45 protein-coding genes are annotated in these 55,567 nt (G+C 43.4%); 15 read left to right on the top strand and 30 right to left on the bottom strand.

What is annotated here, in order from left to right:
- Positions 1-201: 201 nt before the first annotated feature.
- From I3249_RS10870 to I3249_RS10850, 5 genes are all read right to left on the bottom strand, one after another.
- Entirely contained in the window at positions 202-906 is a 705-nt protein-coding gene (locus tag I3249_RS10870) for a hypothetical protein (protein WP_238069971.1), read from the bottom strand.
- Positions 907-1,207: 301 nt separating this feature from the next.
- Entirely contained in the window at positions 1,208-2,347 is a 1,140-nt protein-coding gene (locus I3249_RS10865) for a CaiB/BaiF CoA-transferase family protein (RefSeq protein WP_238069970.1), read from the bottom strand.
- Positions 2,340-4,541, bottom strand: a complete 2,202-nt coding sequence (locus I3249_RS10860; protein WP_238069969.1) for a 3-hydroxyacyl-CoA dehydrogenase NAD-binding domain-containing protein — start codon at positions 4,539-4,541, stop codon at positions 2,340-2,342. The genes I3249_RS10865 and I3249_RS10860 overlap by 8 nt, the downstream gene beginning before the upstream one ends.
- Positions 4,542-4,612: 71 nt before the next feature.
- A complete protein-coding gene (locus I3249_RS10855; RefSeq protein WP_238069968.1) occupies positions 4,613-5,821 on the bottom strand; it encodes an acetyl-CoA C-acetyltransferase in 1,209 nt (402 codons plus the stop codon).
- Positions 5,822-5,883: 62 nt separating this feature from the next.
- Positions 5,884-7,035, bottom strand: a complete 1,152-nt coding sequence (locus I3249_RS10850; RefSeq protein ID WP_238069967.1) for an acyl-CoA dehydrogenase family protein — start codon at positions 7,033-7,035, stop codon at positions 5,884-5,886.
- A gap of 378 nt (positions 7,036-7,413) precedes the next feature.
- On the opposite strand from I3249_RS10850, the gene I3249_RS10845 reads away from it, so the two are divergent.
- Complete coding sequence (locus tag I3249_RS10845) at positions 7,414-8,052, top strand: TetR/AcrR family transcriptional regulator (protein ID WP_238069966.1); 639 nt, start codon at positions 7,414-7,416, stop codon at positions 8,050-8,052.
- A 180-nt stretch (positions 8,053-8,232) separates the two neighbouring features.
- On the opposite strand, the gene I3249_RS10840 is transcribed toward I3249_RS10845, so the two are convergent.
- The 5 genes from I3249_RS10840 to I3249_RS10820 form a co-directional block, all read right to left on the bottom strand.
- Positions 8,233-8,868, bottom strand: a complete 636-nt coding sequence (locus I3249_RS10840; RefSeq protein WP_238069965.1) for a hypothetical protein — start codon at positions 8,866-8,868, stop codon at positions 8,233-8,235.
- Positions 8,869-9,271: 403 nt separating this feature from the next.
- The gene (locus I3249_RS10835; RefSeq protein WP_238069964.1) at positions 9,272-10,255 is read right to left on the bottom strand and encodes an MDR family oxidoreductase; all 984 of its coding nucleotides are present in this window, start codon (positions 10,253-10,255) and stop codon (positions 9,272-9,274) included.
- Between the two features lie 80 nt (positions 10,256-10,335).
- On the bottom strand, positions 10,336-10,962 hold the full coding sequence (locus I3249_RS10830) for a TetR/AcrR family transcriptional regulator (protein ID WP_238069963.1): 627 nt from the start codon (positions 10,960-10,962) through the stop codon (positions 10,336-10,338).
- Between the two features lie 104 nt (positions 10,963-11,066).
- Complete coding sequence (locus I3249_RS10825; RefSeq protein ID WP_238069962.1) at positions 11,067-11,651, bottom strand: YqiA/YcfP family alpha/beta fold hydrolase; 585 nt, start codon at positions 11,649-11,651, stop codon at positions 11,067-11,069.
- A 57-nt stretch (positions 11,652-11,708) separates the two neighbouring features.
- A complete protein-coding gene (locus tag I3249_RS10820) occupies positions 11,709-12,623 on the bottom strand; it encodes a hypothetical protein (RefSeq protein WP_238069961.1) in 915 nt (304 codons plus the stop codon).
- Positions 12,624-13,216: 593 nt separating this feature from the next.
- On the opposite strand from I3249_RS10820, the gene I3249_RS10815 reads away from it, so the two are divergent.
- From I3249_RS10815 to I3249_RS10805, 3 genes are all read left to right on the top strand, one after another.
- Positions 13,217-14,416: a sugar transporter gene (locus I3249_RS10815; protein WP_238069960.1), complete on the top strand. Its 1,200-nt coding sequence runs from the start codon at positions 13,217-13,219 to the stop codon at positions 14,414-14,416.
- 354 nt (positions 14,417-14,770) lie between these two features.
- Positions 14,771-16,048, top strand: coding sequence for an MFS transporter (locus I3249_RS10810; RefSeq protein ID WP_238069959.1), 1,278 nt, complete (start codon positions 14,771-14,773; stop codon positions 16,046-16,048).
- A gap of 414 nt (positions 16,049-16,462) precedes the next feature.
- Positions 16,463-18,418, top strand: a complete 1,956-nt coding sequence (locus tag I3249_RS10805; protein ID WP_238069958.1) for an autotransporter domain-containing protein — start codon at positions 16,463-16,465, stop codon at positions 18,416-18,418.
- A 153-nt stretch (positions 18,419-18,571) separates the two neighbouring features.
- On the opposite strand, the gene arfB is transcribed toward I3249_RS10805, so the two are convergent.
- From arfB to I3249_RS10775, 6 genes are all read right to left on the bottom strand, one after another.
- Positions 18,572-18,985 carry an alternative ribosome rescue aminoacyl-tRNA hydrolase ArfB gene (gene arfB / locus I3249_RS10800; protein WP_102091188.1) on the bottom strand — a complete coding sequence of 138 codons (414 nt, stop codon included), beginning with the start codon at positions 18,983-18,985 and terminating at the stop codon, positions 18,572-18,574.
- Between the two features lie 357 nt (positions 18,986-19,342).
- Positions 19,343-20,185, bottom strand: coding sequence for a CoA ester lyase (locus I3249_RS10795; RefSeq protein ID WP_238069957.1), 843 nt, complete (start codon positions 20,183-20,185; stop codon positions 19,343-19,345).
- Between the two features lie 208 nt (positions 20,186-20,393).
- Positions 20,394-21,158: an SDR family oxidoreductase gene (locus I3249_RS10790; RefSeq protein WP_238069956.1), complete on the bottom strand. Its 765-nt coding sequence runs from the start codon at positions 21,156-21,158 to the stop codon at positions 20,394-20,396.
- A gap of 171 nt (positions 21,159-21,329) precedes the next feature.
- On the bottom strand, positions 21,330-22,112 hold the full coding sequence (locus tag I3249_RS10785) for an SDR family NAD(P)-dependent oxidoreductase (RefSeq protein WP_238069955.1): 783 nt from the start codon (positions 22,110-22,112) through the stop codon (positions 21,330-21,332).
- A 3-nt stretch (positions 22,113-22,115) separates the two neighbouring features.
- Positions 22,116-23,123: an NADP-dependent oxidoreductase gene (locus I3249_RS10780; RefSeq protein WP_238069954.1), complete on the bottom strand. Its 1,008-nt coding sequence runs from the start codon at positions 23,121-23,123 to the stop codon at positions 22,116-22,118.
- Between the two features lie 22 nt (positions 23,124-23,145).
- On the bottom strand, positions 23,146-24,951 hold the full coding sequence (locus I3249_RS10775; protein WP_238069953.1) for an acyl-CoA dehydrogenase: 1,806 nt from the start codon (positions 24,949-24,951) through the stop codon (positions 23,146-23,148).
- A 181-nt stretch (positions 24,952-25,132) separates the two neighbouring features.
- On the opposite strand from I3249_RS10775, the gene I3249_RS10770 reads away from it, so the two are divergent.
- Positions 25,133-26,155, top strand: a complete 1,023-nt coding sequence (locus tag I3249_RS10770) for a helix-turn-helix domain-containing protein (RefSeq protein WP_101205632.1) — start codon at positions 25,133-25,135, stop codon at positions 26,153-26,155.
- A gap of 54 nt (positions 26,156-26,209) precedes the next feature.
- Here the strand turns inward: I3249_RS10770 and I3249_RS10765 are convergent, their stop codons facing one another.
- Positions 26,210-27,487, bottom strand: a complete 1,278-nt coding sequence (locus tag I3249_RS10765; protein WP_238069952.1) for an LD-carboxypeptidase — start codon at positions 27,485-27,487, stop codon at positions 26,210-26,212.
- A 199-nt stretch (positions 27,488-27,686) separates the two neighbouring features.
- On the opposite strand from I3249_RS10765, the gene I3249_RS10760 reads away from it, so the two are divergent.
- Positions 27,687-28,166: a YkvA family protein gene (locus I3249_RS10760; RefSeq protein WP_238069951.1), complete on the top strand. Its 480-nt coding sequence runs from the start codon at positions 27,687-27,689 to the stop codon at positions 28,164-28,166.
- A 121-nt stretch (positions 28,167-28,287) separates the two neighbouring features.
- On the opposite strand, the gene I3249_RS10755 is transcribed toward I3249_RS10760, so the two are convergent.
- Together I3249_RS10755 and I3249_RS10750 are read right to left on the bottom strand one after the other, a co-directional pair.
- On the bottom strand, positions 28,288-28,593 hold the full coding sequence (locus tag I3249_RS10755) for a hypothetical protein (protein WP_114700242.1): 306 nt from the start codon (positions 28,591-28,593) through the stop codon (positions 28,288-28,290).
- Between the two features lie 116 nt (positions 28,594-28,709).
- Entirely contained in the window at positions 28,710-29,255 is a 546-nt protein-coding gene (locus tag I3249_RS10750; RefSeq protein WP_238069950.1) for a hypothetical protein, read from the bottom strand.
- Positions 29,256-29,605: 350 nt separating this feature from the next.
- Here I3249_RS10750 and dnaQ point away from each other — a divergent pair, with 350 nt between their 5' ends.
- The 5 genes from dnaQ to nth all read left to right on the top strand — a co-directional run bounded on the left by dnaQ (position 29,606) and on the right by nth (position 36,219).
- Positions 29,606-31,264, top strand: a complete 1,659-nt coding sequence (gene dnaQ, locus I3249_RS10745) for a DNA polymerase III subunit epsilon (RefSeq protein ID WP_238069949.1) — start codon at positions 29,606-29,608, stop codon at positions 31,262-31,264.
- 147 nt (positions 31,265-31,411) lie between these two features.
- The gene (locus I3249_RS10740; RefSeq protein ID WP_238069948.1) at positions 31,412-33,094 is read left to right on the top strand and encodes a hypothetical protein; all 1,683 of its coding nucleotides are present in this window, start codon (positions 31,412-31,414) and stop codon (positions 33,092-33,094) included.
- Positions 33,095-33,361: 267 nt separating this feature from the next.
- On the top strand, positions 33,362-34,300 hold the full coding sequence (gene nudC / locus I3249_RS10735) for an NAD(+) diphosphatase (protein WP_238069947.1): 939 nt from the start codon (positions 33,362-33,364) through the stop codon (positions 34,298-34,300).
- Between the two features lie 257 nt (positions 34,301-34,557).
- Positions 34,558-35,403 (top strand): RnfABCDGE type electron transport complex subunit B, encoded by an 846-nt coding sequence (locus I3249_RS10730; RefSeq protein WP_238069946.1) that lies wholly within the window; start codon positions 34,558-34,560, stop codon positions 35,401-35,403.
- Between the two features lie 120 nt (positions 35,404-35,523).
- Positions 35,524-36,219: an endonuclease III gene (nth, locus tag I3249_RS10725; RefSeq protein ID WP_238069945.1), complete on the top strand. Its 696-nt coding sequence runs from the start codon at positions 35,524-35,526 to the stop codon at positions 36,217-36,219.
- A gap of 168 nt (positions 36,220-36,387) precedes the next feature.
- Here nth and I3249_RS10720 read toward each other — a convergent pair whose 3' ends face one another.
- Positions 36,388-37,695: a transposase gene (locus I3249_RS10720; RefSeq protein ID WP_238069944.1), complete on the bottom strand. Its 1,308-nt coding sequence runs from the start codon at positions 37,693-37,695 to the stop codon at positions 36,388-36,390.
- A gap of 74 nt (positions 37,696-37,769) precedes the next feature.
- Between I3249_RS10720 and tnpA the strand changes: the two genes are divergently transcribed.
- From tnpA to I3249_RS10700, 4 genes are all read left to right on the top strand, one after another.
- Positions 37,770-38,168: an IS200/IS605 family transposase gene (tnpA, locus tag I3249_RS10715; protein WP_238069943.1), complete on the top strand. Its 399-nt coding sequence runs from the start codon at positions 37,770-37,772 to the stop codon at positions 38,166-38,168.
- Between the two features lie 440 nt (positions 38,169-38,608).
- Complete coding sequence (metK, locus tag I3249_RS10710; RefSeq protein ID WP_057760687.1) at positions 38,609-39,775, top strand: methionine adenosyltransferase; 1,167 nt, start codon at positions 38,609-38,611, stop codon at positions 39,773-39,775.
- A 74-nt stretch (positions 39,776-39,849) separates the two neighbouring features.
- Positions 39,850-40,206, top strand: coding sequence for a DUF3144 domain-containing protein (locus tag I3249_RS10705; protein WP_102078350.1), 357 nt, complete (start codon positions 39,850-39,852; stop codon positions 40,204-40,206).
- A gap of 233 nt (positions 40,207-40,439) precedes the next feature.
- Positions 40,440-40,799 carry a hypothetical protein gene (locus I3249_RS10700; protein ID WP_238069942.1) on the top strand — a complete coding sequence of 120 codons (360 nt, stop codon included), beginning with the start codon at positions 40,440-40,442 and terminating at the stop codon, positions 40,797-40,799.
- A gap of 128 nt (positions 40,800-40,927) precedes the next feature.
- Here I3249_RS10700 and I3249_RS10695 read toward each other — a convergent pair whose 3' ends face one another.
- The 10 genes from I3249_RS10695 to prfB all read right to left on the bottom strand — a co-directional run bounded on the left by I3249_RS10695 (position 40,928) and on the right by prfB (position 55,380).
- Entirely contained in the window at positions 40,928-42,580 is a 1,653-nt protein-coding gene (locus tag I3249_RS10695) for a BCCT family transporter (protein WP_057760694.1), read from the bottom strand.
- Positions 42,581-42,822: 242 nt separating this feature from the next.
- Positions 42,823-44,466, bottom strand: a complete 1,644-nt coding sequence (locus tag I3249_RS10690) for a BCCT family transporter (protein ID WP_238052344.1) — start codon at positions 44,464-44,466, stop codon at positions 42,823-42,825.
- A 166-nt stretch (positions 44,467-44,632) separates the two neighbouring features.
- Complete coding sequence (locus tag I3249_RS10685; protein ID WP_238069941.1) at positions 44,633-45,898, bottom strand: PQQ-dependent sugar dehydrogenase; 1,266 nt, start codon at positions 45,896-45,898, stop codon at positions 44,633-44,635.
- 207 nt (positions 45,899-46,105) lie between these two features.
- Positions 46,106-48,703 carry an ATP-dependent chaperone ClpB gene (gene clpB, locus I3249_RS10680; RefSeq protein WP_101205647.1) on the bottom strand — a complete coding sequence of 866 codons (2,598 nt, stop codon included), beginning with the start codon at positions 48,701-48,703 and terminating at the stop codon, positions 46,106-46,108.
- A 309-nt stretch (positions 48,704-49,012) separates the two neighbouring features.
- The gene (locus I3249_RS10675) at positions 49,013-49,594 is read right to left on the bottom strand and encodes a L,D-transpeptidase family protein (protein ID WP_238069940.1); all 582 of its coding nucleotides are present in this window, start codon (positions 49,592-49,594) and stop codon (positions 49,013-49,015) included.
- Positions 49,595-49,705: 111 nt separating this feature from the next.
- Positions 49,706-50,497, bottom strand: coding sequence for an SDR family NAD(P)-dependent oxidoreductase (locus I3249_RS10670; RefSeq protein WP_165597207.1), 792 nt, complete (start codon positions 50,495-50,497; stop codon positions 49,706-49,708).
- A gap of 72 nt (positions 50,498-50,569) precedes the next feature.
- On the bottom strand, positions 50,570-52,285 hold the full coding sequence (locus tag I3249_RS10665) for an AMP-binding protein (protein WP_238069939.1): 1,716 nt from the start codon (positions 52,283-52,285) through the stop codon (positions 50,570-50,572).
- Positions 52,286-52,593: 308 nt separating this feature from the next.
- Positions 52,594-53,724 (bottom strand): DNA topoisomerase IB, encoded by a 1,131-nt coding sequence (locus tag I3249_RS10660; protein WP_238069938.1) that lies wholly within the window; start codon positions 53,722-53,724, stop codon positions 52,594-52,596.
- 214 nt (positions 53,725-53,938) lie between these two features.
- Entirely contained in the window at positions 53,939-54,223 is a 285-nt protein-coding gene (locus tag I3249_RS10655; RefSeq protein ID WP_238069937.1) for a pyrimidine/purine nucleoside phosphorylase, read from the bottom strand.
- 61 nt (positions 54,224-54,284) lie between these two features.
- Positions 54,285-55,380 (bottom strand): peptide chain release factor 2 gene (gene prfB, locus I3249_RS10650; protein ID WP_101212133.1). Its coding sequence is split into 2 segments (ribosomal slippage): positions 54,285-55,307 and positions 55,309-55,380, totalling 1,095 coding nucleotides; the frame shifts between segments, so codons are not numbered across the junction.
- Between the last annotated feature and the right edge of the window lie 187 nt (positions 55,381-55,567).

Here is a 55,567-nt window from a genome sequence, read left to right as displayed (position 1 = left end):
TTTGGCATGGTTTCCAGCCAGTTGTGAGTGCATCAGTTATTGTAAAATCCTCTGCCACTTTTGCAAGAGGTCTAATATATTAAATACTTAAAAAGCCTCACCATTCATCATACGAGCAGTGAGGCTTTTTTCTAGTTTTTCAGCTATATAATTTTTCAAATCTGTTCTTTTGCTGATTACTCTACTAACTTATCTTACTCACTATTCAACATCATCTAACAGTTTATTAAGCTCGTCCACCATGGGATCGTCAATGATACTGCCTTCTACATAGCTGATTATCTCATCTACAGTCGTCAGATCCATTTCACGAATGCCTAAACTGGCCAGTTGAGCATTAATAGATTCTAAGCTGTCGTTATCTTCAGCGTCATCTAATAAATCCTCTTCAAACCTACCTCTGACAAACCAATACATTTTTTCTAGTACAGTTTCTTTTTTGGTTAAAGTAGAATAACCATCGCCATAAATAAATAGATTGAAATGATAAGGTATTTCTACATCGTTAATGAAGAAAGTACGCTGACACTCTAATGTATAGGCTTGAATCTCTTCACTCTCAGCGCTTTCATCACTTTTGTTATCTTCATCATATTCAATCGCCTCTTCTATCAACTCACCTAATATCCGATAGTCGCCGACTTTGATTTTATGATTATAAATGATAGCAGAGTCTGCGATTGCATCAAAAATAATGGCACTGACATCTAAGGTATGGTTGTCGATATCATAAAATGCTTTTAACGCTGGCAAAAACTCGGTCAGCTCTTCTTCTGGCACTTGAATGAGAAACTGCTGCTCGTATATTTTAATCATATCTTCAGGAGCATAGGTATTAGCAGTATTGGTCTCGTTTCTACCTGTTGGCTGCAAAGGTAAAAAATTATACGGGTTATGTTTGGTCATTCAGAACTGCCTTTTTGCTTAAGTTAAATTTATTAAATGTCTGTTGCTCAATCTCTAAGAGCTTTTGAACGCGCTACTATGCTTCAGTACCGTAAAACTTTAGGATTTATGGGCGTATTGTCTCTTATTCAGGCAATTTTAGATAGACAGTTATAAATATACAAGTTCAATCACTCTACTTTAGACAGGCAGTCAGAATAACACAGACTAAAAAGACGATACTAGCCAGCAGTATCTTGGTATCGCCTTCAAGTGCTAATCCAATTTTCACTCTTCTTCAGAGCTAATCACATACCAATTATCAACTTACTTGCTGCCACCCTGACGTCGCGTGATGTTCATCTTGATGTGCAAATAAAGGGTGAACTTTGGCTTCATGTAAACTCAACACAGGGGTCACACAGACATCCGTTGCTGCAAATACACGTTGCCAATGCTCAAGCGTTTGACTGGCGAATTTTTCCGCGATTGTGTTGGACGCAGCTTCACTCTCAGGTCTATTGGGCATGATACCAAGTTGCCAGTGTATTTCTTTAAGCGACGGTAGTTCCAATACCTCACATAGCCCTTGCCAAAATTTTAGCTCTAAGGAACCAACGGCCATATGGCGCTGGTCAGCGGTTTGGTACAATCGGTAACATGGCAATGCACCGCCTAAAAAGTCATGCTGCGGCAGTAGAGTGTCGTTCAAGCCATTTCCTGAAAGGCTATTAATCAGTTTGCCTGTGACCTTTGGCATGACCATATGATTGTACAAACTGTGCGTCATGCTAATAGCAATGTGTCGCCCTCTGCCCGTACGCTGGGCAGCAAATACAGCAGCCAACAGTGCTATCACTGCTGTGTCACTACCACCTGCCAAATCCGCAAACTGAATATTGGGCATGGCCTGTTCACCCTGCGCTGTTTTTAGCTGATCTAGTACACCGCTCATAGCCATAAAGTTAATATCATGACCTGCCTTATTGGACCAGTCATGATTTACTTGAGAGCCATTTTCTGAGTCAGCATCTTCTAAATAAGTACCTTCTTTTGCGTAATTACCTCCTACGCCATAGCCAGTAATAGATACTATTACTAGCTTTGGGTTGATGGCATGCAGGGTCTTAGCATCTAGCCTCATTTCTGCCAAGACACCTGGGCGAAAGCTATCTAGCATCACATCAGCTTCTTTAAGATGTGCTTTTATAGCTTCAATCTCTTTGGGATCATGAAAATCATATTTTTCGGTCGTCTTACCGTGGTTTAGAGCTGCGAATAGCTCACCAAACACCCGAGCAGGATCACCTTGTTTGAGTTCGATTTTAAGGACGTCCGCGCCCAAATCTGCTAGCAAACGCGTAGCAAATGGCCCAGGTAGGTTACGAGTCAGATCGATCACTCGTAACCCTTGTAGACAGTCCGCCATTTGATCATGATTTGATACATGCATGTCAGTCATCGGAGAACGCCTCGCCTTTGGCTGCCATATCTAACAAGATTTGAGCCGGCTCAAAACGCTCGCCATATTTCGCAGCCAGCTCACGACTCCGCTCAACAAACGCACTCACGCCCATCGCATTGATAAACTGTAGCGTACCACCGTACTGCGGTGCAAACCCCCAACCAAAGATAGACCCTATATTGGTATCGGCAACTGAGCGTACGACATTCTCCTCATAGCACTTAGCGGATTCATTGGCTTGAATAAACATTAGCCGATCTACCAAATCTTGCTGTGAAGGTTGCTCCGATTTTGGCGGATATAAATTTACCAACTCAGGCCATAGATGCTTATCACCCTCTGTTGGATAGTCATAGAACCCTTTGCCATTTTTCTTACCTTCGCGCCCTTGCTCATTAACCAATGTTTTTAGTATCTCGTAAGAAGGACGCACTACGATTGGCTTACCTTCGGCTGCCATATCCGCTTGCTGCTGTTCGCTGACATGCAATGCTAGGCTTAATGACACTTCATCTTGCAATGCTAAAGGCGGCATCGGCATCCCTGTTTTCATACCGGCAACTTCGATGCTACGCGGATGCACACCCTCTCCTAGCATTGCGATACCCTCTGATACATAGGTGCCAAATACCCGCGAGGTATAAAAGCCATGACTGTCATTGACGACGATAGGCGTTTTACCTATTTGCACAACATAGTCGAAAGCTTTGGCCAATGTTGCATCGTCGGTTTGCTCGCCCATGATAATCTCAACGAGCGGCATCTTATCTACTGGCGAGAAAAAATGCAGACCGATAAACTGGTTTGGTCGCGTACTGGCTTTTGCCAGTCCAGTAATCGGTAGCGTTGAAGTATTAGACGCATAAACGGCAGTGTCTGAAATCACTGCTTCACTTTGTTGGGTACACTTGGCTTTAATTTCTCGGTTTTCAAACACTGCTTCGATAATAAGATCACAATCCACCAAATCACCATAAGAAACTGTTGGCGTGATGCGTTCTAAGAGAGCTTGTTTTTTCTCTTCGGTAGCACGCTTTCGGCTGATGGCTTTATCCAAAATACTAGCAGAATACGCTTTGCCTTTTTCAGCATTGGCAATTTCTGTGTCCAATAAGACAACGTCTATACCTACTTTGGCAGTGACATAGGCAATGCCAGCGCCCATCATGCCAGCGCCCAAGATACCAACTTTTTTAGTGGTTGTTCGTTCAAACCTTTGAGGACGAGACTGACCTTTTTTGATGCTATTCAGCTGAGTCCATAAGGTGTTAATCATGTTTTTAGATTCAGTCGACAGCACACAAGCGGCAAAATAACGCGACTCAATCTCAAGCCCCGTATCGATATCTACCAAGCACCCTTCAAACACACAGGACATAATGTGAGTAATCGCTGGATAGTTGCCATGAGATTTTTGATTGGCCATGGCAGGGGCGATAGAGAATATAGGAACCACCTTTGGATGCTTACTATCGCCGCCAGGAATTTTGAAACCTTTCTTATCCCATGGTTGCTGCACGCTTGGATTATTTTGAATCCAGTCTTTAGCTTGCCTTAGCATATCCGCTCGATCAGTAGCCATTGCATCAATAAGTCCAATGTCTTTTGCCGATGCTGGTCGTAATTCTTTGCCTTGCGTCATCAGCTCCAGTGCTGCTTGAATACCGACTAACCTTGGTAAGCGCTGAGTACCACCGCCGCCAGGTAATAAGCCCAGTTTCACCTCAGGCAAACCAAGCTTGGTCTTGGGTGTGTCAATCGCAATACGATAATGACATGCTAGCGCGAGCTCTAAACCGCCGCCTAATGCAGTTCCTGTCATAGCAGCGACCACAGGTTTGCCTGAGGTCTCAAGCTTGCGCAAACTCCCTTTTAGTTCTTCGGTCAATGCAAACGCTTGCTCGGCTGTCTTTATCTGGTTCAATTGATCAATATCTGCGCCAACCACAAAGGTTTCCTTGGCCGATGTGAGAATTAAGCCTGTGGCTGAATCATCATTGATAAAACTATCAACTATCGTGGCGAATGTCTCCGTAAAGCCATCACCGATGACATTCATTTTGCGTTTGCTTTGGTCAATCGTGACGGTGACGATACCGTCGTCATCACGCTGGGCAGAGAAGTTTTCTAATTCATTAATGGCTGTTACGCTATCTGCTGTTTGGTTAGCTGCCTGGTTATTTGTCATCATTTTTATCCCTTAAATGATTCTTTGTATATTGCGTTTTAGTCTAATTGGTTTCAGTCTATTTTAGAAAAAAGTTAAACGCGCTCAATAATGGTGGCAATACCCATGCCACCGCCCACACATAGCGTAATCATAGCGGTCTGTAGGTCGCGTCGTTCTAGCTCATCAAGAACAGTCGTCATGAGCATCGCGCCAGTTGCCCCAAGCGGATGACCCATAGCGATTGCACCACCATTGACATTGACGATATCAAGCGAGATGCCAAAATCATCAGCAGTATTCATCGGCACAGCAGCGAAGGCTTCGTTAATTTCCCAAAGGTCTATATCAGAGGCCTGCATGCCCGCTTTATCAAGGGCTTTTTGGCAAGCTGGCGTTGGACCTGTGAGCATAATGGCAGGCTCTGAGCCAATGACTGAGGCCATTGTGATCTTGGCGCGTGGTTTTAACCCTGCTTTTTGACCAGCCGCCGCGCTGCCAACCAAACAGATAGCTGCCCCATCAACGATGCCTGAAGAGTTACCCGCATGATGCACATGACTCACGGTTTCTATCGTGGTGTATCTGTCCAAGATAACGCTATCAAAGCCCATTTTTCCCGGCATGATAAAGGAAGGTTTAAGACCCGCTAAGGTCTCGACATTGGTATTAGATCGGATAGTTTCATCTTTATCTAACAGCATCATGCCATTGATATCGGTAACAGGGACGACGGACTTATCGTAATAGCCGTTCTCCCAAGCCTGTGCCGCGCGGCGATGCGACTCGGTAGCAAAGGCATCGACATCACTACGACTAAAGCCTTTGATCGTCGCGATGGTATCCGCGCCCACGCCTTGCGGTACGAAATGCGTGGCTTCATTGACCCGTGGATCCATGTACCAAGCACCACCATCAGATCCCATCGGCACACGGCTCATAGACTCCACACCGCCTGCCACCACCATGTCTTCCATACCTGACATGACTTTGGCCGCCGCTAAATTGATAGATTCTAAACCAGAGGCACAAAAGCGCGACAAGGTAAGACCTGCCACATTTTGTGCCCAACCAGCATCAATCACAGCGATACGGGCAATATCAGAGCCTTGCTCACCCACCGGTGTTACGCAGCCAAGTACCACATCATCTACCAAACTGGTATCCAAGTTGTGGCGCTGTTGCATCTCCTGTAATAAGGTGCGTGTCAGCCAAATTGGTGACGCTTGATACAAGGAGCCGTCCTTTTTTCCTTTGCCCCGTGGCGTGCGGATCGCATCATAAATATAAGCAGTCTCAGTCATAAAAAATCCTTTTTTTATTTTTTAAATAAACAATAATTATCGTAGTCTTATAATATCAGCGTCTACATAAAGCGTGACGCCAGCTCCTTCATAATCTCATTGGTGCCGCCATAGATTTTTTGCACGCGCGCATCAGCATATAGACGTGCGATAGGATACTCTGTCATATAGCCATAGCCACCAAATAGCTGCACGCATTCGTCGATGACTTCGCACTGTTTTTCGGTGACCCAATATTTGATTAATGAGGCATGCGGTACTGATAATTTACCCTCAAGCATCGCATCGACTGCCGCATCACACATGGTACTGGCAGCGAGATAATCGGCATAGCATTCCGCCATCTTAAAGCGGGTATTTTGAAACTTCCAAATAGGTTTGCCAAAGGCTTCGCGCCCTTTTACGTAGTCTAGCGTTAAGTTGATAGCAAGCTTCATCGAGCCAACTCCTGATAGCGCAATGATTAAACGCTCACGCGGCAACTCTTGCATCATTTGGATAAAGCCCATACCTTCTACCGTACCCAGTAGATTTTTTTGTGGCACACGTACATTGCTAAAGAACAACTCTGAGGTATCCTGCGAGGTCAGACCAATCTTGTCGAGATTGCGTCCACGCTCAAACCCTTCTACTTTGTCCGTTTCTACGATGATAAGTGAGACGCCTTGTGCGCCTTTTTCACGGTCTGTTTTGCATGCTAATAGGATAAGATTGGCGTGTTGACCATTGGTGATAAAAGTCTTAGAACCATTGATAATGTAGTCATCACCATCTTTTACCGCATAGGTTTTGATGTTTTGTAGGTCGGAGCCAGTACCAGGCTCGGTCATGGCGATAGCGCCGATATATTCGCCCGTTGCCATTTTGGGTAGCCACGCTTGTTTTTGCTCTTCAGTACCGTGGTCTAAAATATAAGGCGCGACAATGCCTGAATGCACCATACCGCCAAATCCCGATTGATTGGCTTCGGTCTGTGCGTAGATAAGCGCCGCTTCATGACCGAAGTCGCCGCCGCCGCCGCCATATGCAGCTGGTATCGCCGCACACAAAAACCCCATCTCGCCCGCCTCTTCCCACGCAGCACGATCGATCATGCCGTTTTTGCGCCACTGCTCATCTTTAGAATCCCAAGATTGAAACATTTTTAAGGCGCTGTCATGCACCATCTGATGCTCTTCGGTCATCCAGTTTGGGGTAAGTTTTTCGATACTCATGATGTCTATCCTTGACAAGGTGAAGTGAAGAACAACTATATAGTCAAGTCTATATAAATCCGCTACAGCGTCATCCTCGCTAAGCATACTAATGTATAACTTGCACTCGGTTTCCTTGTATCGAAATTATATTAACTGACTATAACTAAGTCATTTTAAAAAATTATGGTAATTTATATTACCGTTATAGATATACGATAAATTCTTTGTATTTATTGATACACGAGTCCTATACTAGGCTACGAAAAACCACTTCGCAATCAATTAAATAAAAATGGTAATTTACATTACTTGTTAATTTAATTACGTTAAATTATCGAGCAAATCATTTAACTGGTAGGACGTATCAAATAGCCAATACTTTAAGAAGCGATAAATATGAAAACCTTTAATCAGTCAGATAACCTCACGCAAACTCGATCTCTAGCGCCCTTATCCGATATGCGGCCCGCAACTTTGGATAAAATTGAGCAAGCCGTTCGTAAGGTCTTCGCAGGATTTGACGCTAATGAGGTAACGATGGCGCAGATTGCAAAGTCTGCAAACGTCTCTTTGCAAACGCTCTACAAGTACTTCGGGGATAAGCAAACACTGTTTTATACCATTATGGATATTGTGCTTGGCAGATTGGCCGCTAGAATTATGGATCATCTGCAAGGGATTGATAGCGTACAAGATCGTCTACGCAAGACACTGTGGGTCTGCTTTGATTTTGTCGATGCGCATCCAGATGCAGTGATGGTGCTGTCTTCTGTGTCGGCCTCGCGGATACGTAATATCGCAATCTATGAAAACAAAGAGTTAATTGGGGCGTTTTTGGCGGTACTAGAAGATGGTCAAAATCGTGGGGTGCTAAATGACACTGTCCCACTGCACATACTCTTCGATGTGTTTATGGGGTTTATCAGTCGACTTGGCTTAATGCATACCATTCGCCAAACAGAAACGCCGTTAAATGCAGAATTTGATGCGCTATTTGTGATTTTATGGCGCGCCATCTCTAAACCTGAAGCCTGAAGCTTAAAATGAATTTTATAAAACTGACATTTAGTAGTGTCTGACTCTTACAAGAAAACATAACGTAAAAAACCAAAAAGCCCCACGATAAAGTGAGGTCTTTTTATATTTTTTTTCGGACAATGTGATTATTCAATCCATGTAATTAACAGCTCGTACTGCTTATACGCTCAAAAATTTTTAGATACTGCTAGACTTTGGCAATCCATACTCTGCATAGTCGACCACGTGGTTGTTTTGTTCAATAGTCAGTCGATAGCCTTTGATGATACCGTCGTATGGCAAACTGCCCTCATACTGCTGATAATGCTCACAGATGCTGTCTTGAATCACTGATTTACGTGCAGCATCGTCTAATTTGGCAAAACCGCTAGGCAGATATACTTGCGCAAAACGTGAAGCTGCTCCACGAGACATCCAATTATCAGCACTCGTAAATGTAAAATCCACTTCCGCTCTTAAGCTATATCTGGGTAACGTATTAGAATAATTCGCCAAGTCGTATTTAATTTGAGCAATATCTTCTGCGAATGGCTGATACGGTATCTCAAGTACGGCAAACAGTTTTGTCAAAAACTCATCAGCGGTAAAGTGCTTGTCCATATAGCTACCATCAAGCCCAAGAAATTTGCTCGACAGTACATGGCGCAGGCGGTCATAGGCAGGTATGGTATGTTTAAGAGGATAGCCCATTTGCTTGACGATATCTTGCGGGCGCAGCTCAAATGACTCTATTTGATTGATCATATATTGCGCTAGAGAATGGCGTGGATGATAACGACGGGTATATTTAGATGGGTTAGCAATGTGGCTCATGATATTGAACACCTTAGACTCCTGTAACTCCGACGAAAAAGTATGATATACGCCCAAATAGGCAAAAAATCAGGCACAAATGAGGTTGTCGGAGTACAGGCTCATGCGCTTTACCAGAGTTGTTTTATATCGTGCTGGAAGTTGCAAGGTTTGTCACGCCGCCATGAGACTATTGTCATGGTCGGAAACAACAAAACTGTTAAACCCACGATAGATCGTTCAACGATGATAGCACATCAGATGACAAAAAATAAATACCGATATTTGTGACCGTTTGTGAATAATTCTTTTTCACTTTGATGATTCAATCTTAGACGTTTCGATGCATCATTTGTTCATGTATTAAAAAGAAGCTCAACATCGAAACTTTAATGTTGAAGTATTAAAAGTTATGCTTGATAGCCTAACGATTGACGTCAACAACTATTCGACCACGAACCTTGCCATCCAACAACTCGCTTGCTGTCGGAATGACTTCGCTTAGACCAATCTCTCTGGTGATTGCATCTAATTGCGTCATATCCAAGCTTGTGCTCAAACGCTGCCATGCTTCTACACGCTCATTATAAGGTCGTGTCACGCTATTGATACCAAGCAAACTGACACCGCGCAAAATAAAAGGTGCAACAGTAGCAGGGAAATCCATGCCTTGAGCCAATCCACAGGTAGCGACTAGACCATCCTCACACGTACTGGCACAAACGTTGGTCAACGTATGACTACCAACAGAATCAATTGCGGCAGCCCATTTCTCTTTACCAAGTGCACGTCCCGGACTACTCAATTCCGCTCGGTCAATGATCGTCGTTGCACCAAGGCTTTTTAAGTATTCGGCTTCTTCCAGACGTCCCGTAGAGGCAGTGACAGAGTAACCTTGGTTTGCTAAAAGTGCGATGGCAAAGCTACCAACACCGCCGTTAGCACCAGTCACCAGTACTTCGCCACGCTCCGGTGTCAGTCCATGACGCTCTAATGCGATTAGACAAAGCATCGCAGTATATCCTGCTGTACCTATCGCCATCGCCTGACGTTCAGTCATCGATTCAGGGAGCGGGATAAGCCAGTCACCGTTTAATCTGGCTTTTTGTGACAGACCGCCCCAATACTTTTCACCCACACTCCAACCATTTAACAACACCTTGTCGCCAGCTTTGTAGCGAGGATGGCTGCTTGTTTCGACAGTGCCCGCTAAATCGATTCCTGGAACCATAGGAAATGTGCGTACCACAGGACTACGACCCGTGATAGCCAGTCCATCTTTATAATTGAGTGTACTATATGCCACACGAACCGTGACATCGCTTTCTGGTAATTGCGTGTCCTGTATCTCAGTCAGGTTAGACTGATAAACATCGTCATTTTTTTCAATTAATATTGCTTTAAACATAGTAGCTCCTATTTAGACCAATCGTCTATAAATGAGTAAAAAATAATTTAGACCGGTCGTCTAAAAATATAGATAAAAAATTACTTCTGTATCCCTGCTGCAAATCCTCGGGAAAAAGTATCTAACGGACTGACATCTTGCGTCAACTTAGCACGCAAAACAGCACCTTCCCAACCAATCCAAAAGTAAGCAGCAAGCTCATCACAATCACTATTAGGAGGTATTTGTCCTTGTTGTATTGCAAGACGCAAGCAAGCCGCTAAACGCTTTTGCCAATCAAGCAGTATGTTTTCTAACTCACAACGGAAACTGTCAGGCAACACGACAATCTCTTGACCTAAGTTGCCTACCAAGCAGCCGCGTCGAAACTCGTGCTTGATCATTCCCGACTTAGCATCCTCAACAAAGTCACTAATACGCTGCATAGGAGATACTTGATCATTCAAAAGACAATAATCTAGTTTACGAGCAAAATATAACGCGTATTGATGCAACACTTCCTGTCCAAATGCTTCTTTGTTCTTGAAGTAATTGTAGAAGGAACCTTTAGGCACATTGATACGTTTGAGTATGGCATCGATACCAGTGGTCGCAAAACCTTGCTCAGTCAGCATCTCCATCCCAGATCTTAAGAGAGCTTCACGGGTATCCGTAAACTCTCGTTCAATATTGGGTGGACGCCCTCGACGGGCTTTTGGCTTAGTCATTGTCATGCATAGATATTATGACCGATCGTCTTTAATGTCAATCGATTATTTTTAGTGGTTTATTTATCCTTCAGCCGCTCTAATTTTTTTGACTATTCTTACTATCAGTCCTCACCATGATACGTTGCCTCATCCATCCAAACGATGGGATCTTCACACAAATGAGTTAAGTGATACCAGATATCATTACTACGGGCGATACGGTGGTGACCGCCTTCAAAGTAGTCGACTTCCCAGCTGCCAGGTAGATTAACTAAGGTTCGTCTAGCGACTGCCACATCAAGACTTTCATCATCGACTTCAACCATAACCCGCACCATCTCAGTATTGGTAGTGGGAAAAGACAGCTTCATATCGGCCACTACTGGGATACGGTCAGCCAATATCTCACTTGGATAGATACAAGGCGCAATCAATAGTGCCCGCAAGTTGTATTTATGCGCAAAATGATTGGCAAACCAGCCGCCAAGCGAATGCCCTGCCAACACCACTCGTGGATACTGTGTCATTTTCTCGCGAATCAATGCATCATAAATCTCAAATATTTCTGCGAAATTCTCGCGGTAATTGACCGTTTGACAGTATTTGGGCACACGCGTGATACAGGTATATTTACTGGTCTCATTGCTTGAATCAAGACCATGAAAAAACAATAAAAACGTGTCATTGTTTTCGATAGGAAACATCATAACCCTCTCCTTTTTTAATTATTATTTAGGTTTATTCTTGATAATTTGGCTTATAAATTAAACCGATTTTTGGCTAGCAATCTGCGCTTGATACAAGCTCAAAATCTCATCACAAGCTTGCACTGAGATATTTTCTGCAAAACCTTCGTTAAACCAAAAATCATAAACGGCTTGGACAATGACTTTCACCGCTCCCATATTTTCTGGCTTTTGTTCTATTAGTTTCATCGCAATATCTTGCGCTTGTATATCCGACTCGCTATAGGGCGCGCTCCAACCCACGCCATAACGATAAAGCACATCATTGATTGCCAATATGAATATGGCATTGGACACCCCAAATGAACCGACAAGCCTGTCTAGCATTGCACAGCGCTCTTCATAAATACTGACCTCTATCGGCATATCAGCCCGCTCAGACAGACAGTCACAACTCACCATGTGCGAGGGTTTACTAAAATCATCCCACAGCAATGGATAAGTTCCTCGAATTCCGCCCTTTTCCACTACATTAAATTGCCAAATCGCATAATGCGTATCTGGCCTCTTATAAGTCACATGTACAAACCACTGCATCATCGCATCACTGTCGTACATGATATGAGTGCTACCAATTCGCACGCCCTGCTTAGGCAGTACATCCTGATACACGCTATGTATGTCATCACTATAGAGCGTCACTTTACGTAAGTTTTCATCACTGACATCGCCCAACTTTGCTCGTGCTTCAGTTATGTTTCGATAGGGTTTAAAAGGCGCTACCCATCTGAGCGTCTCATTAGTATTGTTCACGAAATAAATATCATCTTCATAACTGTCTATAGAAACCGTTTCGAGGTAAAACAATGGCTGTTTTCGTATTCGGCCTTTCTCATCATTTGCTAGTGCCGTTATACCGGATAGCTTTGAGCCATCCGACCATTGCATATTGTCTAACCGTTTTTGCTCAAACTGATACGTTAATGTCGTCATATTTATATCCTTATTATTTTGATTTTGGTTTTTTCGCTGCAGTTTTTCGTTGTTACATTGCTAATATTTTTGCAATGCTAACGAGCTTTTTTCTGCTAGGTTTTTTGTTTATTAATAAATATAGTTTTTTAGGTTTGTACAGGCGTAGAAGTTTAAGATTAAGATTAAACGTAAATAACACTACTAGAAAGACTTCGCTAAGATAGCGTTTAAAAACTCAGTTAAAAAGTGAAGCGTTGCGCTCCGAGGGTTAACTGGTTTTTATCTCATGTCATTTTGCCTGACCTAATAACTATAGTATAAGCTCACATAAAAATAAAGCTGTTTAAAACCTTCTACGACAACTGGTGTCGCTTCTTTTTAAATGAATTGTAGTTTAGTCATTAGCAAGTATCCCAACACAATAAGTATCATTAGCGACAGTTTCATATTGCTTAAGTATCCTCAATAAACGTCCAATTAACAATCTTTATCAAAAAACACCTTTCACGATTGACGTGGGCTTGCTATCTTGCCCCGCAAACCTTGTATTCTAATTAAGCCTACCCCACTTTGACCTATCACACGTAGTATCTGCATTTGTATTGGATTTTATGACACATAACCTTGAGGCCAGCTCAAACGCTCGCCGAACTCAGTATTTTCAAGTATTTTTGATGGGCGTTAGTGCCTTTATTATGAACACCACAGAATTTGTCCCTGTGGCGCTGTTGAGCGACATTGCCCAAGACTTCTCTATTACGACGGCCGAGACTGGCTGGATGTTGACACTCTATGCTTGGATTGTCGCTGCGATGTCATTGCCCCTAATGTTATTGACCAGTCGATTTGAGCGCAAACGCTTGCTCATGGGTCTTTTTGCCGTATTTATTGCCAGTCACGTACTGTCCGTATTTGCATGGAGCTTTGACGTGCTGCTCATTAGCCGAGTTGGGATTGCGTTATCGCATGCGATATTTTGGTCGATCACAGCTGCTATCGCGATACGCGTCGCACCTGAAGGCAAAAAAGCCATGGCGCTTAGTGTACTGGCGACGGGTACGTCGTTAGCAATGGTACTGGGTGTGCCGCTGGGGCGTTTGGTTGGGCAATGGTTTGGCTGGCGAGCGACCTTTGGCGGTATTGGCGTCATTGCCTTAATTGTATTTATTCTACAAGCGAGACTCTTACCAACGCTACCTAGTATGTTTGAAGGGTCTTTTAGAAAGATTCCAGAACTCCTCAAAAACCCCTTATTGGTCTGTCTATACTTGCTTATTTTATTGGTCTTTACAGCGCACTATACGGCTTATTCTTATATAGAACCATTCATGCGCCAAGTTGGCAATATCAGTGAAAACGCTGCGACTTTTGTACTGTTACTATTCGGGGCAGCAGGAATTGTAGGCAGTGTGATATTTAGTCGTTGGGGCGATCGGTTCAATACCAGATTGATGTTAATATCGACCATACTGATGCTCGTGTCTATGCTTGCGCTGTTGCTAGCAGTGACCTCTGTATGGGCGCTCAGCTTTATCGCCTTACTGTGGGGCGCGGCGCTTATGCTACTGATTATCTCAATGCAGGCCAAAGTCATCATGGTCGATGTCAATGCGCAAGACATGCTGATGTCGATGTTCTCAGGTATTATTAATTTGGGAATTGGTACGGGTGCGCTATTCGGTGGTTATGCCGTCACGCATATCTCACTATCTAGCGTAGGGTACACAGGTGCGGCTATAGCAGTTGTGGCATTACTATTAATGCTATTTATGATAAAGCGTTTTCCTGAATTGAGTAAACGACTTGGCTAAATAATAAGTCGATATTAAAGGATAGCCAAAAAATAGCATTCAGTAAGGAACCGTCAGAGAACAATAAGCAGAATGCCAGCCATATAAATGGGCTGGCATTTTTTGTTAGGGTCTATGAAAGCATTACGGGAATTGCTTATATACTCATTGAACGAACGTTCAGCTGCAGTTATACTAATTTTATTGGACATAAGTATGCTTAGGCTATAAGCGTATTCAATAAAGGACTGATAGGGATTAAGCACAAAAGGATGAGTGTGAAATGGATACTATTCAAAATAAGGAAGTCATTACCTACGATCTAAATTTAGTGACGATATATATTGCGAATTTTCAACTTGTTGGAGATTCGTGATGCCTGATGAAATGACTCAAAAAGACAGTCCAGATCACAGAAATCAAGATAACACTGCGCCTCTTAGGCTAGGCAGGTTACATTACGCTTGGATCGTTGCTGCGACAGGCTCTATAGCAATGTTCTGCGGACTTGGCTTAGGACGATTCGCATTTGGCATGTTACTACCATCTATGTCATCTTCTTTAGGATTAAATTATACTCAAAGTGGTATATTGGGATTTACCAACCTGATAGGATATCTCGTTGCGGTGCTTCTAAGCCCTTTTATTCTACCTCGGTTGGGTACTCGAACGACTGCGACGGCAAGCCTTATCTTGATTACAGTCTCTATGCTTGGTATGGCTTTTACCACCAGTTTTCCAATACTTTGCGCGCTCTATGTCTTGACAGGTATTGGTAGCGGCGGCGTGGTCTTACCAATGATGAGCGTCATGTCACATTGGTTTTTTCCTTCACACCGCGGGCTCGCTTTAGGATTGGTCATGGCGGGACCCGGCTTTGGTATCATTTTATCAGGCTTTGTCGTACCCAAACTCTTACCCATCTCTACTCTACTGTCTTGGCAAACAGGTTGGCTAATTTTTGCCGTGATTAATATTGCGGTAGCTTGGCTTACTTTTACTTTGATTCGCAATCATCCAGACGATGTCAGCCAAAGCCCTTTTGGGCGCGCACCCACCTTACCTGTTAAAAATAAGAAAAAGCTAGAACGTAGCAATATTAAGCTGCTCGTACATTTAGGCATCATCTTTGCTATTTATGGCGCTACTTATATGGTTTACGTCACCTTTATCGTTACCAGTATGGTTGGCTCGTATCAACTAAGTGAAGCGACTGCTGGTGGTGTTTGGGCATGGATTGGGCTGCTTAGCATGTTCTCAGGTATGTTGTTTGGCTGGATTTCTGACCACATAGGTAGACGCCTTGGTCTGGCGCTGGCTTTTTTCTTTCTAGCCATCGCTTATCTGCTAGTCGGACTTACTGATTGGAGTTTGGGACTATATTTGTCAATTATACTGTTTGGCTTAGTGGTGTGGAGTGTGCCTGTCATTATGGCAGCTTCGGCAGGCGATTATTTCGGGCCTGCGGCGGCGGCAAGTGCGCTCGCAGCGCTGACTTTTGCTTTTTCAGGTGGGCAAGCTCTCGGGCCAGTAGCAGCAGGCTATCTCGCAGAAATCACTGGAGATTTTAGTATCAGTTATATGATATCTGGTATCGCCGCTTTTGTAGCGCTTGGACTTGCCTTATTATTGCGTCCACAAAAACAAGCTTAATTCCAGTCTCTATAGTATTGATACTCCTAACTATACTTTGCTCTTGCTGCCAGTGACATCTGTATGCGCATTTGGCCTGATTATCTTATTATAGAGTGCTGAGTTTATACTATATATAATTGGGCAGTTACTTGGGTTAAACAAGCAATATCAATAGATAAGCCTTATACTTTTCAATAAAAATAACTGAATAAAAATCAGGTGCTTACAGCATAATTACATAGAAGGAAACAAAATATTATGTGAGCGAGACAGTATGATTTTTTAATACTTGAACACCCCTTTTTTATGCTCTAAAAACTTACTCATACAAGGCAATATTCTTGCAATTTTGCAATCAAAACGATTGCTAGCTTTTTAAAAAGTGGTTACACTCGGTTGACAAACTATTACATTGACGACAAGGAAGTCGCTATGCCTCGTAATACCTCTCGCCCTACCGTTAGCCCTACTACTCTCAAAACTTTTGCCAAAAGCATGCTCGCTATCAGCCTATCTATCGCTGGCATTTCTCACGCAAATGCTTATGACAGTGTCACCTTTTTCGGTGATAGCCTGACCGATGGTGGCTATTTTAGTTCCATAACTCAAGGTAACTTGGGGCTTACAGAATCAGGTCAGTTTACTACCAATCCTGACAATACATGGGCGACCTCATTTGCTGAGCAGCTAGGAACAACCTCTGTTCCCATTGTCTATCTTGGGAATCAAACTGGTAATAACTACGCCATTGGTGGCGCGCGAGCAGGTGAAGAGGTTATAAATACAGATTTTGGATTTCCAGTGGATATAGCCTCCGCCAAAACTCAAACAAACAATTACTTAGCCAATAACAAAGTAGATCCTAATGGACTATATGTCGTTTGGGCAGGGGCAAATGACCTGCTTGCTGCGGCGGACCCTATTAATAATGCCCAAGCGACCATACTTGGTGCAGTAGCTAGCCAAACCGAAACGATCAATGCACTAAAAGACAATGGTGCAAACTATATTTTAGTACCCAATATTCCTGATATTGGTTTAACTCCAAGAATTATCGCAGCACAAAAAGTTGCCGATGCGGCTGTCAAAAAAGCTATTGAAGATGGTGAAAATGCTGATTTTATTGCCAACATTCCAAATCAAACTATTCAAGCGCAAAGCACTGGTGCTACTAGTCTATACAATCAATTTATGCTCAGCGGCGTGGCGGGTACTGGGGCTAATATCATACCGCTAGATATGTTTAGCTTAACTCAGGAGATCATTGCGTCGCCTGCTCAGTATGGTTTTACTAATGTCACCGATGAAGCTTGCGGTGACAACAATAGCTCTCTAACTTGTGGACCTGATACTCTTGTAGAAGCAAACGCCAACGAAACCTACTTTTTCGCTGATGGCATACATCCAACAGGTGCTACTCATCAACTGATTGCTGACTATGCAAATGCTGTAGTCACAGCGCCTAGCTTAATCGGCGTCTTGCCACATATTGCAACGACAACTGGACTTGCAACCAATGAGCGCTTACAGTCACACGTCAATCAAATCCAAAGCAGTGAGCAAAAACCTGCCCGTACACTATGGGCCGTCGGTGAAGTCGCTAATCAAGAGATTGCAGGGTTTGATGGTGATAATAATACCCAAGTATTGCTTGGCGTAGATTTTGCTCATCCTAACTCAGCCAACGCCGTGACAGGCTTATACGGCAACATCACTCAAAAAGACTTTGAAAACTCAGACGTTGGCACAGGTTTGAGTGATATTGATCTGGGAGAAGTTGGTTTTGGTGTCTATCATAGCAACAAGTTTGGCGGTTTACAGATCAATGGTGCTGCAGGATTTGGCAACATGGATGTCGATGTCACACGTGCTGTCACACTTGGTAGTAACCAACAACAGTTTAAGTCAAATGCTGATGGCAAGCGCTTTTATGCCAACTTGCAGGCAGGCTACCCAATGCAAGTGAGCAATATTGCCGTTACGCCTTATATCGGTGCAACAGCGAGCCGCGTAAAAATTGACGGACTCAAAGAAAAAGAGATGTCTGGCATTGCTATGCAGTTCGATGAGCAGAAGTACTCTACGACATATGGCAAGCTTGGTCTCAAAGCCAATCATAGCTTGATGGAGAACCTAAACTTATTTGGTGATATTCATTACCAAAAGCAGCTAAGTGACAATCGCGAAGCAGTAACCGCACGTTTAAATACGCTACCAAATATCAGCTTTGAGACGCCTATGGTCGAAACTGATGATGATAACGTTGCCATGACACTTGGCCTATCTAGAAGCTTTGGCCTCTTAAATGCCAACGTTGGTGTCACGCATTCACAAGGTAATGACGACGATTCAACCAGCCTATTTATTGGACTTAATGGTGCATTCTAAATAAGTTGTTAATCTAGAAGAATGGTATAGGTGACAATTAATCGCCTATACCATTATAAATTCAAAGACCTCTGCAATATACTATATTGCTTTTGCTCTATAAATTTTCTACTGCACAACTTCTCAATGACAAAATCTACTATCACAAACTCTCTAAAAATCTACTTTACCGCGTAAAGCCTTTGTCTTACCGCGCTGGGTCTTTTTATCTACCCGTTTACGTTTGGCATTTCTGCTTGGCTTGGTCGGCCTTCTCGTTTTATTAACGTAAGTGGCTTTGGTGATAAAGCTTTGCAGACGTTCAAGCGCATCTATTTTATTGCGCTCTTGCGTACGAAACTGCTGCGCCTTAATAATTAGCACGCCTTCCTTGGTTATTCGGCTATCTTTGCTATTTAGCAGTCGCTGCTTGTACTCATCACTCAGACTTGAGTTATTAATATCAAAACGCAGGTGAATGGCAGAAGATACTTTGTTGACATTCTGCCCACCTGCGCCTTGCGCTCGTATGGCGCTGATCTCTACCTCATTATCATTGAGACTGATATTGTTATTAATGAAAATCATAGTATGCTTTTATCGAATGTGAATAGATATGGTTCATGATAAAGCATTATATAGTCAATCCTCTATAAATTAGGTACGGTGTCAGTCTCACTTAGTATACTGCTTGTAATACTTTCACTCGGCTTTCTAGGGCGTGTCCTCATTTTAAGAATGGGGATAAAAATGAGATAAATCGCAGTCAAATAAGGAAAATAGCGCAGATAATATCGAGATATTAGTCAGCTGTTTGACGCCATTTGGTAAGATTTAGCCATTTTTAACCCATTTAGATAACTATCGATTGAATTGAGGACACGCCCTAGTAACCAAATTATATTGAACCAACTGCTTATATTTAACTAAACATGGATTGGTCTACTACTTTGCCAACAGTTGACGACTGCGCTCAATCACTGGTGCATCGACCATCTCACCATCTATTTTGAATACTGCCTGTCCGCTTCGCTCATACTCCTCGACTACACGCTGTGCGAATAACAGGGCCTCATCTGTTGGCTGCAATGTTTGTTGGACGACTGCCACTTGCTTGGGATGGATACATAGCATTCCTGACATCCCCATTTGTGACCATAACTGTACTCGATCGCTCAGTCCAACTTCATTGTTGAAGTCAGGATAAATGGTATCGATGGGTGGCGATAATTGGTGCACTTTTGACGTCAGGATTAGTTGATAGCGGATTTGATTGGCAATGATATCTGCGGCAGGTGTTCCTACTTGTACTTGCAAATCATTGCACAGATCTAAAAATCCATAACTAAACGCGGCCAAGCCGACTGCTTTTGCCATACTATCAATTTGATACAATCCTATCGCACTCTCAATCAGTGCAATCACAGGTAAATTGATAAGCTGATGTACGCTATGAATATCTTCTTCTTGCTCAGCTTTGGCCAATAACACGCCAGCCAAATTAGGCATTTTCTGACAGAGAACTATGTCCTTAAAAAACTCCTCGCTGTCTGCTTTATTAATACGCACCCAAACCGGCTGATAATCTGCACTGTCATGATATTGTTGCAATGCTTCACGTGCGGATACTTTCTCTTCTGGCGCCACGGCATCCTCTAAATCGACAATAACCGCATCTGCCCCACTAGCAAAGGCTTTTGCTACTCTATCGATGCGAGTCGCTGGCACAAACAGCCATGTTTTATTTTGAGAAATTATATTTATTTTATTGTTGATAACTGAATTCATGCGTGACTCCATCATATTTTCCAAGTAGCTATTAGCATGTTTATTATGCCACTATACAGCTGATGCTCATTTAAAATTAGCAATTTATTCGTTAGTGCAAAACCAAATCAAAAAAACCGCATGAAAATTAATCTCATGCGGTTCTTGAGTCTCATGCAGTTTTAAACAATTACTTTCTTATCTAACCTATGTCTTATAGATTGTCTAATTAAGCCAGCATGCCACCATCGACAACGATAGTCGCGCCTGTGGTATAGCTTGAGGCATCAGACACTAGATACAATACGGTACCAGCCATTTCATCTGGCTCAGCCACACGTCCTAGCGGAATTGAGTGTAGCGCCATTTTTAAGACTTTATCATTTGTCGTCAATGCAGAGGCAAACTTAGTATCCGTCAAACCTGGCAATAGCGCATTGACACGGATATTAAGTGGGCCACATTCTTTAGCAAATGCTTTGGTCATGCTGATGACAGCTGCTTTGGTGATTGAGTAGATACCTTGCTTATCGCCTGCTACTAAACCATTGACCGATGCGGTATTTAAGATGACACCGCCGCCCTGCTCTTTCATCATTTTGCCAGCAGCCGATGACATAAAGAAGTAACCACGGATGTTAACTTCAACCGTTTTATCAAAGGCGGCTAAATCCGTATCTAAGATATGGCCATAGTAAGGGTTGGCTGCAGCATTATTGACTAAGATATCGATTTGACCAAATTCACTTTTGATATGCTCAAAAATTGCGTCAATTTGATCCATATCTCCCACATGACAAGCAAAAGCACTGGCTTTATGACCGTCCGCTTTGATGCTATCAGCGACTGCTTGGCAAGCATCGATTTTTCGGCTTGAGACAATCACATGTGCGCCTCTTGATGCCAATAGACGGGCAATAGACTCACCAATACCACGGCTAGCACCAGTTACTAGAGCAACCTTACCGGTTAAATCAAATAAATCTTTCATCATTATTCCTTATATTTTTATAAACTTTATATTTTCAATAATTTTTGAGTGCTAAATTCATGTATCTAAAACGTTTATCTAAAATCAGATAACTAAACGCAGATAATCGCTGTCGAAACTAACAGCGATTATCGAGCACTAATGAACTGAATAATGAGCGCTCAATGCTCACGGTTACGCTAGCATACCACCATCTAAGGTGAAGGCATGACCATTCATAAAGCTGCTTTCATCGCTGGCAAGCCACGCAATCGCACTAGAAATTTCACTGACGTTTCCTAGGCGGCGCAGTGGACTGGCCTTTATCGTTGCTTGCTGCGTACGCTCATCCATCGTTGCCATAGTATTGCGAACCATTGGCGTATCAATGAAGCTTGGGCATACCGCGTTAAAACGGATATTGGCACGGGCATACTCATGAGCAGCAGATTTGGTCAGACCCATAACGCCATGTTTAGCTGCACTGTAGGCTGAAATCATAGGCGCTGAACGCAGACCAGCAATAGAGGCGACGTTGATCACATGACCACCGCCATTAGGCAGCATACAATTGACCGCAGCACGCATACAGTGCCACACACCTTTTAAATTCACGGCGATATTACGATCAAAATCATCATCGCTTAGCTCATGCATTGGTGAAGGCTTGTGGTCGATACCAGCGTTATTCACCACAACATCTAGGCCACCAAGCGTTTCTACTGCAAAATCAAACAACGCACGTACTTCATCACCACTGGTCACGTCTACTTTTTTAAAGACGATACTGTTACCAGCATCTTGACCTTGTTTGGCAACCGCTTCGCCCATTTCCTCTGCCATATCACCAATGACAACTTTTGCGCCGCGGCTGGCCAGCAACAACGCACTGGCTGCACCGATGCCTGATGCACCGCCCGTGATTAAAATTCGTTTACCCGTTACATCTGATGCAATTCCATTTGTATTCAGTGTCATGATCTATCCCTCTACCTTAAGTACTAGTTTGCCGAAATTTTCACCGTTAAAGAGCATCATCAAAGTATCAGGGAACGTCTCGATACCTTCAACGATATGGTCTTTCACTTTCATATCACCTGACTGAATCCAGCCAGCAATCTCTTTCATTGCGATTGGATATTCTTTAATATTATCGAACACCACGATGCCTTCCATACGAGCACGATTGACCAATAGTGATAGATAGTTCGATGGACCTTTTACTGCCGTGGTGTTGTTATATTGGCTGATAGCCCCGCAAATAACGATACGCGCATGTAGATTAATCTGAGTAAGCACGTCATTTAAGATATCACCGCCTACGTTGTCAAAGTACACATCGACGCCGTCTGGGCAAGTTTTCTTTAGTGCTTTTTTCACATCTTCGTTTTTGTAATCAATCGTCGCATCAAACCCAAGCTCATCGACCAAGAACTTACATTTCTCAGCGCCGCCCGCGATACCAACGACTCGGCAGCCTTTAATTTTGGCAATCTGACCGACCAAGCTACCAACGGCACCAGCAGCACCAGAGACGACAACTGTTTCGCCTGCTTTTGGCTGACCCGTTTTTAGCAGACCGAAATACCCTGTCATACCCGGCATACCGAGGACGCCTAAGTAATAAGACAATGGCGCCAGTTTCGGATCAACTTTATGCAGACCTGTACCATCGCTGACCGCATATGACTGCACGCCGTCGTGACCTGCGACATAGTCACCTACTGCAAATTTCTCATGCTTACTTTCAATCACTTCACCCACAGTACCGGCGCGCATCACTTCACCAATTTGTACTGGCGCGATATAAGATTTGGCATCGTTCAACCAACCACGCATCGCCGGATCGATAGAGATGTATTCAACCTTAATCAGCAACTGACCATCAGTAATCGTCGGTATTTCTGTCTCGGTATAATCCCAAGTCTCAGCGCTTGGCTCGCCTACAGGTCTTGCTTTTAGGCGCCATTGTTTGTTTATCGTTGTCATGTCTCTTTCCTTAGAGTTGTTCTTAGAACCAGTCCGCTTGCATATCAGTGCAAACCGAGTTGGTGTTGGTTAATAATTCGATGTCGCGTTTAACTAATGGTAGTTCCCAATCGATGAAGTATTTGGCCGCTTGTATCTTGCCTTTATAAAAATTCTGCTGCTCGACATCTTGCGTCGTACTTAGTAGCTGCTCGGCTTTACTGGCTTGGCGAATCCAAATCCAGCTCAGTACAATTGAGGCAAAAATATTCATTAATGCTTGAGCATTACCAGTCAATGTCAGCGCTTCTTCTGTCTGCAACACTTTGCCCAAATGCACGAGCACTTCATGCAGCTGACCCATATAAGGCATCAGCTTGCCTGCAAGTTGCGCGCTCTCAGGCGTAGTGATGCTTTCTAAATCTTGTGTAATCTCACGTTTTAGGATTTGAATGCCTAACCCACCTTTTTGCCATAACTTGCGGAATGACAAATCTAGCGCCTGCACACCGTTTGTGCCTTCATGGATAGGATTTAGACGATTGTCACGCCAAAATTGCTCAGCTTGATATTCACGCGTATAGCCTGCGCCGCCTAATACCTGAATACCTAAGTCATTGGCTTTTGGGCCATACTCAGATGGCCATGCTTTTAGCACTGGCGTTAGCAAATCTAATAGTTCGGTTAGCTCATTTTTTAGCGTTTCGTCTTCACAGGTATTGATACGGTCAATTAGGTTTGAACCATATAGACATAATGAGATGCCGCCTTCAGAGTAAGCTTTTTGTGCCAATAGCATGCGCTTTACGTCACCATGCTGAATAATGGCCGTTGCATCATCTTCAGGCTTATTGTTTGGCGCAATGCGACCTTGTGTACGGTCTTTGGCATAATCTAGCGAATACTGATAGCCGCGATAACCAATCATAGAAGCACCAAAACCGACAGCGATACGTGCCTCATTCATCATCTTGAACATATAGCGCAAGCCAAAATGCTCTTCGCCGATTAAATAACCATGACAATCGCCTTCATCGCCGAAGCTCAATGCCGTAGAAGTCGCACCTCTATAACCAAGTTTATGAATCAGTCCAGTCAGATGTACATCGTTACGCTCGCCAACAGACAAGTCAGCGTTCAAGCGATACTTAGGCACGGCAAATAAAGAGATACCTTTTACGCCACCTGGGCCACCTGGCACTTTGGCCAATACCAAATGCACGATATTGTCAGACAGCTCGTGATCACCTGCTGAGATATAAATCTTGCTGCCCTTGACGCGGTACGAGCCATCGTCTTGTTTTACCGCGATGGTTTTGATATCGGCAAGCGATGAACCTGCATGTGGCTCAGTCAGTGCCATGGTGCCGGTGAACTCACCTGTCAGCATGCGCGGCATAAAGGCTGCTTTGATATCATTGCTAGCAAAATGCGAGATAACGTTGATTGCCGCAGTGGTCAGAAATGGATAGGCAGTCGTTGATGGATTGGCTGCCATAAAGTAGCCTGCCACAGCAGTCATAACCGTCTCAGGTAACTGCATGCCGCCGTCTTCGAAACTATAACGACCAGCAATAAACCCAGACTCGCGAAACGCATCAAAAGCGACTTTCACATCGTTTATCATGCTGACTTTTTTGCCATCGAACTGCGGCTCGTTCTTATCTGCGATATGGTTGTGTGGCAAAAATAAATCTGTCGCAATCTTATTTGCCGTCTCTAGCACAGCATCAAATGTCTCACGGCTATGTTCTGAGAACTTTGCGTGCTCGGTGAGTGATTCTGTGCCTAGCACATCATACAATTGGAAAGGTAATTCAAAATCGTTTAGGAGGGTATCTGCGGCCATAGTATTCTCATTAACTGATTAAATTTGGTTATCAATTGATATTAGTCTAATTTGATACCTGTCCGTATTGTCATTTATGACATAATTATGGTCAAATAAGACATAAACAGAGTGTCTAACCGGTTAAAATCAGCCAAATAATGGCTATTTTGGTAAGCACAGCAAAGGAAACGAGTGACTTATGCCCTATTTCAAACCTTTTAAAATGATTATTCTTGGCTTCGATGGTGTGCTCGGTAGTGTACTATCTGGCGCATTGGACTTGTTTTCATTCACGGGGGTCAGCTGGCAGCGCTTCTCGAATGAGTCTGTAGAGCCACGATTTAATGTACAGATTGCAAGCTTAGGTGGTGGCGATATCAGGTGTAGCAATCGGTTAATCATGCAAGCCCACTGTGATATTCGAGACGTAACAGAGTGCGATTTATTGCTTGTGCCCACTATTGGCGATTCTATTGATAAGGTATTAAAGCAAAATAGTGAGCTGCTGCCACATTTAGTACGGCTTGCGAATACCAAGGCCGATATAGCAAGCAATTGTAGCGGAGCATTTTTTTTGGCAAAGGCAGGATTGTTAGATCATAAGATAGCCACCACACACTGGGGCTATGCCAATAAGTTTAAGGCAGATTTTCCATTGGTGGACTTACAAGAAAATCAGTTTGTGACCCATTCAAGAAGCGAATCAACAAACCAGTCGGGCAATATATTTTGTGCAGCTGGCGGCAGCGCCTTTTATGATTTAGGGCTATTATTGATTGAGCGCTACTGCGGACGTGAGATCTCTACGCAAGTGGCAAAAACCCAAATTATTGATAGCAAAAGAGGTAGTCAAAACAGCTATACCAATGTGACCCTGCACAAGCCGCATTCCGACCATTTGATTAAACAAGTCCAAGAATATATCGAAGAGAACTTTCAACATTCTTTGCAGGTCAGTAGTTTAGCCGCTATGGTAAATATTACCCCGCGCACTTTAAACAGGCGCTTTCAGTCCTGCGTAGCAATGCGACCGATTGAGTATATTCAGGCCGTCAGAATTGAACAAGCCAAACGCTTACTTGAGTTGGGCGATGTATCAATAAAGTCGCTTGCCGATCAAGTAGGTTATGATGATATCTCTTCATTCACGCGCTTGTTCAAACGCGCGACAGAGCTAACGCCTAAAGAATATCAAGATAAGTTTTCGCGGTTGGCTATTTAGTCATGGCAGTGAATAATAGTTAGAGATTAGTATTTAAAAACTATTGCTTAGCAATTAAGTAGTCTGCCACAAGCCTTCCACTTGGATGGCATCAGCCTTGATGGTTGGATAATTGGTAAATGCTAGCTGATACCCACCATTTACATCAGGACTCAGCTGGCAAGTTGCTCCTAGCGGAAAGCTGTATTTTTTGCCGATATGACCAAAAGGCATACCACTATATATCGGCAACCCTGTCAATTCATGCAGCTGACGAATGACTGTGGCGACATCATAACGTTTGTCATAGCTGTCCTCGCCCGTACCAGACAATGCGCCAAACACAATCGCTTGCTGATTTTTAAAGATACCTGCGAAATATAAGTCATATAACATGCGCTCAATACGATACGCTTGCTCGCCAACATCTTCTAAAAACACAATGCCGCCATCGATACGCGGTAAATACTCACTACCTGCCAGCGCCGATACGACACTTAGGTTGCCACCCCAAATCGTACCAGTTAACAGTTTTGGCTCACCCTTTGTCAGTATAGCAGGTAGCTGCTGACTGGTTAAGGTAGCCTCTTGTATGCTGATAGTTAGATTGGGATTGGTTAACACTTCAACAAACTGCTGACAGCTGACTTTATCGGGCGCGGTTTTGCCAAACTCACTATAGAGCATTGGCGCGGCAAGCGAACTCATTGACCCTTTTGCTAATAGCGCACATTGGATAGCCGTTACATCGCTAAAGCCTGCGAGTATCGTGCCGCGCTCCTTCATAATCCGTCCTAGTGTCGACCAGTCCACCATAGGCAATATGCGCATGGCACCGTAACCACCGCGCACACCTAGCAGCAGCTTTGGCGCGGCTATTGCCCCAGTGGCAAGGTTTTGAAAATCGCTAGCACGCTGTGAGTCCGTTCCCGCAAAGCGTAAGTACTGACGATTGGTAATAGCAGGATTCTCTACTTTAAACCCAGCACAAGCCACCCGATCCAATGCCAACTGATTACGCTCATCATTACCACCAACGTTGGAGCTAGCAAAAAGTCGCGTCTCAATCGTAGGCGTGATACAACCTGTCTGCGTCAGTGATTCCTGTGACGTTTGTAAGGACGACTGACCCTCTAACAACGAAGTTGGCAGATCATCCTTGGTCAGTTGCGAGTTATTACCAGACACGATAGGACTGGCTGCAAACGCTTGAGAAATACCTTGGCTCGCTAGTACTGCTGTGCCTGCACTCACACCGATTCGACGTAAAAACTGCCGACGGTTTAGCCTAGATGTTGTTTCAGTTGCATGACTATTTTTATTATCTATCCATGCCTGACGCTTAATCCCCATATTTTACTACTACCTTATCGCTTTTATTTTTATGATTTTTTTAAACCTTGTGGCAGCATATTGTAGACGCTTTTCTGACACTGATGGTTGCCTAATCTTTACCGATATTTACTTTTTCGCTACTGAGACACACAATATAGATCGACTAGATTTGTTACTGTAAATACAAATTCATCGCAAAAAACAAAAGGTAATAATTATGTTTAATAAAAAAACCGATAAAAATAAGTCACTTGACTCTAATTTAGAATATTTGCTAGGCAAAGAAGACAAGCTGAAAGAAAAGTTAGAGGACAGCGGCTATCTTGAGCCGTTTAGTGATGATTTAATGCTATTTATGAGTCTTGTCAAAGACTATTATAAAGGTGACTACCGTAAGATTCCTTTCAAAACAATCTCAGCTGGCGTTATTGGTGCGCTCTATGTGCTAAATCCAATTGACCTCATTCCTGATTCTATTCCGTTTATCGGCCATATCGATGATGCGCTAGTACTTAAATTTTGTTTAAAGCAGGCCAGAAAAGATCTGCAAAAATACAAAGAGTGGAAGCAGGAACAATCAGCTACTAAGGATAGATTAGAAGATAAGAACGACACGGATAAGACTGATAACGATAAAACTAGTACTGATGAGAAAGACAGCGACGAGACTGGTACTAATCTTAAGAAAGCCTCATAAATATTAATACTTTCAGCGATTAAAAAAAGTGGTTCATAATCACAGTATTAAAAAAGCCACGACCGCGAATTAATATTTCGGTCGTGGCTTTTGTTATTTACAATTCATTCAATACTGTATTTTAATCAGGTACTTCATAATTAGCTTTTTCTGGATTAAGACCAAACGAGTAGACGAATGTCGCAACGAGACTATTGATAATAATGAAAGGTAAATCAATCGCAGCATGACCAAGTGCATAGCGACCAAGCAGCCACGAGACGATCAACATGATAATAAAAAATGCACCCAAATATGCCAAAATCGCAGGGTGTTTTAAATTATAAGGCTGCTCAGGCGTCGGTTGTTTGTCTAGTACATACGTCCTTACCGCCCAACCAGCTGCATAAGAGAACCCACCTAACACTACGTAACTGAAAAAATTCATATCGCTTCACTCTAATGGTATGACTGTTTATAACAAAATACTGTCTATACAAATATCATCGACCAACAATGATATTTATAGTCGATACTTATTTAAATACTATTATCAATGCTTATTTAAATACTGTCATCAACATTATCGATAACAAGATTGGCATGTGGATTGGCTAAAATATCGGTATTCACCTCATCGCACTCCACGCGGTAGATCGTGTTGGCGCCTCGATAAATGTACGACAAGTACTCACTGTCTAAGAGCGGATCAATATTTGCGTAAGCTGGTTTGACATGAGCCAGTACAAGCACTCGATCAGGACGACCAATGACTGCATCGACATTGTCTGGGTCAATAGAGAAGAACTGCGGTATGTCGCTATTGTCTATTATTTCTAACGGCTCTGGAGTATCCCAGACACGCTTAGCAGTGACGGGTTCTTTCATCTGCATTACCCAAGTGTCATTTTGCTGGCTGACCTTTATTTGTGCAGGTTCATCTTGACTCACCGTATAACAACCCTCAAAGACAGACAGATCTGCTGCAACTTCGGTATCTACTTGAGGGCTAGTATCATTACAAGCGCTCAGAAAAATCGCGCTGCTGGCAGTCACACTGAGCATCAAATACGTCAGTCTCTTATTAAATAAATTCGAGCGTAAGGACATAATAGGGTTATCCTGCAATCATGCATTAAAAACTTTTATTAAGTGTACTATTATCAAAATGTCACTAGATAGCTGTATCAGAAAAATACGCTTGGGCATCTTTGTAGCAAAGATAACTCTGTAACTAAAAACTAGAGCCTTTCAGCGAGCTTCGCTATTTTAACAGAAAACCAGGACGTTACTATTATGTTATAAGTTACCGTAAGAGTTTTCTGACTTTGTGCGTCACGACTGCCCATATTTATGATAGATTTGCTATACTCACAACGTCATCATCATCGTTCGAATAACGTAAACGAGATGCTCTAATACTACCCTATGCTTACCACTTATCAGGTCCATACTCCTTTATGTCAGACAACCGTAATTCAATGCCAAACACTCATAAAGATAACGCGATTGATCCATTGGCTGCTAAAACAAATACCACTGTGGCCTATACTGATGGCGCTTGCAAAGGCAATCCTGGCGCTGGCGGCTGGGGCGCACACCTTATATTTAGTGATGGCAGCTCGCAAGATTTATACGGCGGCGACAAAGAAACCACCAATAACCGTATGGAGCTAATGGGTGCGATACAAGCACTGACCCATAGCCCGCACGAGCATACACTTGAGATTTGGACTGACTCCAGTTATGTCCAAAAAGGCATCACTGAATGGATTGAAGGTTGGAAGAAAAAGGGCTGGAAAACTGCCAGTAAAAAGCCTGTCGCCAATCAAGACCTATGGCAACAATTGGATAAACTCTGCCAACAGCGTGATGTTAGCTGGCATTGGGTCAAGGGTCACGCTGGACATGCTGGTAATGAAAAAGCAGACGAGCTGGCAAACTTAGGTGTCACCTCAAACAGCGGCCATTCAGCTATAGTCAGTGAAGCAGATACGACTAAAAAAAAAGACCACATAGCGACTGATATTAATCCTAACATTGACACTAATACTGACGCTAATACTGATACCTTGCAAAAATCGTCTAGCGCTGACTGGCTAAGTTTCGATCCATTGGGTCTAGATATGATGGACGATGAGTTTGATGAAGAGCTCTTAGAACCTGAGCCGCTAAGAGAAGACTATCAAAGTACAGCTAACACCCTTAAGATAAATGAAGACATTTCTGTAGAATCTAACAGCCATCAAGACAGTACATACAAACCGACGAGTACCAAAGCTATGCCAGATATTCAAACGCACCTAGATGATACCGTCGACAATGATATGTTGCCAAGTGTAGAATCTGATGCACCTAAGTTCGATGGAGATACTAGCCGTGCCAACCCACATTTTAAGCCGCTACTACCAAAGCCGATACACCGCCATGAAGCAGATCGTCAGCTTATTATGGATACAGAAACCACAGGGCTTGATGCACTAAAAGGCGACCGTATTATCGAGGTCGGTATTGTGGAGCTAGTCGGACGTAAGTTTACTGGTGAAAAGCTGCACGTTTATATCAATCCGCAGCGCGGTATGGATGATGAAGTCATTCGTATTCATGGTATCTCTGAAGCATTTTTGACCGACAAGCCGACCTTTGATCAAGTGGCTCAGTCTTTGTACGACTTTATGGATGGCGCTGAGATTATCGCTCATAACGCTACTTTTGATATGAACTTCTTAAATATGGAGTTTGCAAAAGTTGGTTTGAATGACTTTGCCAATCGAGTGCAAGTAACCGATTCACTGGCGATGGCCAAGCAGCAGTACCCTGGGCAAAAAAACACGCTAGATGCCCTCGTGCGTCGCCTAGATGTTGGTAAGCAAGACCGTACTTTTCACGGAGCATTACTTGATTCAGAGATTTTAGCCGAAGTTTATCTGGCGATGACTGGTGGACAGGTCACGCTTGCCATCGAAGACGATACAGATACCGATGGCGGACAAACCGCTCATGCAAGTTTCGCCAATTTAGCGAATTTATTACTGGCTTCAACATCGGATGAAACTGCTGACCAAAGCTGGTATGCCGCTTTGGCAGCAGATTATCCTGCCCTAAAAGCTAGCATGTAATTGTCATTTGAATTTTTATTGAACCGACATTTGTATAATTTAGTCTTGATTATTATGATAGAAAGCGTTAAAACATCACTAGCTAATACTTTCTGAATCAAATTTATAATATTGCTATTCTCATCAGTACATTATGGAAAAATACTTATGGACCAGTCTGCGCAAATGAAGCTAACCGCCCCAACGCTTAGTGTTACTGATTTTAACCTACCATCACTCCATTTACTGCATGATGAGGTTATAGCAACGCTTAAAGACACTGAGATTCATCTGGGTGAGTTCAATGATGATAGTAGCCAAGCTCCTTTGTTGTCAGATTCTATCGAAGTATTAAAGCAGCTTTCTTGTATTTTTAAACTGATTTCTTTGGTCGGTGCAGAAGCATTGAATGATGCCATTGTTGGTGGTCTACAGAGACTTTATGACAATGGTGATAACAACGATACCGACTTGATCATGGATCTATCAGAAGCCATCATGACCTTAGATCGTTATGTCGAGTTTGTCCTCTTGACTGAATCGGTAGAGCCTACTCTACTCATACCTGTCATTAACAAGCTTAATGCACATAGTCAAAAACTTCCTATTACAGCAGACTATTTTTCTGCATTTGGCAGCAGTAGTGTCATCATCGCCAATCCTGAACAAAACTTTGAATCTCTAAGCACGCTTAATCTAGACACAGAGCTGCTGACCAACGCGTATCGTAGTGGCCTTAGCATTGCACTACTCAATCAAGATGGCAAAATTGACTCAGCAGATCAGCAAAAGCTGGATGCCATGAGTGCAGCTTGTGCATTAATTGCATCAAATAATGATAGCTTATTTTGGCAAGCGGCGACTGCTGCTGTGACTGATATCGCAGCAGTATTACCATTAAACTTGAGTCAAAAACACACACTTATCTATTTAGAGCAGCAATTTCAAAGCTATTTACCAGTCATGGATACCCGCTTTGCAGATTTAGTGAGCTTTGCCTGTCAACGTGATAACGAGCAAGCGCATCAACTACGTGAACAGTATGCCAGTAACCATTTAGAAGGTGCTCAGCTAGAACAAATGAAACGCTTTTTATTCGGTCCTAACCGCGAACTTACCGATACGTTAAACACAATTATTCAAAATCAGATCAATAATATTAAAGAACACGTCGATAGTTATGCACGTGGCGATTCAATCAACCCTATTGATATGCAGACCGCGCAAATTATCGAAGAGCTGACTGAGCTTAGTTCAGCATTACGTTTATTAGGTCTGTCCAACGCAGCCAATAGTCTTAGCGAAGCAGCAGAAGCTGTGAGCCATTGGCAAGCACCTTCCCCTGACGATTTTGATCATTTGCTACTAGCGTTAATGCATGCAGAGAACGCCGCCATTGCCATGGCAGAGATGCATACACCAGGGGCAATCTATCTGCCACTGAATAACCCGCATATCTCATTGCATCAGCTTAATACGGCTAATGATACCTTGATACAAGAAAGCCGAACTGCTATTGCTAGTGCCGAGCAAGCCATCAATGATTATTTGGCGGAGCCTGAGCGCGATATGCTCAATATCCAAAATATTCCTGGGATGATGCGTCAAGTAGCAGGCGCAGTACGCTTCTTACAACTGCCCACACCTGCCAGCATGCTGAGTCAGCTAGCCAACTACATTGAAAAGCGTATCGAAGGCGGACGACGTATCGAAGACAGTACGTTAGCCTGCATCGCTGATGTTATCATGGCGGTCGATCATCACTTAGATGGTTTTGAGAATAATCGCCCTGTCAGCAAACAAGCGCTTGATGTGGGGCAGCAAAGCTTAAGCCACCTACTTGCTGCTTAACTTTTCTTATTGTCATGGCATGGTTATTATCTCTTAGCCATGACATCTCATTTACGTATAAATAATTCAAGATAATGTAGGTACGAGTCAGGCACGTGAAAGCGCTACAGTCATTAGGTTGAACTAGCCTGGTCATGAGGCTGAACCAGCCTGACAACATGTATAGATATCTGGGTATCTGGTTTACATAGAATTGATGATATTTTACTCTAAAACAGTCTGTGTCTACGTCGATGCGGACTTACTTTATAATGTTTGGAATTTTATATGGCCCATGCTTTTGTATTAAGTGATGACAGTATCTTATGCCGTCAAATGCCAGATGGTTGGTGGCCTTTGCAAGTTCAGCTATCGCCCGATAGTAATGACTCAAATGAGCAAGCTTATCAGGTCGGTCACGTAACGCTGCACGAGAGCCTAGCACCAAGTCATTGGTTATCAGACGACAGCACTGGCAACCATGCAGATGATACGGTTGATGCGAATATGTCTCATAGCTTTACCGCTCAAGCCACGAGCGCCATGACTTATGACTATGCAATTGCTCATAACATGACGCTACCAATTATTGCTGAAAGCAGTGGTAACACTTTTGTTCCTTATCGAAAACTAATGACTCATTTGCCAGTCGCTTTGTCAGATCAGATTAGCCAAGCAATACAACTATTAAGCTGGCAAGCAGATACGCAGTTTTGTAGTCGCTGTGCTAGTCCTACTGTACATGCTGACCAAGGCGAACGTGCCATGGTTTGTCCAATATGTCGATTGCGCCAATACCCTCGCGTACAACCTTGCGTCATTACTGCTATTACTCGGTCAAATCCAGTGACGGGTGAGATGCAAATCTTACTGGCTCACCATCACCGTCATGGACAGCAAAACCTGCCGCCAATGTATGGTTTGATCGCAGGGTTTGTAGAAGTTGGAGAGAGTCTGGAGCATGCCGTAGTACGTGAAGTCGCAGAAGAGGTCAATATCAGCGTAACAGATATCCGCTATGTCAGTAGTCAGCCATGGCCTTTTCCCTCTAACTTGATGCTTGGTTTTCGCGCCTCGTATGACAGTGGCAACATTATCTTGCAAGAAGATGAGCTAGCACATGCTGATTTCTTTGATCTCTCAAACCTACCTAGAATCCCGCCAAAGGGTAGTATCGCTCGTGATTTGATCGACCAAGTGGCTAAAGAACAAAATATAGATTTATAATCAGTCCTTATCTACAAATACCACATTACGCTATAGTATTGTATTTTCAATCTCATCTCTTTAAAATCGCTGCTCCTGTGACAAGCGTTTTACTCTAGACTTTATTTTTTAATAAGTAACACGCTAACCTGAGCAGTAAAACGCTGACAGAGCAGATGCTCTTATAGATACTGTTTTACAAAGACCGCTTTCTCAACACTTTATCTCTATTTATACTAATACCAATTCTAACGACTGGTATTAAGGTCCTTAATTAAATGCAAAGTAGCACCAATATACGCTTAGTCAATCTACCTATCTTATTCGATGCATTACACATTGATACCTTGCCTGCTGACATACAGGCAAAAATTGCACGTGTGGATGCTTGTTTGCCACAGACGCAATGCGGGCTATGTGAGCATCCAGATGGTTGCCTGCCATATGCCGCTGCAATTGTATTAAATGGCGAGCCGTACAATAAATGTGTGCCCGGTGGTCAGCCAGTCACCAATGCGATTGCTCAGACTCTCGATATAGACACTTCTAACACTACGCTAACGGCGGTGCCTTCACAGTGGCCCATAGATGCCACTTCCGAACGTCCGACCGAGGTTCGTGCGGTTATCCGTGAAGATGACTGTATCGGCTGCACCAAATGTATTCCTGCTTGCCCAGTAGATGCTATCGTTGGTACTGGTAAGCATATGCATACGATTTTTACAGATTTGTGCACGGGCTGTGAGCTATGTATCGCGCCCTGCCCTGTTGATTGCATCGACTTAGTTACGATTGAGCGGGAAATATCTGAGCCTGAGCGAATAGCAGAGCAAGAGGATTTAAGACAACGCTACCACACTCATTTAAAACGTGTGACAGAACAGCTTGCTGATACGAGCAATAGTAGACCTGTCGTTAGTATGGTAGAGGCTAAGCTCAATAATGCAGCAAGTCAGTCTCTAAATATCAGTGAGTCGCAAGCAAAAAACACCATTGCAGCTGCCAAGCTCCGTACCAAAATCAAAAAACTGGAAAAGCAACTGAGTGTGCGTGCAAATGATAAGAAACAAGTAGAGCTCGAATCTTTACAAGCCGAGCTTGAGTCATTGCAAGTAGCGCTATAACGGTAATAGCTGATTACGCAATTAATGCGTTAATAAATTGATACTTTAATCATTAACATGAATGCTAACGCTAGCATATAATTTGGCACAATCATTCATCAAAATAATAGTCAAAATGCCATGAGTAAAACGGTCAAACATAAAACAGCTGACACGCCACCCTCTAGACGAATGCCCAATCGTGACGTGCGTCCATTCTTTGAAAAGCTAGCAGCGACTATTGATGAACCTGTCACCGAACTCAATTATGACAATAATTTTGAGTTACTTATCGCAGTAATTTTGTCCGCACAAGCAACTGATGTGAGTGTCAATATTGCCACCCAGCAGTTGTACCCCGTGGCGAACACACCTGAAGCTATACTGGCACTAGGCGAAGAAGGTCTAAAGACATATATCAAAAATATTGGCTTATATAATGCCAAAGCCAAAAACGTCATAAAAACTTGCCGTGATTTGATTGAGAAATTTGATAGCACCGTTCCTGATAACCGCAAAGACTTAGAATCACTGGCAGGTGTCGGCCGTAAAACTGCCAACGTTGTATTAAATACTGCTTTTGGCCAGCCTACCATGGCCGTTGACACGCATATCTTTCGTGTGGGTAATCGTACTGGGCTTGCCACTGGAAAAACCGTACTTATCGTCGAAAAAAAGCTGGTCGAACGCATTCCAGAAGACTTCATCGTAGACGCCCATCATTATCTTATCTTACACGGCCGCTATACCTGTCAGGCTCGTACACCCAAATGCGGCGCTTGCCCTGTCTATGAAGAATGTATGTTCAAAGATAAAGCTGCATTTTTAGAGTTGTAACGTATTGTTCATTTCAAGCAAACGCTACTGCTAGCTAATCACTCAGCTAGATAAACCGCTATCCAGTAACCACCTTTGATTGCAGTGAACTGCTTGTTGAGCGTTTCTTTTGACATACTCCCACCACTTTCGCGAAGCTCAAGTGGGGGATTCTAAAAGCAAACGCTCTTAGGCGACTTTCTCACGAAGGTCGCTTGTTTTCTGTTTCAACGGGCGACCTTTACTGCATCCTCCCTCCACAGACAAAACGGCATGTCCTGCCGCTAATATGTTACGAGCCGCATTAAAATCAGCGTTCGCAACATACCTACATTTGACGCACTCAAATTTTGACTGAGTTTGTCTGTTATCGACAGCGATATGCTGGCATTCAGAGCAGGTTTGGCTAGTGTATCGTGGGTTTACCTTAATCAGTAACCCACCGCGCCATTGTTGCTTGTACTCAAGCATATTGACCATCATGCCCCAGCCTTGATCTAGGATGGATTTATTTAATCCTGATTTGGCTTTGACATGATGACCTTTGTTCTCCACCGTACCACTGGCTGATTTTGACATATTGGCGACTTTTAAATCTTCACAAGCAATCATGGCGTGGCTTTTGCTGATGCTGGTGGTGATTTTATGCAAGTAGTCATGTCTGATATTGGCAATGTGGCTGTGGAGTTTTTGAATCTTGCGGTTTTGCTTTTTCCAGTTCTCACTGAATTTTACTTTCTTTGCTAGCCCTCGTTGCAGTTTGGCAAGTTTGAGTTGATTGGTTTTAAAGCTGTTTTTGGGTTTAATATATTCACCGTTTGAGGTGGTGAGTAGTTTACTGATGCCCACGTCCAAGCCAATAGCGCTTTTAGAGGGGTGACGAGGGTTCTCTGTCAGCTCGTGCTCTGTGCCAAACGACACATACCAGCGACCTGATTTCTTGCTAATGGTGACATTTTTAATCGTGCCAATAATGTCTTGCGATTTTCTAAACTTCACCAAGCCCACGCCATTCGGTAGTTTTACTCGATTGCCCTTAACACGGCAGTATTTATCAAACTGAACTAACCGAATTGAGTCACGCCCATCGGATTTGCGCTTAAATTGTGGCATCAACGGGCGTAGCTGGATTTCTGTGCCATCAGCCAGTTTAAAAAACTTGGGTTTACGAGGTTTCTTTTTATTTTCTTCCAATCTGGCATGTACTTTAGGATTAAAGAAACGTGACCAAGCCGATGCAAGATCACGTACTTTTTGTTGTAAAGAGACAGCGTTTGAGCTGCTTTTTAAGAACTCGAAATCAGGATTGCTCTTTAGATCCATGATTTTATTAACGAGGTTCGTGGCATTGATAAACTCATCTTTAGCAAACATCTCAAATGAGATCACTAGCATTTGATTCCAAACAAAACGTGCAGAGCCGACAAGATTATTTAGAACAATCTCCTGCTCTGCATTAGGCTCAAGCCTAAATTTATACGCTTTGTTGATTTTCATAAATGCGTTCTTTATTAATGAGTGTGTGTTTGATATTATGCTTATAATACTAGCATTTAAGAGTTTTTATTACAATGAGTGAGATATATAAAAACCGCCATGCTGCCTTTAATCTCCACGTTCATTTGGTTTTTATTACTAAGTACCGAAAAAAAGTTTTAGGTGAGCTGCATCATGATTATTTCAGTGAGTGTGCTGCTGAGGTATGTAAAAGTTTTGATGCTGAATTAAAAGAATGTAACGGTGGAGCAGATCATATCCACATGCTTATCCAGTACCCGCCAACGGTGCAATTAAGCAAATTGGTTAATAACTTGAAGTCAGTCACAAGTAGACGAATGAGGGGTGATTTCATTGATTTAAGAGCAGCTTATTCCAAGCCTGTGCTTTGGTCACGCTCCTACTTTGCAAGCTCTTGTGGCGGTGCGCCATTAGATATTATTAAGCAATATATTCAGAACCAACGAGGTTAGCCAGTGATGCGGAATTCACCTCCACCCTAATGTCGGGTGGAATCCTCTTTCGCTTTTTTGATAGTAGAGTAAGTGTTGCTCACTAGAGTTTTATAACGTTTCAAGGTAGAATAACCCTATTTTGCGTTAAGAGATTTTGGCCATTACCCTGCTTCTGATAAGGCAACCTGCACATTAGCGTTGTCTATTAGGGCAAGTATTGACTCGAGTCGTTACCGCCAAGACCATATTAGAGCGAGGCAGTATCATTTTATATATTGATTAAATGATAGTCCGCTCACCCTTTGGTCAAATGTATTAGCAAAGATTTTAGTCAAAACCGATTTTAAATTGAGAAATACCGATTATCTGCCGCGTAAATGCGTGGTCAAAATTAATTAGAGCAGCACTCAGATGTGCTGCTTTTCCTACCCTTATTGATTCAATTAAGCGATCCCATTATGCGTGAATACAACTTATTTACCTCAGAATCTGTGAGCGAAGGCCATCCTGACAAAATGGCTGACCAAATATCAGACGCTATCCTTGACGCTATCTTACGTGAAGATCTACATGCACGTGTGGCATGCGAAACCTTAGTAAAAACAGGCGCAGTCATACTTGCAGGTGAAATCACCACAACCGCAAATATCGATTTAGAGCGTCTGGTTCGTGACACCGTAAATGGCATCGGCTATCACCATTCAGACCTAGGCTTTGATGGCGAGACTTGTGCAGTCATCAACATGCTAGGCAAGCAATCTCCTGAAATCGCGCAAGGCGTCGATCGTAGCGACCCAGAAGAGCAAGGTGCAGGTGACCAAGGCTTAATGTTTGGTTATGCCAGTAATGAGACCGAAGTACTTATGCCAGCACCTATCGAGTATGCTCATCGTTTGATGGAGCGTCAGTCGGAGCTGCGCCGCGCTGGCGAGTTGCCTTGGTTGCGTCCAGATGCCAAAGCGCAGGTGACCTTGAAGTATGACGGCAATCGTCCTGTCGCTATCGATGCTGTTGTATTATCAACACAGCATGATCCAAGCATCTCGCAGTCAGATCTACAAGAAGCCGTGATGGAATCTATCATCAAGCAAGTGCTACCAGCTGACTTATTGCACGCTGGCACACGCTATCATATCAACCCAACTGGTAAGTTTGTGATTGGTGGTCCTGTCGGTGATGCTGGTTTGACTGGTCGTAAAATTATTGTTGATACTTACGGCGGTATGGCACGTCATGGTGGCGGTGCGTTCAGTGGTAAAGATCCTTCAAAAGTCGATCGAAGTGCTGCTTACGCGGTACGTTATGTGGCCAAAAACATTGTAGCAGCAGGTCTTGCTGAGCGCTGTGAAGTACAGGTCAGCTATGCAATTGGTGTCGCTGAGCCTACTTCTATCTCTGTTAATACTTTTGGTACTAGCAAAATCAGTAACGATGAGATCATTCGCTTGATTCGTACGCATTTTGACCTACGTCCTTACGGCATTACCCGTATGTTGAACTTACTACAGCCAATGTATCAGCAGACTGCTACCTTTGGACACTTTGGTCGTCCAGGTTCAGAGACTGCCTTTACGTGGGAAAAAACAGACAAAGCTGATATCTTAAAAGCAGACGCTGGTTTATAAGAGTCACTATTTTAAAACGTTTACCAACCATTTTTATACTAAAAACTACTGACACTTATTATTAGGAGTTGCTTATGTCTCAAGACAATATTCAAGACCAAAACGCTGATGCTAACATCGAAATCACCCCTGAAATGCAGGCGTTCTATCAACGTGCTGACGCTATCATCGGTATCGCAAACAGCCAGTTAGGCCCTGAAGCACATTCAGGTCAAGTAGGTGCTTCTTTATTGTATGCTGCAGCACGCTATAGCGCGTCAGTTGCCTCTATCGGCTTCGTAAAAGGCGATGATTTCGCCAAAGAAAAAGACGATATCGTCGAGTTTTATGTCAAACAGTATCGCCAAATGCTGAGCGATAATTTAACTGATTATGCTCAAAACTTTGACAAATACGTGCAGCTAAATCAAGACGACAAACCAGCTGAATAAGCGTATTTCTTCAGTCTAGATGTCTTTGATTTAGACATGCTGCCATAAAATCAGTATTTGATTGTAGAAAATAAAACCCCAAGCTTCATTGAGCTTGGGGTTTTTTGTACGGTGTTTAAGTAGATAGCTACTGACAAATGAGCTACCATAAATGCTTAAGCGTTTATCATTAGTAGGTAAATCAATCATCGATAACAGGACGCTATCGAATATTATTAATAAGGACATTTTTTATGAAGCAAACTCTATCTACTCGTCGATTTTCCACAATTAATCAATCTTCGTTCAAACCATCATCACTTATACTGACTTTAGCCTTAGTTTTAACTGGCTGTAGCTCTATCTCTGATATCGGTACATCTGGTCAAACACCTACCCCATCCAGTCCTGATATCAGTCAGCAATTTGAAGGTGCTGCTCTTACTCAATGTCCGCCCGCTAACCCTGCCAACAATATCTGTACGGCACAATATGAACCCGTCTGTGTAAAGACGAAAGTTGGAACAGTGATCAGCTACCGAACGGCTAGTAATGCCTGCTCAGCCTGTAATATCCCTGAAGCCGTTGGTTATGCAAAAGGCGAATGTAGCTGATCTATAAAGTGGTTGTATCGAAAGCTGCTGTATTGGAAGCTTTTTTATTAAAAATATTGAACATCCATAAAAATACCCAGCTTATGACAAGCTGGGTATTTTTGTAGCTAAGAAATAAACTCTAAAGCTTAAGCATCTTTCTCAAGTGCTGGTGGGCCTTTTAGCAACTCTTCATCACGGAATTCATTGGCCGAGTTATGCTCTGCCGACTCTTCTGTGGTGAACCATTGCTGATTACGATACAGTATCAAACGATCTCGACTGAGACCGCGCAATAGAGAATACATCATCACGACGATCACAATAGCAAAAGGAAACCCTGAGACAATCGATGCCGCTTGTAATGCACTCAAACCACCTGCTGCCAATAATACAGCGGCGATAACACCTTCAGAACCTGCCCAAAATAAGCGCTGAATCTTTGGCGGATTGGTATCACCACCTGATGTCAGCATATCAATGACAAAACTGGCTGAATCTGATGAGGTGACAAACCATAGGACAATCATCACCACGATGAGCAAGTTGACCGCACCTGTTAATGGATAAGACTCCATCAATTTAAAGATAGCGCTACCTGTATCGGCTTTGACCGCTTCGATCAGACCTGGGCTAACTATGTTAGGGTCTGCTGCTGCCACCAACTCCATATTTACTGCAGAACCACCAAAAGCAGTAAACCATAAGAACAATATCGTGATAGGAATTAATAATACGCCTAATATAAACTCACGGATGGTACGGCCACGAGAGATACGTGCAACGAATACTCCAACGAATGGTGACCAGCTAATCCACCATGCCCAATAGAAAATCGTCCAAGAAGCTTGCCAATTTTCTTCGCCTCTATAAGACTCTGTCCATAGACCTAACGGCACGATTTGATGCAAATAGTTGCCGATGTTTTCTACGAAGCTGTTAAAGATAAACTGCGTAGGTCCAAAGATAATCACAAAACTTAGCAATATCACAGTGAACAATATATTGGTATCACTTAGACGCTTGATGCCTTTATCCAACCCCATAAACAGAGATAACCCTGCTAGCATGGTGATAAGGCCAATCAAAATAATCTGCACCGTAATATTATTGGGTATACCAAATAACGTCTCAAGGCCTGAGTTAATCTGCAAGACGCCAAGACCTAACGTGGTCACTACCCCAAACATCGTACCAAATACGGCAAGCGTATCTACCGTATGCCCCCAACCGCCGTAGATCTTTTTACCCAATATTGGATAAAGTGTCGAACGGATAGCCAGTGGTAAACCTACTCGATAATGAAAATATGCCAGCGATAGCGCAACCATGCCATATAGCGCCCATACATGTAGACCATAATGTAGGAACGAGATATTCATCGCTTGCTTGGCAGCGGCAACTGTCTCCGCCTCGCCTAATGGTGGTGCCATGAAATGATACAGCGGCTCAGCAGTGCCCCAGTAAAGCAGCCCAATACCGATACCAGCTGAAAACAGCATACCAATCCAAGAAACCATATTGTACTCTGGCCTCTCGTTCTGATGACCGAGTCTGATATCGCCGTAGCGGCTAAATATCATATAAATACTCATGACCAATGTTAAATTGACCACGACAATAAAGAACCAGCCAAAGCGTAAAGAGACAAATGCTTTTGCTTGGTTAAATACTACTTCTGCTTGTTCATTGAATAAAGCGCCAAAAATAATGAACGCTAGTATCAAGATTGCTGAAGTCAAAAATACAGGTTTGCTTACCCGCGGAAAAGGGCCTAATCGGCCAACTTTTACATGATCCATAGGTATATCCCCAAAAAAGTGCGTAACCATACCAAGGTATGAACGAATTATCAAATATAACACCTTGTAAATACTGCCGAATGTATAGAAATGGTAGTAACATTTCGGTAATAATTTTCAGCAATCCGAATCTGTCCTGAATAAATTTAAGTATCTTCACCCAATAAAGAAGCCCCAATTTAAAAATAAATTGGGGCTTCTTCTGTTAAAAGCTTGAGTAGTTGTCTTACTTTCACCTGCTTTTAGTCACCCTTAACAATCTTGGGTGGGCCTTTGAGTAAATGCTCGTCAACAAACTCATCTGCAGAGTTATGATCTGCTGATTCATCTGTGATAAAGCTTTGCTGCGCTCGATATAGAATCAAACGGTCACGGCTAAGGCCCCGCAACAACGCATACATTATGACAAAAACCACTAAAGCAAATGGCAATCCTGCTACGATGGCAGCTGCCTGCAAAGCAGACAATCCACCAGCCGCTAACAATATGGCAGCGATAACGCCTTCTGTGGTTGCCCAAAACAAACGCTGAATCTTTGGTGGATTGGTATCGCCACCAGCGGTCAGCATATCAATCACAAAACTGGCCGAATCTGACGAAGTCACAAACCAAAGCATAATCATGACAACAATCATTAACGTAATCGGTTTGGCTAGTGGGTAGTACTCAACCAGCTTAAAGATTGCGCTACCCGTGTCTGCTTGTACTGCTTCAACCAACCCTGGGCTAATACCTGTCACAGCAGAGGCAAGCTCCATGTGAATCGCTACGCCACCAAAGGTCGTGAACCAAAAGAACAAGATAAGCATAGGGATTAATAGCACCCCAAACGTAAACTCACGGATGGTACGGCCACGAGAGATACGGGCAATAAAGATACCAACGAATGGTGCCCAGCTCACCCACCATGCCCAATAAAATATCGTCCAAGCGCTTTGCCAATCTGTTCCACTATAAGACTCGCCCCACGTACCCAAAGGGACGAGTACGGTCAGATAGTTGCCGATATTTTCGATAAAGCTATCAAAGATAAAGAGCGTTGGCCCTAAAGCCACCATGAATACCAATAAAACGATTGTAAAACCGATATTGATATCACTAAGGCGCTTAATACCTTTATCCAGACCCATCATAACGGAAGCGGCTGCAAGCGCTGTGATGAAAGCTATCAAACCGAACTGTACAGTGAGACTATTCGGCATGCCAAATAGTTTCTCAAGTCCCGCATTGATCTGCATCACTCCAAGCCCGAGTGAGGTGACCACACCAAACATCGTACCGAACACGGCCAAGATATCGACCGTATGCCCCCAGCGACCATAGATTCTTTTGCCGAGCAAAGGATACAAAGTTGAGCGAATCGATAAAGGCAAACCGCGACGAAAATGAAAATACGCTAACGACAGTGCCACAATCGTATAGATGCCCCAAGCGTGTAGACCCCAATGCATAAATGAGATATTCATCGCTTGCTTTGCGGCTTCAACCGTTTCGGCCTCGCCCATTGGTGGTGCCATAAAGTGATACAACGGCTCCGCTGTACCCCAGTAGACAAGACCAATACCAATACCAGCAGAGAACAACATACCAATCCAAGAAAACAGATTGTACTGCGGTCGCTCCGTTTGGTTACCTAAACGAATATCACCATAGCGACTCATTCCTAAGTAAATGCAAAGCCCGAGCGCTGTATTCACTAAGATAATAAATAACCAACCGAACTTATCGGTAATAAAATTCTGTAAAAAACTAAAAACGGCCCCTGCTGTTTCAGTGAAAAGCGCACCGAAAATAATAAATCCAACGATCAACAGTGACGATGTAATAAACACAGGTTTACTCACCCGTGGAAAAGGTCCTAATCTGCCTACTTTTACTTCTTCCATGTGCAAGTCTCAAAATTTAAGGAATATTACCTTAACAAAATAGGCTTTAACTATCAATCAATTACAAAATAAAACTTGATAAAACCTTTAACTTATTCTAATAAGATTGATAGTTTTTTTAAAATGTCTACATAAATACAGATCTAAAAGCAGCTTTATCATGATGTTATTTGGGCAGTAATCTGAGTAATTGTGCATCATTACCATCTTCAAGTGTCCACACTTGCCCGTCTATTGCTAGCACACTGCGTACACGCTCACCCATGTCATAGCGATAACGCTCAGCGGCGGTATTGTCTTCGCTTATGCCCACTACGATAAGCGCTTTAGACGATAGGCCACTGATAAGCGCATTGCCCTGCCAGCTAGGAAAGTCATTATGAGTACCAGCCACATAGATGCTCATAGCAGATGGTGATATGACAGGTGTCCAAGTAATTTTTGGTGCCGTAAACTCTGGCTTTGTGTCATGGTCAGGAATGTCTAAACCTGAATAATTGCGGCCATTGGATACCACTGGCCAGCCATAATTGTTACCCTTCTCAATAATATTAAATTCATCGCCACCTTTTGGTCCCATCTCATGCGCCCAAAGCTGTCCACTATCATCAAATGCCATACCAAGCACATTGCGATGTCCGATGGTCCAAAACTGTTTGGCCAACTCATTATCAGTAAACGGATTGTCTGTCGGGGTGTTACCATCAGGACTTAACCGTATTATCTTACCCAGATTGCCATTCATGTCTTGTGCTGGGTCTTTGTCTTGACGCTCGCCTGAGCTGATATATAGATAGCGCCCATCGGGAGAAAACAGCAGGCGATGACTATAATGTCCTTGTCCTGTGACTTTCGGAGACTGTTGCCAGATAGGCGTGATATCTTGCAACGTAGGTGTGGCTGTCTCTAATCCTGAGAGTGTCGCTTTGATAACTTTAGCGCCAAATTTATTACTATCACTTCCTGTTCCTGCTTCCGCGTAGCTAAGATAAACGGTATTGGACGTCGCAAAATCTGGAGCCGCGATGATGTCTCCTAAGCCGCCTTGACCACCGTAAGCGACTGTAGGAATGCCTTCGACTTTAGTCTTATTACCCGTCGCCGTATCTACGATAAATAGCTCACCTGTTTTTTGTGTTACTAGTAATTTTGGCGCTGTGCTATCTGCAATGGGTAACGCTGTCATGGCCCAAGGCTCATCAAAGGTAGCGATTGCTTTGGTGGTAAAGTCAGGCTTGCTAGTCTTTGTTTGTGTGGCGGTTTGAGTGTCGCTATCTGAAGTGGAAACCTCTTTATACTCTGTTGTGGTACTTTTATTATTACTAGTACTTACTGCTGAAGGATTGGAGCACGCAGCAGTGCTAAACAGCAGTGCTGCAATGATTAGCGGCGAAGTTAAAGGTATATTTATACGTTCAATATGAGCTGTCATTGTTCTGTTTCTCCATTCAGTTGATACTGATACTATTAGTCTTTGATTTAGTTATAGCATAGTCCTGAGACTTAAGAGATATCGAAATGGTAAAAAAACAGTAACGTAAAACGTGCCTTATAAACAAAAACCCCTTACCTACGATTGTAGATAAGGGGTTTGTTTTAAGCGTAAAGTTGGGTCATAAAGACATCGATGCCAATGTGATTAGCTCATTCTAAGCTTATCAAAAGTTAGCTTATCATCGGCACCTACATCGACTTTGATAATATCGCCAGCGACAAAGTCACCTGCCAATAATTTCAATGACAATGGGTTTTCGATCTCTTGTTGAATGGCACGCTTCAAAGGACGAGCACCATAAACAGGGTCATAACCCACGGCAACCAATTTATTCATCGCATCGGCTGACAGCTCAATATCCATCTCACGCTCTTGGATACGCTGACGCAAACGATCCAATTGAATATCTGCAATACCTGCCATCTGCGACATACCAAGCGGATGGAAGACTACGATTTCGTCAATACGGTTGACGAACTCTGGACGGAAATGCTGCCCAACAGAATCCATTACTTCCGCTTTGATATCCTCGTAGCTTTCACCAACCATTTCTTGAATCTTATGTGAACCCAAGTTACTGGTCATGATGATCACAGTGTTCTTGAAATCTACTACACGACCTTGCGAATCGGTTAAGCGACCATCATCCAATACTTGCAGTAAGATGTTGAACACATCAGGATGCGCCTTTTCTACTTCATCGAACAATATGACGCTATACGGCTTACGGCGTACCGCTTCAGTCAACGTACCGCCTTCTTCATAACCGACATAGCCTGGAGGCGCACCCACTAAGCGGCTGACACTGTGCTTTTCCATATACTCACTCATGTCGATACGTACTATCGCATCTTCAGAGTCAAACAAAAAGTTTGCTAGTGATTTGGTCAGCTCGGTTTTACCCACACCAGTAGGTCCCAGAAATAAGAAAGAACCAGAAGGACGGTTTGGATCAGACAAGCCTGCACGGCTACGACGTACCGCATTGGCCACCGATTCGACCGCTTCGTTTTGACCAATGACGCGCTCATGGAGCTTTTCTTCCATTGCGATCATCTTATCACGCTCGCCTTGCATCATTTTGCTGACTGGAATACCAGTCGCGGCCGCAACCACTTCGGCGATTTCGTTGTCTGTCACCTTATTACGTAGCAATTTGACACCGCTACCTTCACCTGTCTGCTCTTTTTGCTCAGCCAAGTCAGACTCATGAATACGGCGCTCAAGCTGCGGAATGGTCTCATATTGCAGCTTACTCATGGTCTCATAATCGCCTTCACGACTGGCTTTGTCATAAGCGATACGGGCTTTATCCAGCTCGTCTTTTAGCTGTTGACTGCCTTTGACCAACGCTTTCTCTGCCTGCCAAACTTCATTAAGATCAGCGTACTCTTTTTCCAATTCTGCTATTTGTGCATCGAGCACTTTACGCTCAGCTTGCGCGCCAGCATCTTCTTCGTTTTTGAGCACCTCACGCTGCATTTTTAGCTGAATGAGGCGACTATCAAGTTTGCCAAGCGACTCAGGTTTACTGTCCATCTCCATACGCAAGCGGCTGGCGGCTTCGTCAATTAAATCAATCGCCTTATCTGGTAGCTTACGGTCAGTGATATAGCGATGGCTCATGCGCGCAGCAGCAATGATGGCGCTATCTTGAATATCGACGCCATGGTGCAACTCGTAACGCTCTTTTAAACCCCGTAATATCGCAATGGTATCTTCGACTGTTGGCTCATCGACCAAAACCTTTTGAAAACGACGTTCAAGCGCAGCGTCTTTTTCGATGTACTGGCGATACTCATCAAGGGTGGTCGCACCAACGCAGTGCAGCTCACCGCGTGCCAGTGCAGGTTTTAGCATATTACCCGCATCCATCGCACCTTCAGACTTGCCTGCACCAACCATCGTGTGCAGCTCATCGATGAACAGAATGACATTGCCTTCTTGTTTGGCCAAGTCGCTCAATACGCTTTTGAGACGCTCTTCGAACTCACCGCGGAATTTTGCCCCAGCGATTAGCGCGCCCAAGTCTAATGACAACACTTCTTTACGGCGCAGACCTTCTGGTACGTCGCCATTGATGATTTTTTGTGCCAAGCCTTCGACAATCGCCGTTTTACCAACGCCCGGCTCACCGATGAGCACAGGGTTGTTTTTGGTACGGCGCGACAGCACCTGAATGGTACGGCGAATTTCTTCGTCACGGCCAATGACTGGATCTAGTTTGCCAAGCTCTGCTTGCTCAGTCAGATTAATCGTGTATTTGTTGAGTGCATCACGCTGATCTTCAGCGTTTTGGTTATTGACGGTATCATCACCGCGCAGCTGCTCAATGACCGCTTTTAGTTTGCTTGCCGTCACACCTGCACTTTCAAATATTTTTTTGGTTTCGCCTTGTTCGGCGAGTGCCAACATCACCCATTCTGTTGCGATAAAATCATCGCCTTCTTTTTGCGCCTGACGATCTGCCAAATTCAAGATTTTTACCGAGTTTGGATTTAGATTGACGTCACCTGTCGGCTCCGAAATCGTTGCTTGGTTATCCAATGCTTTAGCAACGCCATTTTTTAGCGCTGGAATAGAAGCACCTGCTTGTTGGCAGATAGATAAATTAGACTCATCTTGTAGCAACACGGCGAGCAAATGCACAGGATCAATGCCCGTATGATCACGACCTAACGCTAGGCTCTGAGCTTCTTGAATCGCTGATTGCAGTTTTTGCGTAAACTTCTCAAATCTCATGTGTGTGTCCTTTTATAATTGGTATTCTCAATAGCACCTCTAAGGATTATCTTAGTCTAGTGCCTACTGTTATCTGTCACTTATATAAGGTATATATACATCTATTTCAAGACAATTACTAAATAAAACCTTACTTAAAGCAATGATATTGATTATTAATAATATTTAAAGGGGCTATTAATACCAGTTAAATATAGTTAGTAGGCAGGAAACGCCATTTTATTAGTGCAAATGAAAGATAAACCTCCATTAATTAGGTTAATGAATAATGCACTTACTTAGTATAAATTAGATAATAATCCGACTGTTCTACTCCACGATTTCGATAGGAGTACCAAGTATCACCGATGCCATAATCTCATCCATCTCATCATTGGTAACAGCGATACAGCCATCTGTCCAATCACGTCGTTGATTAAACAATGCCAAATACCCAAAGCCATTCATTTGCCCATGAATCATAATATCGCCACCTGGATTGACCCCTAATGACTTTGCTCGTGCCTTGTCCTCATCATTGGGATAGCTAATATGGATAGAGCGATGGGCAATGGAATTTTCATTCTTATAATCTAATGTATAAACCCCAACGGGCGTACGCTGATCACCTTCTTGTTGCTTATGACCTACTGGACTACCCCCTAGCGCAATACGATACGACTTAATGGCTTTACCATCGCTCATCAGTTTTAAGACACGATCTGATTTGTCGACAATGACTCGATCAATCACTATAGAAGGAGGAATATGATTCTTGGGTTTTGAGGTGCTTTTGACATAAGCAATAGCGCTGGTGCTGACAATGGCAGCAAGACTAAGAACAATAGTGATAGGCAGCCAAGGCATACGCTGCTCATTTGATGAGTAAGATTTTTTATAAAAAAATAGCATAGGCTTTGATTCCCATAATTAATTTTTTGTCATTAATCATATGTATCAAAGTACTATGCCAGATTCTGTAGATACGTTTTGTGCAAAAGTGATGAATCACTCACGAGACTGTTACACCATGCGAATCGCACCATCTAAGCGAATAACTTCACCATTTAGATAAGCATTATCGATGATATGAGTCACCAATTTGGCAAACTCATTGGGATCGCCCAAACGTTTAGGATATGGCACGCCTGCTTCTAACTGTTCGCGTGCCTTTTCAGGAATACTGTCCATCATCGGCGTAGCAAAGACACCTGGTGCGATAGTCATCACGCGGATGCCATGACGTGCCAGCTCGCGAGCAAGTGGCAAGGTCAGACCAACCACGCCTGCCTTGGACGAAGAATAGCTAGCTTGACCTACTTGACCGTCAAAGGCAGCGATAGAGGCTGTATTAATAATAATACCTTGATCTACATTCTTCTCTACATGGTCGCCTGCACTACCATCACTCGCTATGCGCTTGGCAATGCTAGCAGCGACCAAACGGGCAACGTTAAATGAGCCGACCAGATTGATATTGACCCCACGGCTAAATGCCTCAAGGTCTGCCGGATTGTTATCACGATCCAGTAGCTTTTGTACCACTACGATACCAGCACAGTTGATTGATCCTTGCAGGCCACCGAAAGCTGATTCTGCCATTTCGACCGCTGATTGCACTTCATCACCGTTAGTGATATCACAGCGTACAAAGCGCGCACTATCACCTAACTCGGCGACCAGAGCTTGTCCAGCAGTTTCATTTAAATCAGCGATAACGACGTTGCCACCTTGACCTACAATCGCCCGAGCCACTGATTCACCTAATCCTGATGCCCCGCCTGTGACCAAAAAGCTGTTTTCTTTAACTTGCATGATTATTCCTTTAAATTTTTGCTTCTTATTAGATATTTTTCTATTAAATTTATGGACGCTTTGCCAAATTATTTATGCGGCAGACAGACTACGCAGCAAAAAGCGTTGTATCTTGCCACTTGGCGTTTTCGGCAGTTCTGTCACAAACTCGACCTCACGCGGATAAGCATGAGTGGATAGGCGTTTGCGTACTAGCTCTTGGATTTCTTTGGCAATTTGCTCACTGCCTTCGATGCCATCTTTTAGTACCACATAAGACTTAATAGTGTGACCGCGCACTTCATCTGGCACGCCTACCGCCGCAGATTCTGCCACTGCTTCATGCTCTAATACAGTGTTTTCGACATCAGTAGGCCCTACGCGGTAACCTGCGGTAATAATAATGTCATCATCACGGCCTGAGAACCAGTAACTGCCGTCACTATGACGCTCGACCACGTCGCCTGTCAGATAGTAATCATCTACAAAGGCTTGTTTTTCATTCCAGCTATAGCCTCGGAAATAGAACGCAGGTGACTGACTGACCACGACTGCTAGCTGCCCTTGCTCACCATCCGGTAGCACATTCATATCATCATCTAGTACCACTAGTGTATGACCTGGTAGTGCCATACCCATCGAGCCAACAGGACAATCATGCGCCAGTGCATGATGTGCACAGCACGTCATGCCAGTCTCTGTTTGCCCATATTGGTCTTTGACTTGGCATTCTAGATAGGTTTCAACCCAGTTGACCACTTCGGTGTTTAGCGTCTCACCTGCCGAGTTGGCACAGCGTAAAGACAGCTTAGCATTAGTATCGTTATGAGCGCCTTCATTAATACTATCAAACACACCACTAGATTTCATCATTCGAAATGCGGTTGGTGAAGAGGCCAAATTGGTAATCTTATGACGCACCATAAAGTCATGGGTATGGGTCGCATCGAATCCTGCTTCATTAAAATAAGTGGTGATGCCCAGTAACAGAGGCCCTGTGATGGCATAGTACAAGCCATACGCCCAGCCTGGATCTGCCATGTTCCAGTACTGATCATCTTCGCGTAGGTCGATGGCATAACGCATATATAGGTAAAAAGAAGGTAACGCAGCCAATGGAACGCTGACCCCTTTTGATTTACCAACCGTACCTGAGGTAAACATTTGCAAGAATGGCGCATCAGTATCGAGCACCACGGGTTCGAGCGTTTGCGACTGTGCTGCCATAGACTGGATATAGTGATCATCACCCCATGTCTGGGCATCCTCCACACTGCCGACCAATACCATTTTGGTTTGCTCAGCCAAATCTTCAAACTTGCTGCGATTTTCTAAATTAGTAAAAACGACTTTGGTATCGGCTTTGTCCATCCGATACTTGATTGAGTCATAGCCAAATGCGGTAAATAGTGGCTGATATACCGCGCCGATGCGCCAAGTTGCTAATACGACGGTTAGCAGCTCAGGCGTGCGCGGTAGCATCGTCGCTACCTTGTCGCCCGCTTTTACCCCATACGACTGTAGCAAGTTAGCGATTTGAGCACTCGCTTTGTCAAGCTCACCAAAGCTCATGCGTGTTATATTGCCTGCGGTATCTTCGTGTACCAGTGCGGCATTGTCAGCGCGGCCGTCACGTACATGACGACCACAGCAAGCCATATAAGCATTTAGTCGATCACCTACCTGCTCGCCAAATATTTCTGACAGCAGTGTATCCATATCAAAATTATTATAGTAATCGGTATAGTTTTTGGGCGTGGCGGTAGTGTCTGTATCAATATTCGTCGGGGTTTGAGAGGCGGTGTTCATAAGCTAATCCTTTAGCAATAGCAGGTAACTGGTAAAATGGTATTTATGATTAAAAAACGGCCACATCCTATAGACCGTTTCATAGGTTCGTATTTATCATGCTCTATTAGTAACGCATTTTTACGTTTATTTCAATACATAACGTATCATTTTTATTTTATAGAAATGGAGATAATCTATAACTAATTATCATTAATTCGCTATAAGTCCGCGAAGACACCTACAATCAATAGCCAAAGTACTGCCGCATATTTTCAATTTCCTATTAAAGAATTAACACCTCAATATTATTATCTAAAACCTCACACTTAAACATCAGCTCTTAAAAACCCTAACAATGCTTTTTCTTCGCAGCTTTGGTATTTTTTGGTTCGACCACGGCGCGCTTGTTTATAAGTTTCAAAAAACTGCCCTGCCAAAAAACGCTCAATGACAATGGGATGAATATAAGAGGCACGGCATACGGTCGGCGTGTTGCCTAGCTCTGCTGCGACACTTTTTACCATATCAGTGACTAACTGCTGTCGCTCAGCGCTTTCTGGCGCACTGGTTAATATGCTAGCGCCTGCAGTTGTTTGCAGTTCGTCATATAGGTAGCTTGCCGCAAGTACACTGGCCATCCATGTACGAAAATCCTTTGCGCTGTATAGCTTACTTTCACAGTCCATGCCGCACGTATGCATCCGTAAGTAGTCATTGATATCGCTACTGTCAACGACTTGCTTATGACCGTTGTCGTCTAGATATTTGAATATTTGATAGCCTGGCAGCTCAGAACAGGCCTGAACGATATCAATCAATCGCTCGTCTTGCAGTTCGATGTGGTGTTCTTTTGCGCTTTTGCCGACAAAATCAAATGCCAGTCCATTGTCGGTTTCACTGACATGCTTGCTGCGTAGCGTACTCAGACCATAGCTTTTATTTTGCTTAGCGTAGCGGCTATTACCAATACGAATCAAAGTGGTCTCTAGCAATTTAACGACGGCAGCAAGCACATTGGTACGTGATAAGGACTCTGCTTCCAAATCTGCCTCCACCTGCGCGCGTAGATTGGGCAGTGCCTCTGCAAATCCTATCATCGCATCAAACTTTGCTTGGTCACGAATATTGTTCCATGACGGATGATACAGATACTGCTTGCGAGATTTTTCGTCTCGCCCTGTTGATTGTAGATGGCCTCTTTCGTCTTGGCATATCCACACCTCTGACCACATGGGCGGTATCACCAACGCATCAAAACGCTGACGCAATGCTCTGTCTTTTACCGTGTTACCCGTTGCATCACGATAAGTAAAGCCGCGACCCCAGCGTCTGCGCTCGTAGCCTGGTTCGTCGTCACTCACATAACGCAAATTGGCACGGCGTGCGAGATGCTCGTAATCATGACGCACGTCTTTGGTCATTGTCTGCTGGCTAGTCTGTAATTTTGCCTTTGTCATAAACCTATATACCTTTAAGAATTCATGGTTTTAGCATAATTAATGGCGGTAGTTTTTGCTGTTTATTTGGCACAGACAAAGTGTAATGCTGTGTAAAATTTGGCTTTCAGGATAGTAGCTTAAAATTCATTTGAAATATGACACCCACAAAAAAAACGCCAAGCATAAAATACTTGGCTTTTTTCGTTTTGATACCGCTATAACTTGGAAGTCGTTATTTACCATATACACATAGATAAGCGGTTTCGACGTCTATTTTTACTTGGAACTTCTGATTAGCTTCAACGGTAAACTGCTCGCCAGCGTTAAACGTTTGCCACTCATCACTCTCTGGTAATTTTACGGTCAGTGCACCGCTCACCACGCTCATGGTTTCAAATTCACTGGTGCCAAACTCATATTCACCAATTTCCATGACGCCGACAGTCGCAGGCTTGGTAGCCGTTTGAAAAGCAATAGAAGTCACTTTATCATCAAAATAATTATTAACGCTTGGCATAATTTTCCTTAATTAAATATTGGTTACTATTTTAAAACGGCTGCTTATTTAAAACAGCCTTTTACAGTCCTGCTTTTAGACTCGCCTCAATGAACTGATCGAGGTCACCATCTAACACGGCACCTGTGTTAAAGGTTTCAACACCCGTACGCAAGTCCTTGATACGTGAGTCATCGAGCACGTACGAGCGAATTTGACTGCCCCAGCCGACATCAGACTTACCGTCTTCGACTGCTTGCTGTGATTCCATACGTTTTTGCATTTCAAGCTCATAGAGCTTAGCACGTAGCATTTTCATCGCGGTGGCTTTGTTACCATGTTGACTACGCTCATTCTGACAGGTCACTACCACGCCCGACGGCTCATGGGTAATACGTACCGCAGAATCTGTCGTGTTTACGTGCTGACCACCCGCCCCAGATGAACGATAGGTATCGATACGCAAATCAGCTGGGTTGATATCAATCTCAACGTTATCATCAATTTCAGGCGAGACAAAAACAGCGGCAAATGAGGTATGGCGACCATTATTGCTATCAAATGGTGATTTACGCACTAAGCGATGCACGCCAATTTCGGTACGTAACCAACCAAAGGCATAATCACCCTTAATCTCAATCGTGGCTGATTTAATCCCAGCAACGCTACCAGAAGATACTTCAATCACGTCAACTTTAAAGCCATGCGCCTCTGCCCAGCGCGTATACATGCGCAGTAGCATCTCGGCCCAATCTTGCGCTTCTGTGCCGCCACTGCCTGACTGGATATCCAAGTAGCAATTATTAGGATCCATCTCGCCACTAAACATGCGACGGAACTCTAAGTCAGCAACGCGCTTCTCCGCATCGTCAAGCTCGGCTTGTACATCAGCAAGTAACGACTCGTCTTCTGCTTCTACCGCCAGCTCCAGCATGGCAGATGCATCTTCTAAGGTGGTCTCAAGCGAGACCACGACATCGATGACGCCATCAAGCTGGCTTTTCTCTTTATTAATCTTGGTTGCACGCTCTGGATCATTCCATAGCTCGGGGTTTTCTAATTCTAAATTGACTTCTTCTAAGCGTTCTTGCTTACCATCGAAGTCAAAGATACCTCCGCAAGTCCTGTCCACGCTCAGATAGATCTTTGATTTGTTCTTGATACGGATTGATTTCCATAAGTATTCCTGTCTTTTTAAATAGATATCTCATTGATATGGCGCTATTTTAAATGAGATTGACGATAAATAGTTGACTAATTATCAATGCCTTTATATTAAATAATCATAAGACCTCTTGCAAAAGTCATAAGCTAAGCTCGAAATTAACAAGACCGGCGAACAGCTTCATTCTAAGATCATAGCGC

The organism is Psychrobacter sp. Ps1 (genome assembly GCF_022129425.1).
In the GTDB taxonomy this organism is placed as follows: Bacteria; Pseudomonadota; Gammaproteobacteria; order Pseudomonadales; family Moraxellaceae; genus Psychrobacter.
This window is presented reverse-complemented; position numbering and strand designations above follow the sequence as displayed.

Coding starts and splice junctions, on each gene's coding strand:
- I3249_RS10870 (WP_238069971.1), bottom strand. CDS start 906: ATGACCAAACATAACCCGTATAATTTTTTACCTTTGCAGCCAACAGGT.
- I3249_RS10865 (WP_238069970.1), bottom strand. CDS start 2,347: ATGACTGACATGCATGTATCAAATCATGATCAAATGGCGGACTGTCTA.
- I3249_RS10860 (WP_238069969.1), bottom strand. CDS start 4,541: ATGATGACAAATAACCAGGCAGCTAACCAAACAGCAGATAGCGTAACA.
- I3249_RS10855 (WP_238069968.1), bottom strand. CDS start 5,821: ATGACTGAGACTGCTTATATTTATGATGCGATCCGCACGCCACGGGGC.
- I3249_RS10850 (WP_238069967.1), bottom strand. CDS start 7,035: ATGAGTATCGAAAAACTTACCCCAAACTGGATGACCGAAGAGCATCAG.
- I3249_RS10845 (WP_238069966.1), top strand. CDS start 7,414: ATGAAAACCTTTAATCAGTCAGATAACCTCACGCAAACTCGATCTCTA.
- I3249_RS10840 (WP_238069965.1), bottom strand. CDS start 8,868: ATGAGCCACATTGCTAACCCATCTAAATATACCCGTCGTTATCATCCA.
- I3249_RS10835 (WP_238069964.1), bottom strand. CDS start 10,255: ATGTTTAAAGCAATATTAATTGAAAAAAATGACGATGTTTATCAGTCT.
- I3249_RS10830 (WP_238069963.1), bottom strand. CDS start 10,962: ATGACTAAGCCAAAAGCCCGTCGAGGGCGTCCACCCAATATTGAACGA.
- I3249_RS10825 (WP_238069962.1), bottom strand. CDS start 11,651: ATGATGTTTCCTATCGAAAACAATGACACGTTTTTATTGTTTTTTCAT.
- I3249_RS10820 (WP_238069961.1), bottom strand. CDS start 12,623: ATGACGACATTAACGTATCAGTTTGAGCAAAAACGGTTAGACAATATG.
- I3249_RS10815 (WP_238069960.1), top strand. CDS start 13,217: ATGACACATAACCTTGAGGCCAGCTCAAACGCTCGCCGAACTCAGTAT.
- I3249_RS10810 (WP_238069959.1), top strand. CDS start 14,771: ATGCCTGATGAAATGACTCAAAAAGACAGTCCAGATCACAGAAATCAA.
- I3249_RS10805 (WP_238069958.1), top strand. CDS start 16,463: ATGCCTCGTAATACCTCTCGCCCTACCGTTAGCCCTACTACTCTCAAA.
- arfB (WP_102091188.1), bottom strand. CDS start 18,985: ATGATTTTCATTAATAACAATATCAGTCTCAATGATAATGAGGTAGAG.
- I3249_RS10795 (WP_238069957.1), bottom strand. CDS start 20,185: ATGAATTCAGTTATCAACAATAAAATAAATATAATTTCTCAAAATAAA.
- I3249_RS10790 (WP_238069956.1), bottom strand. CDS start 21,158: ATGATGAAAGATTTATTTGATTTAACCGGTAAGGTTGCTCTAGTAACT.
- I3249_RS10785 (WP_238069955.1), bottom strand. CDS start 22,112: ATGACACTGAATACAAATGGAATTGCATCAGATGTAACGGGTAAACGA.
- I3249_RS10780 (WP_238069954.1), bottom strand. CDS start 23,123: ATGACAACGATAAACAAACAATGGCGCCTAAAAGCAAGACCTGTAGGC.
- I3249_RS10775 (WP_238069953.1), bottom strand. CDS start 24,951: ATGGCCGCAGATACCCTCCTAAACGATTTTGAATTACCTTTCCAATTG.
- I3249_RS10770 (WP_101205632.1), top strand. CDS start 25,133: ATGCCCTATTTCAAACCTTTTAAAATGATTATTCTTGGCTTCGATGGT.
- I3249_RS10765 (WP_238069952.1), bottom strand. CDS start 27,487: ATGGGGATTAAGCGTCAGGCATGGATAGATAATAAAAATAGTCATGCA.
- I3249_RS10760 (WP_238069951.1), top strand. CDS start 27,687: ATGTTTAATAAAAAAACCGATAAAAATAAGTCACTTGACTCTAATTTA.
- I3249_RS10755 (WP_114700242.1), bottom strand. CDS start 28,593: ATGAATTTTTTCAGTTACGTAGTGTTAGGTGGGTTCTCTTATGCAGCT.
- I3249_RS10750 (WP_238069950.1), bottom strand. CDS start 29,255: ATGTCCTTACGCTCGAATTTATTTAATAAGAGACTGACGTATTTGATG.
- dnaQ (WP_238069949.1), top strand. CDS start 29,606: ATGTCAGACAACCGTAATTCAATGCCAAACACTCATAAAGATAACGCG.
- I3249_RS10740 (WP_238069948.1), top strand. CDS start 31,412: ATGGACCAGTCTGCGCAAATGAAGCTAACCGCCCCAACGCTTAGTGTT.
- nudC (WP_238069947.1), top strand. CDS start 33,362: ATGGCCCATGCTTTTGTATTAAGTGATGACAGTATCTTATGCCGTCAA.
- I3249_RS10730 (WP_238069946.1), top strand. CDS start 34,558: ATGCAAAGTAGCACCAATATACGCTTAGTCAATCTACCTATCTTATTC.
- nth (WP_238069945.1), top strand. CDS start 35,524: ATGAGTAAAACGGTCAAACATAAAACAGCTGACACGCCACCCTCTAGA.
- I3249_RS10720 (WP_238069944.1), bottom strand. CDS start 37,695: ATGAAAATCAACAAAGCGTATAAATTTAGGCTTGAGCCTAATGCAGAG.
- tnpA (WP_238069943.1), top strand. CDS start 37,770: ATGAGTGAGATATATAAAAACCGCCATGCTGCCTTTAATCTCCACGTT.
- metK (WP_057760687.1), top strand. CDS start 38,609: ATGCGTGAATACAACTTATTTACCTCAGAATCTGTGAGCGAAGGCCAT.
- I3249_RS10705 (WP_102078350.1), top strand. CDS start 39,850: ATGTCTCAAGACAATATTCAAGACCAAAACGCTGATGCTAACATCGAA.
- I3249_RS10700 (WP_238069942.1), top strand. CDS start 40,440: ATGAAGCAAACTCTATCTACTCGTCGATTTTCCACAATTAATCAATCT.
- I3249_RS10695 (WP_057760694.1), bottom strand. CDS start 42,580: ATGGATCATGTAAAAGTTGGCCGATTAGGCCCTTTTCCGCGGGTAAGC.
- I3249_RS10690 (WP_238052344.1), bottom strand. CDS start 44,466: ATGGAAGAAGTAAAAGTAGGCAGATTAGGACCTTTTCCACGGGTGAGT.
- I3249_RS10685 (WP_238069941.1), bottom strand. CDS start 45,898: ATGACAGCTCATATTGAACGTATAAATATACCTTTAACTTCGCCGCTA.
- clpB (WP_101205647.1), bottom strand. CDS start 48,703: ATGAGATTTGAGAAGTTTACGCAAAAACTGCAATCAGCGATTCAAGAA.
- I3249_RS10675 (WP_238069940.1), bottom strand. CDS start 49,594: ATGCTATTTTTTTATAAAAAATCTTACTCATCAAATGAGCAGCGTATG.
- I3249_RS10670 (WP_165597207.1), bottom strand. CDS start 50,497: ATGCAAGTTAAAGAAAACAGCTTTTTGGTCACAGGCGGGGCATCAGGA.
- I3249_RS10665 (WP_238069939.1), bottom strand. CDS start 52,285: ATGAACACCGCCTCTCAAACCCCGACGAATATTGATACAGACACTACC.
- I3249_RS10660 (WP_238069938.1), bottom strand. CDS start 53,724: ATGACAAAGGCAAAATTACAGACTAGCCAGCAGACAATGACCAAAGAC.
- I3249_RS10655 (WP_238069937.1), bottom strand. CDS start 54,223: ATGCCAAGCGTTAATAATTATTTTGATGATAAAGTGACTTCTATTGCT.